At 56.3% G+C, this 56,946-nt stretch carries 55 protein-coding genes (1 of these 55 running past the window's edge); 22 read left to right on the top strand and 33 right to left on the bottom strand.

Translation table 11 applies throughout. From position 1 onward, the window contains the following. Positions 1 to 114: 114 nt before the first annotated feature. Positions 115 to 1,071 (top strand): VirK/YbjX family protein, encoded by a 957-nt coding sequence (locus ACQG1Y_RS07855; protein ID WP_214595756.1) that lies wholly within the window; start codon positions 115 to 117, stop codon positions 1,069 to 1,071. Here the strand turns inward: ACQG1Y_RS07855 and ACQG1Y_RS07850 are convergent. Then, positions 1,068 to 2,726: an ATP-dependent endonuclease gene (locus tag ACQG1Y_RS07850; protein ID WP_058700435.1), complete on the bottom strand. Its 1,659-nt coding sequence runs from the start codon at positions 2,724 to 2,726 to the stop codon at positions 1,068 to 1,070. The genes ACQG1Y_RS07855 and ACQG1Y_RS07850 overlap by 4 nt on opposite strands. Before the next feature lie 290 nt (positions 2,727 to 3,016). Here ACQG1Y_RS07850 and aqpZ point away from each other — a divergent pair, with 290 nt between their 5' ends. From aqpZ to ACQG1Y_RS07810, 8 genes are all read left to right on the top strand, one after another. Beyond that, complete coding sequence (gene aqpZ, locus ACQG1Y_RS07845) at positions 3,017 to 3,712, top strand: aquaporin Z (RefSeq protein ID WP_032103428.1); 696 nt, start codon at positions 3,017 to 3,019, stop codon at positions 3,710 to 3,712. 179 nt (positions 3,713 to 3,891) lie between these two features. Then, a complete protein-coding gene (locus ACQG1Y_RS07840; protein ID WP_015570988.1) occupies positions 3,892 to 4,791 on the top strand; it encodes a lysine exporter LysO family protein in 900 nt (299 codons plus the stop codon). A 144-nt stretch (positions 4,792 to 4,935) separates the two neighbouring features. Then, positions 4,936 to 6,588 carry a hydroxylamine reductase gene (gene hcp / locus ACQG1Y_RS07835; protein ID WP_017384847.1) on the top strand — a complete coding sequence of 551 codons (1,653 nt, stop codon included), beginning with the start codon at positions 4,936 to 4,938 and terminating at the stop codon, positions 6,586 to 6,588. A gap of 10 nt (positions 6,589 to 6,598) precedes the next feature. Continuing rightward, positions 6,599 to 7,567 carry an NADH oxidoreductase gene (gene hcr / locus ACQG1Y_RS07830; RefSeq protein WP_023303384.1) on the top strand — a complete coding sequence of 323 codons (969 nt, stop codon included), beginning with the start codon at positions 6,599 to 6,601 and terminating at the stop codon, positions 7,565 to 7,567. A 239-nt stretch (positions 7,568 to 7,806) separates the two neighbouring features. Further along, entirely contained in the window at positions 7,807 to 9,525 is a 1,719-nt protein-coding gene (gene poxB, locus ACQG1Y_RS07825; RefSeq protein ID WP_032653119.1) for a ubiquinone-dependent pyruvate dehydrogenase, read from the top strand. A 38-nt stretch (positions 9,526 to 9,563) separates the two neighbouring features. Beyond that, positions 9,564 to 10,565 (top strand): low-specificity L-threonine aldolase, encoded by a 1,002-nt coding sequence (gene ltaE, locus ACQG1Y_RS07820; RefSeq protein ID WP_063658852.1) that lies wholly within the window; start codon positions 9,564 to 9,566, stop codon positions 10,563 to 10,565. Between the two features lie 10 nt (positions 10,566 to 10,575). Then, positions 10,576 to 12,012 (top strand): SDR family oxidoreductase, encoded by a 1,437-nt coding sequence (locus tag ACQG1Y_RS07815; protein WP_234094980.1) that lies wholly within the window; start codon positions 10,576 to 10,578, stop codon positions 12,010 to 12,012. 92 nt (positions 12,013 to 12,104) lie between these two features. Then, a complete protein-coding gene (locus tag ACQG1Y_RS07810; protein WP_350366959.1) occupies positions 12,105 to 13,118 on the top strand; it encodes an NAD(P)-dependent oxidoreductase in 1,014 nt (337 codons plus the stop codon). Positions 13,119 to 13,256: 138 nt separating this feature from the next. Here the strand turns inward: ACQG1Y_RS07810 and ACQG1Y_RS07805 are convergent, their stop codons facing one another. From ACQG1Y_RS07805 to gspC, 15 genes are all read right to left on the bottom strand, one after another. Further along, positions 13,257 to 15,068: a glycoside hydrolase family 19 protein gene (locus ACQG1Y_RS07805; RefSeq protein WP_368740488.1), complete on the bottom strand. Its 1,812-nt coding sequence runs from the start codon at positions 15,066 to 15,068 to the stop codon at positions 13,257 to 13,259. 134 nt (positions 15,069 to 15,202) lie between these two features. After that, positions 15,203 to 15,643 carry a type III secretion system invasion protein IagB gene (gene iagB / locus ACQG1Y_RS07800; protein WP_017384854.1) on the bottom strand — a complete coding sequence of 147 codons (441 nt, stop codon included), beginning with the start codon at positions 15,641 to 15,643 and terminating at the stop codon, positions 15,203 to 15,205. A 102-nt stretch (positions 15,644 to 15,745) separates the two neighbouring features. Further along, a complete protein-coding gene (locus ACQG1Y_RS07795) occupies positions 15,746 to 18,448 on the bottom strand; it encodes a glycosyl hydrolase family 18 protein (RefSeq protein ID WP_368740487.1) in 2,703 nt (900 codons plus the stop codon). Positions 18,449 to 18,702: 254 nt separating this feature from the next. Next, positions 18,703 to 19,500 (bottom strand): prepilin peptidase, encoded by a 798-nt coding sequence (locus ACQG1Y_RS07790; protein WP_045348972.1) that lies wholly within the window; start codon positions 19,498 to 19,500, stop codon positions 18,703 to 18,705. Beyond that, positions 19,497 to 19,982 (bottom strand): type II secretion system protein GspM, encoded by a 486-nt coding sequence (gspM, locus tag ACQG1Y_RS07785; RefSeq protein ID WP_368740486.1) that lies wholly within the window; start codon positions 19,980 to 19,982, stop codon positions 19,497 to 19,499. The genes ACQG1Y_RS07790 and gspM overlap by 4 nt, the downstream gene beginning before the upstream one ends. Then, positions 19,979 to 21,112, bottom strand: a complete 1,134-nt coding sequence (gene gspL / locus ACQG1Y_RS07780) for a type II secretion system protein GspL (RefSeq protein WP_032103415.1) — start codon at positions 21,110 to 21,112, stop codon at positions 19,979 to 19,981. Before gspL ends, gspM begins: the two co-directional genes overlap by 4 nt. Before the next feature lie 15 nt (positions 21,113 to 21,127). Continuing rightward, positions 21,128 to 22,138: a type II secretion system minor pseudopilin GspK gene (gene gspK, locus ACQG1Y_RS07775; RefSeq protein ID WP_368740485.1), complete on the bottom strand. Its 1,011-nt coding sequence runs from the start codon at positions 22,136 to 22,138 to the stop codon at positions 21,128 to 21,130. Continuing rightward, a complete protein-coding gene (gene gspJ, locus ACQG1Y_RS07770; protein WP_032670232.1) occupies positions 22,135 to 22,743 on the bottom strand; it encodes a type II secretion system minor pseudopilin GspJ in 609 nt (202 codons plus the stop codon). The genes gspK and gspJ overlap by 4 nt, the downstream gene beginning before the upstream one ends. Beyond that, a complete protein-coding gene (gspI, locus tag ACQG1Y_RS07765) occupies positions 22,740 to 23,120 on the bottom strand; it encodes a type II secretion system minor pseudopilin GspI (RefSeq protein ID WP_015571001.1) in 381 nt (126 codons plus the stop codon). Before gspI ends, gspJ begins: the two co-directional genes overlap by 4 nt. Continuing rightward, positions 23,113 to 23,598 (bottom strand): type II secretion system minor pseudopilin GspH, encoded by a 486-nt coding sequence (gspH, locus tag ACQG1Y_RS07760; protein ID WP_023303377.1) that lies wholly within the window; start codon positions 23,596 to 23,598, stop codon positions 23,113 to 23,115. The genes gspI and gspH overlap by 8 nt, the downstream gene beginning before the upstream one ends. Next, on the bottom strand, positions 23,598 to 24,047 hold the full coding sequence (gspG, locus tag ACQG1Y_RS07755) for a type II secretion system major pseudopilin GspG (RefSeq protein WP_003858352.1): 450 nt from the start codon (positions 24,045 to 24,047) through the stop codon (positions 23,598 to 23,600). The genes gspH and gspG overlap by 1 nt, the downstream gene beginning before the upstream one ends. Before the next feature lie 3 nt (positions 24,048 to 24,050). Then, entirely contained in the window at positions 24,051 to 25,259 is a 1,209-nt protein-coding gene (gspF, locus tag ACQG1Y_RS07750) for a type II secretion system inner membrane protein GspF (protein WP_368740484.1), read from the bottom strand. After that, on the bottom strand, positions 25,259 to 26,737 hold the full coding sequence (gspE, locus tag ACQG1Y_RS07745; protein ID WP_045341363.1) for a type II secretion system ATPase GspE: 1,479 nt from the start codon (positions 26,735 to 26,737) through the stop codon (positions 25,259 to 25,261). The genes gspF and gspE overlap by 1 nt, the downstream gene beginning before the upstream one ends. Before the next feature lie 14 nt (positions 26,738 to 26,751). Continuing rightward, positions 26,752 to 28,668: a type II secretion system secretin GspD gene (gspD, locus tag ACQG1Y_RS07740; RefSeq protein ID WP_368740483.1), complete on the bottom strand. Its 1,917-nt coding sequence runs from the start codon at positions 28,666 to 28,668 to the stop codon at positions 26,752 to 26,754. Between the two features lie 13 nt (positions 28,669 to 28,681). Continuing rightward, entirely contained in the window at positions 28,682 to 29,413 is a 732-nt protein-coding gene (gspC, locus tag ACQG1Y_RS07735) for a type II secretion system protein GspC (RefSeq protein ID WP_017693723.1), read from the bottom strand. Between the two features lie 300 nt (positions 29,414 to 29,713). Between gspC and ACQG1Y_RS07730 the strand changes: the two genes are divergently transcribed. Both ACQG1Y_RS07730 and ACQG1Y_RS07725 read left to right on the top strand, forming a co-directional pair. Beyond that, positions 29,714 to 31,276, top strand: a complete 1,563-nt coding sequence (locus ACQG1Y_RS07730) for a peptidoglycan-binding protein (RefSeq protein WP_368740482.1) — start codon at positions 29,714 to 29,716, stop codon at positions 31,274 to 31,276. Next, positions 31,276 to 31,914 (top strand): hypothetical protein, encoded by a 639-nt coding sequence (locus ACQG1Y_RS07725; protein WP_032670241.1) that lies wholly within the window; start codon positions 31,276 to 31,278, stop codon positions 31,912 to 31,914. Before ACQG1Y_RS07730 ends, ACQG1Y_RS07725 begins: the two co-directional genes overlap by 1 nt. Here the strand turns inward: ACQG1Y_RS07725 and ACQG1Y_RS07720 are convergent. The 3 genes from ACQG1Y_RS07720 to ACQG1Y_RS07710 all read right to left on the bottom strand — a co-directional run bounded on the left by ACQG1Y_RS07720 (position 31,911) and on the right by ACQG1Y_RS07710 (position 33,950). Further along, a complete protein-coding gene (locus ACQG1Y_RS07720; RefSeq protein WP_023303371.1) occupies positions 31,911 to 32,534 on the bottom strand; it encodes a helix-turn-helix domain-containing protein in 624 nt (207 codons plus the stop codon). The two genes, ACQG1Y_RS07725 and ACQG1Y_RS07720, sit on opposite strands and share 4 nt — an antisense overlap. A gap of 265 nt (positions 32,535 to 32,799) precedes the next feature. Beyond that, positions 32,800 to 33,630 carry an N-acetylmuramoyl-L-alanine amidase gene (locus tag ACQG1Y_RS07715; protein ID WP_015571006.1) on the bottom strand — a complete coding sequence of 277 codons (831 nt, stop codon included), beginning with the start codon at positions 33,628 to 33,630 and terminating at the stop codon, positions 32,800 to 32,802. Then, positions 33,627 to 33,950, bottom strand: coding sequence for a heavy metal-binding domain-containing protein (locus ACQG1Y_RS07710; RefSeq protein WP_032670243.1), 324 nt, complete (start codon positions 33,948 to 33,950; stop codon positions 33,627 to 33,629). The genes ACQG1Y_RS07715 and ACQG1Y_RS07710 overlap by 4 nt, the downstream gene beginning before the upstream one ends. A gap of 97 nt (positions 33,951 to 34,047) precedes the next feature. Here ACQG1Y_RS07710 and ACQG1Y_RS07705 point away from each other — a divergent pair, with 97 nt between their 5' ends. The 6 genes from ACQG1Y_RS07705 (at position 34,048) to artJ (ending at position 38,573) form a co-directional block, all read left to right on the top strand. Beyond that, positions 34,048 to 34,566: a lipoprotein gene (locus ACQG1Y_RS07705; RefSeq protein ID WP_015571007.1), complete on the top strand. Its 519-nt coding sequence runs from the start codon at positions 34,048 to 34,050 to the stop codon at positions 34,564 to 34,566. A gap of 226 nt (positions 34,567 to 34,792) precedes the next feature. Next, entirely contained in the window at positions 34,793 to 35,521 is a 729-nt protein-coding gene (artP, locus tag ACQG1Y_RS07700) for an arginine ABC transporter ATP-binding protein ArtP (RefSeq protein ID WP_006809439.1), read from the top strand. 18 nt (positions 35,522 to 35,539) lie between these two features. Further along, on the top strand, positions 35,540 to 36,271 hold the full coding sequence (gene artI / locus ACQG1Y_RS07695) for an arginine ABC transporter substrate-binding protein ArtI (RefSeq protein WP_368740481.1): 732 nt from the start codon (positions 35,540 to 35,542) through the stop codon (positions 36,269 to 36,271). 6 nt (positions 36,272 to 36,277) lie between these two features. Continuing rightward, a complete protein-coding gene (artQ, locus tag ACQG1Y_RS07690) occupies positions 36,278 to 36,994 on the top strand; it encodes an arginine ABC transporter permease ArtQ (RefSeq protein WP_003858367.1) in 717 nt (238 codons plus the stop codon). Continuing rightward, positions 36,994 to 37,662 carry an arginine ABC transporter permease ArtM gene (artM, locus tag ACQG1Y_RS07685; protein WP_003858369.1) on the top strand — a complete coding sequence of 223 codons (669 nt, stop codon included), beginning with the start codon at positions 36,994 to 36,996 and terminating at the stop codon, positions 37,660 to 37,662. Before artQ ends, artM begins: the two co-directional genes overlap by 1 nt. 179 nt (positions 37,663 to 37,841) lie before the next feature. Continuing rightward, the gene (gene artJ, locus ACQG1Y_RS07680; protein ID WP_015571008.1) at positions 37,842 to 38,573 is read left to right on the top strand and encodes an arginine ABC transporter substrate-binding protein ArtJ; all 732 of its coding nucleotides are present in this window, start codon (positions 37,842 to 37,844) and stop codon (positions 38,571 to 38,573) included. 76 nt (positions 38,574 to 38,649) lie between these two features. Here artJ and ACQG1Y_RS07675 read toward each other — a convergent pair whose 3' ends face one another. The 11 genes from ACQG1Y_RS07675 to nfsA all read right to left on the bottom strand — a co-directional run bounded on the left by ACQG1Y_RS07675 (position 38,650) and on the right by nfsA (position 49,413). Continuing rightward, on the bottom strand, positions 38,650 to 40,119 hold the full coding sequence (locus tag ACQG1Y_RS07675) for a sensor histidine kinase (protein ID WP_063138462.1): 1,470 nt from the start codon (positions 40,117 to 40,119) through the stop codon (positions 38,650 to 38,652). Then, a complete protein-coding gene (locus tag ACQG1Y_RS07670) occupies positions 40,103 to 40,810 on the bottom strand; it encodes a response regulator transcription factor (RefSeq protein WP_022650690.1) in 708 nt (235 codons plus the stop codon). The genes ACQG1Y_RS07675 and ACQG1Y_RS07670 overlap by 17 nt, the downstream gene beginning before the upstream one ends. A gap of 112 nt (positions 40,811 to 40,922) precedes the next feature. Beyond that, on the bottom strand, positions 40,923 to 42,059 hold the full coding sequence (rlmC, locus tag ACQG1Y_RS07665; RefSeq protein ID WP_032670247.1) for a 23S rRNA (uracil(747)-C(5))-methyltransferase RlmC: 1,137 nt from the start codon (positions 42,057 to 42,059) through the stop codon (positions 40,923 to 40,925). 40 nt (positions 42,060 to 42,099) lie between these two features. Next, entirely contained in the window at positions 42,100 to 42,597 is a 498-nt protein-coding gene (locus ACQG1Y_RS07660) for a YbjO family protein (protein ID WP_085929694.1), read from the bottom strand. 42 nt (positions 42,598 to 42,639) lie between these two features. Next, positions 42,640 to 43,485, bottom strand: coding sequence for a putrescine ABC transporter permease PotI (gene potI, locus ACQG1Y_RS07655; protein ID WP_003858378.1), 846 nt, complete (start codon positions 43,483 to 43,485; stop codon positions 42,640 to 42,642). Further along, the gene (potH, locus tag ACQG1Y_RS07650) at positions 43,482 to 44,435 is read right to left on the bottom strand and encodes a putrescine ABC transporter permease PotH (protein WP_017693731.1); all 954 of its coding nucleotides are present in this window, start codon (positions 44,433 to 44,435) and stop codon (positions 43,482 to 43,484) included. Before potH ends, potI begins: the two co-directional genes overlap by 4 nt. 9 nt (positions 44,436 to 44,444) lie before the next feature. Next, positions 44,445 to 45,578, bottom strand: a complete 1,134-nt coding sequence (gene potG / locus ACQG1Y_RS07645) for a putrescine ABC transporter ATP-binding subunit PotG (protein ID WP_213377148.1) — start codon at positions 45,576 to 45,578, stop codon at positions 44,445 to 44,447. Positions 45,579 to 45,721: 143 nt separating this feature from the next. Next, entirely contained in the window at positions 45,722 to 46,834 is a 1,113-nt protein-coding gene (gene potF / locus ACQG1Y_RS07640; RefSeq protein WP_015571013.1) for a spermidine/putrescine ABC transporter substrate-binding protein PotF, read from the bottom strand. A gap of 349 nt (positions 46,835 to 47,183) precedes the next feature. Further along, positions 47,184 to 47,660, bottom strand: coding sequence for a YbjN domain-containing protein (locus ACQG1Y_RS07635; protein ID WP_003858385.1), 477 nt, complete (start codon positions 47,658 to 47,660; stop codon positions 47,184 to 47,186). A 63-nt stretch (positions 47,661 to 47,723) separates the two neighbouring features. Beyond that, entirely contained in the window at positions 47,724 to 48,626 is a 903-nt protein-coding gene (gene rimK, locus ACQG1Y_RS07630) for a 30S ribosomal protein S6--L-glutamate ligase (RefSeq protein WP_017693733.1), read from the bottom strand. A 64-nt stretch (positions 48,627 to 48,690) separates the two neighbouring features. Beyond that, a complete protein-coding gene (nfsA, locus tag ACQG1Y_RS07625) occupies positions 48,691 to 49,413 on the bottom strand; it encodes a nitroreductase NfsA (protein ID WP_368740480.1) in 723 nt (240 codons plus the stop codon). Between the two features lie 185 nt (positions 49,414 to 49,598). Between nfsA and ACQG1Y_RS07620 the strand changes: the two genes are divergently transcribed. After that, the gene (locus tag ACQG1Y_RS07620) at positions 49,599 to 49,868 is read left to right on the top strand and encodes a GrxA family glutaredoxin (RefSeq protein WP_006809455.1); all 270 of its coding nucleotides are present in this window, start codon (positions 49,599 to 49,601) and stop codon (positions 49,866 to 49,868) included. Positions 49,869 to 49,898: 30 nt separating this feature from the next. Here ACQG1Y_RS07620 and ACQG1Y_RS07615 read toward each other — a convergent pair whose 3' ends face one another. Continuing rightward, positions 49,899 to 50,273: an inner membrane protein YbjM gene (locus tag ACQG1Y_RS07615; protein WP_017384878.1), complete on the bottom strand. Its 375-nt coding sequence runs from the start codon at positions 50,271 to 50,273 to the stop codon at positions 49,899 to 49,901. Between the two features lie 274 nt (positions 50,274 to 50,547). Here ACQG1Y_RS07615 and ACQG1Y_RS07610 point away from each other — a divergent pair, with 274 nt between their 5' ends. Beyond that, on the top strand, positions 50,548 to 52,233 hold the full coding sequence (locus ACQG1Y_RS07610) for an aspartate:alanine antiporter (RefSeq protein ID WP_026080732.1): 1,686 nt from the start codon (positions 50,548 to 50,550) through the stop codon (positions 52,231 to 52,233). Positions 52,234 to 52,521: 288 nt separating this feature from the next. Here the strand turns inward: ACQG1Y_RS07610 and ACQG1Y_RS07605 are convergent, their stop codons facing one another. After that, complete coding sequence (locus ACQG1Y_RS07605; RefSeq protein WP_032647831.1) at positions 52,522 to 53,079, bottom strand: TetR/AcrR family transcriptional regulator; 558 nt, start codon at positions 53,077 to 53,079, stop codon at positions 52,522 to 52,524. 82 nt (positions 53,080 to 53,161) lie between these two features. On the opposite strand from ACQG1Y_RS07605, the gene ACQG1Y_RS07600 reads away from it, so the two are divergent. Both ACQG1Y_RS07600 and ACQG1Y_RS07595 read left to right on the top strand, forming a co-directional pair. Further along, positions 53,162 to 54,376 carry an MFS transporter gene (locus ACQG1Y_RS07600; protein ID WP_017693738.1) on the top strand — a complete coding sequence of 405 codons (1,215 nt, stop codon included), beginning with the start codon at positions 53,162 to 53,164 and terminating at the stop codon, positions 54,374 to 54,376. Then, positions 54,366 to 55,178 carry a Cof-type HAD-IIB family hydrolase gene (locus ACQG1Y_RS07595; protein WP_022650681.1) on the top strand — a complete coding sequence of 271 codons (813 nt, stop codon included), beginning with the start codon at positions 54,366 to 54,368 and terminating at the stop codon, positions 55,176 to 55,178. The genes ACQG1Y_RS07600 and ACQG1Y_RS07595 overlap by 11 nt, the downstream gene beginning before the upstream one ends. Positions 55,179 to 55,268: 90 nt before the next feature. Here the strand turns inward: ACQG1Y_RS07595 and ACQG1Y_RS07590 are convergent, their stop codons facing one another. Then, positions 55,269 to 56,501 carry an MFS transporter gene (locus ACQG1Y_RS07590; RefSeq protein WP_023303359.1) on the bottom strand — a complete coding sequence of 411 codons (1,233 nt, stop codon included), beginning with the start codon at positions 56,499 to 56,501 and terminating at the stop codon, positions 55,269 to 55,271. A gap of 167 nt (positions 56,502 to 56,668) precedes the next feature. Here ACQG1Y_RS07590 and ACQG1Y_RS07585 point away from each other — a divergent pair, with 167 nt between their 5' ends. Then, positions 56,669 to 56,946: the start of a phosphatase PAP2 family protein gene (locus tag ACQG1Y_RS07585; protein WP_032653080.1), read on the top strand. Its footprint extends 451 nt past the window's final position; only the first 278 of its 729 coding nucleotides appear in the window; the start codon lies at positions 56,669 to 56,671; its stop codon lies off the right edge, out of view.

Here is a 56,946-nt window from a genome sequence, read left to right as displayed (position 1 = left end):
TCTAAACCACTCCTCAACGAAACCCCCGATCCCCGTAATCGTCGGGAATTGTTTACCCGATGTTGATAAAGCGCCTGCTGAAATAGCGATATTCCACCAGAAGCAGGATCTAACATGTCTTCCATCGTCGATACACCCTATTCAACGCTGCCCCAGCCTAAATCGGGCTGGCAACTGTTTAAAAGCCTGGCATCGGGTTCCCTCACGCCGGGGCTGGCGTGGCAAAATCCGGCCTATCGACGTAAGTTTATGTTGCGCTCGCTGGCAACGCCGTTCACCACTGCGCGCCTGCTCGGAGATCTTGCAAAACAGCCCCGTCTGATGCAGATCCTGCGCGTGCAGCCCGGCCTGCCGTGCCGCCTGCACCGGCCGTGGCTGACCGTCAATATGGGCCGTCAGACTACGCTGGACGCATTGAACGATCACTATGAGATGATGAGCCGCCATCTTCCGGCGTCGCTGCTGAACGGTTACCTCTCCAGCCAGGGCATTATGCTGGTGACGTTAACGGGCAAAGAGGAGCAGCAGTTTAGCGTTCGCCTGAACGCGGATGCGTTTCTGGACAAAGAAGGGGAAGCGACCCTCACTTTTTGCGACCACCAGAACACGGTGCTGGCCGAGCTGACCTTTACGCTGTGCACATACCAGGGCAAGCCAACGCTCTTCATCGGCGGAATGCAGGGGGCGAAAGCGCATGTCCCGCACGAGCACATTCAGCTGGCGACCAAAGCCTGTCACGGACTGTTCCCAAAACGTCTGCTGGTTGAAGCGGTCATGACGCTGGCAGGCGCCTTCCCGGTCGAGCAGATCCTCGCGGTGAGTAACGCCACCCACATCTACCGCAGCTGGCGCTATCGCAAGAAAAAAGAGGGAAAATTGCTGGCTGACTATGACAGCTTCTGGCGCTCCCTTGGCGGACAGCAGCAGGATAACGGCAACTTTGCCCTGCCGCTGACCATGCCACGCAAACCGATGGAAGAGATTGCGAGTAAAAAACGGTCCGAATACCGCCGCCGCTATGCCCTGCTTGATAGCCTGATCCAACAGGTTTCGCAGGCGACTGCCCGTTAATCGGCCCTCCCGCGAGCCAGCCAGAGGACGCGGGAGAACATTTTACGCAGCAGCGTAGGCACCGACTCCACGCCTCGCCTGCCCGCTTCCGTCGCAACTTCAATGGCCAAATCCGGTTTTGACGACCGATGGATAGCTTTGGCAATCACCCGGCGCATATTCATGGGCACATCTACCGGGATCATCGCCACGCGGTGAAAGACGTCGTCAAATCCCTGGCGGTACATAAAGTGCTCCATGTCCATCGCAGGCAGCGCGGTCAGATGTTCCCGCTCCTCTTCACGATCGTTATTGAGCAGGCTGCGCACGGTCGCCGCATATTTTTTACCCGCCTCATCGCCATCCACCAGTACGTGCCACTCTATCCCCATCCGGCGCGCAAATTTGATCAGCGGTTTTAAGCCAGACTGAGCAAATTCGATCACTTTGATCCCTTCGGCGTCAAAGTGGTGTCCGCACTGGCGAGCCAGCTCGTTTATCACCCAGGTTTCCGTTTCCCCCTCCACCAGCAACCAGCAGCGGGCAAACAGGGAAGAGGCACGGTTAAAACGGATATGAAACGCAATCCGTCGGCCATCTTCGGCATTTAACCCGCCGGGCCCGAGCCGGTAGGCGGTGACCCGCGAGGATTCACGCACCAGGCGGCAGACATACTCCACCGGCGTCAGGGAGAGCAGCTCTCCGGAATTCGTGGTGGTGACTCGCTGCAACGGCAGCAAATTAAGAAGATGCCACGCCACGGAAAGCATAATCGGGTGCAGCCGCGTTTCCGGATCTTCCACCAGCAGCAGCGGGCGCGCGTCCCGATCCAGGCGCACCGTCCCTTTCGCCTGTAAAAGCGTGGAGAATAATCCCAGCAGGATCACCCGATGCGTGCGCCCGCCGGGGCGGTCGATCATGCGGTTGATAATATCGAGATAGCGCCAGCTTCGTTGTTCATCGTGCGAGCGGCGACGCATCAGACGGTGGCGCGCCTGCCCCGTTCCCTGCTCGGAGAAATAGTGCTCCAGCAGTTGCACCATGGCAGACAGTCCCTGACGGATCTGGCCGTCGGTGAGGTTCTGCGGCCGTGAGACCAGTTCACGGGCGAGGAAATCCAGTTCGCGGGCGGTCACCTCCACCTCGGGCGTATTCGGCACGGTGCCGTTACGGATCCGCCGCATAAAGCGCGCGTCTCGTAAGCGCAGCACGGGGGAGAGGCGGATAAGATGGCGGGCAAGCTCGTCAATATTATCGAGCGGGATCGGATTTCCCTTCTCATCAAGAAATTCACGCAGGGTTAACACCCCGTCGTTTTGCGCCATTTCGCCCTCAAGGCGATAGAAAATACGCTGGAAACCATCTTCACAGGGCACCCAGCAGGGCGACATAGGGCGAAAACGACGCACGCGATGGCGGCCGGGCTCGGATTCGCGGAAGGTCAGAATGATATGCAGGTGTTTCTCGCGTCCGTTGACATCCCCCGGCGGAAACCAGAAGTCATCATGAACGAAGTGGTACAAGTTCTCTTCGGGCGAAAGTAGCAGCGTCAGGGCATCCAGCAGGCTGGATTTACCCCAGGCATTTTCGCCTATCAGGACGTTGTTCTGTTCCAGTTGCAGCGACAGGCGGTTAATCCCGCGAAACCCGACAATCTCCACACGTTCGAGTAGCATACATCCCCCGCAATTCGGCCACTTTTTCCTTCAAGTTATCAGCAGTATAGCGGCAGGCTGTGGGTCACGACAGCAGAATATACGCCCCTTAATTATTGGGCTATGCTCTTATTACCTCCGATCTGAACAAGGATTGACATCACATTGCCTTAAATCAAATTTAGTGAATTTATTTGAGTGGCGAAGGGATGTTGATGGTTTCAAAATACTGGCTCTTTGAGTCGTCATCCCTTTATGGCGATATAACCCGCGCGCAGGAATGGGCGCGGACGTTTATTATTGAGGTGGTTATGTTCAGAAAATTAGCGGCAGAATGCTTTGGTACATTCTGGCTGGTGTTTGGTGGCTGCGGTAGCGCAGTACTGGCAGCCGCATTTCCGGAATTAGGTATTGGCTTTGTCGGCGTCGCGCTGGCATTCGGCTTAACTGTATTAACCATGGCATTCGCCGTGGGGCATATTTCCGGCGGTCATTTCAACCCGGCCGTCACATTAGGATTATGGGCGGGCGGACGTTTCCCGGCGAAAGATATTATTGGCTATATTATTGCCCAGGTTATTGGCGGTATTATTGCCGCGGCGGTGCTGTACGTAATTGCCAGCGGAAAAGCCGGGTTTGACGCCGCGGCCAGCGGATTTGCGTCGAACGGCTTCGGCGAACACTCTCCAGGCGGCTACTCGATGCTGTCTGCCATCGTGATTGAAATTGTGCTCACCGCAGGCTTCCTGTTGGTGATCCACGGCGCAACGGACAAATACGCGCCTGCGGGCTTTGCCCCCATCGCTATTGGTCTGGCGTTGACGCTGATCCACCTCATCTCCATTCCGGTGACCAACACCTCCGTTAACCCGGCGCGCAGCACCGCGGTGGCTATTTTCCAGGGCGGCTGGGCGCTTGAACAGCTGTGGTTGTTCTGGGTGATGCCAATTATCGGCGGTATTCTGGGCGGCGTGCTGTATCGCACCCTGCTGGAAAAACACGATTAATGGTTTTCCCCCTCTCCCTGTGGGAGAGGGCCGGGGTGAGGGCATCAGGCCGCACCACCCCAAATAGACAAGCCGGGTAAGGCGTAGCCGCCACCCGGCTTTTTTTGTAGCTTTACCTCACAGCCTTTATTGGGTAGTGTCTCTGGCGCTTAACTGATACTCAAAAGGACCGGCTGTTCATGTTCTCAGGACTCCTCATCATTCTTCTGCCCCTGATTGTGGGCTACCTTATTCCGCTGCGTCATGAATCGGCCTTAAAGCTTATTAATCGCTTTCTCAGCTGGATTGTTTACGTCATTCTGTTCTTTATGGGGATCAGCCTGGCCTTCCTGGATAATCTGGCGACGAACTTGCTTTCCATCCTGCATTATTCTGCGGTTACGGTAGTGGTTATTCTGCTGTGCAATATTGCTGCGCTGTTCTGGCTGGAACGCACTATTCCCTGGAAAAATCACCACCATCAGGAAAAGCTTCCCTCCCGTATTGCGATGGCGCTGGAATCATTAAAACTGTGCGGCGTGGTGGTACTCGGTTTTTTACTGGGTCTGACCGGCTGGGCATTTTTACAGCACGCAACGGAAGCCAGCGAATATACGCTTATTTTCCTGCTCTTCCTGATTGGTATTCAGCTGCGAAATAATGGCATGACGCTGAAACAGATTGTCCTTAACCGCCGGGGCATGATGGTTGCCGTTATCGTTGTGGCCAGCTCACTGGCGGGGGGAGTGATTAACGCCTTTATTCTCGATCTGCCGCTGAAAACCAGCCTGGCGATGGCGTCCGGTTTCGGCTGGTATTCGCTCTCCGGTATTCTGCTGACCGAATCGTTTGGTCCGGTGATCGGCAGCGCCGCCTTCTTTAACGATCTGGCGCGCGAGCTGATAGCCATCATGCTGATCCCCGGCCTGGTACGCCGCAGCCGCTCTACCGCGCTGGGCCTGTGCGGGGCCACCTCAATGGACTTTACCCTGCCGGTATTACAGCGCTCGGGAGGGCTGGAGATGGTTCCTGCCGCCATCGTACACGGTTTTATTCTGAGCCTGCTGGTACCCATTTTGATGGCGTTCTTCTCAGCCTGATACTGCTTTGGCGGTAGTGAACCCGCCGCCAAAATTGCGCTAAATCAATAACCCTCCACTTAGTATAAGAAAGCACTTTTCTCCGTTGTGGCACAGGCATAACCTTAAACATGTATCTCAAATATAACTTTAACAGGTGTGATTATGTTTTGTGTGCAATGTGAACAAACCATCCGTACCCCAGCAGGCAACGGCTGCTCTTACGCGCAGGGTATGTGCGGCAAAACCGCAGAAACGTCCGATCTCCAGGATCTGCTGATTGCGGCGCTGCAAGGCTTGTCCGCCTGGGCCTTCAAAGCCCGTGAATATGGCATTGTTGATCACTATGTCGACAGCTTTGCGCCGCGCGCATTTTTCTCCACGCTGACCAACGTTAACTTCGATTCTCCACGCATTGTGGGCTATGCCCGCGAAGCGATTGCCCTGCGTGAAGCCCTGAAAGCGCAGTGCCTGAATGCCGACGCCAGCGCCCGCGTGGACAACCCGATGGCGGAGCTACAGCTGGTGAGCGACGACCTGGGCGAGCTACAGCGTCAGGCCGCAGAATTTACTCCCAATAAAGACAAAGCGGCGATTGGCGAAAACATCCTCGGCCTGCGCCTGCTGTGCCTGTACGGTCTGAAAGGTGCTGCGGCCTATATGGAACACGCGCACGTACTCGGCCAGTACGACAACGCTATTTACGCCCAGTACCACAAAATCATGGCCTGGCTGGGCACCTGGCCTTCCGATATGAACGCCCTGCTGGAATGCTCGATGGAAATCGGCCAGATGAACTTCAAAGTGATGAGCATTCTGGATGCCGGTGAAACCAGCACCTACGGCCACCCAACGCCAACGCAGGTCAACGTCAAAGCGACCGAAGGCAAATGCATCCTGATCTCCGGTCATGACCTGAAAGATCTCTACAACCTGCTGAAGCAGACCGAAGGCACCGGCGTTAACGTTTATACCCACGGCGAAATGCTGCCCGCGCACGGCTACCCGGAGCTGCGTAAATTTAAGCATCTGATCGGTAACTACGGCAGCGGCTGGCAGAACCAGCAGGTGGAGTTTGCCCGCTTCCCTGGCCCAATCGTCATGACCTCTAACTGCATCATCGACCCGACCGTCGGCGCGTATGACGACCGTATCTGGACCCGCAGCATCGTCGGCTGGCCGGGCGTGAGCCACCTTGAAGGCGACGATTTCGGTCCGGTTATCGCTCAGGCGCAGCAGATGGCAGGCTTCCCGTACAGCGAAATTCCGCACCTCATCACCGTCGGTTTTGGTCGTGAAACCCTGCTGGGTGCGGCGGATTCCCTGATTGACCTCGTCAGCCGTGAAAAACTGCGTCACATCTTCCTGATCGGCGGCTGTGACGGCGCGCGCGGGGAACGTAACTACTTCACCGATTTCGCCACCCGCGTACCGGAAGACTGTCTGATCCTGACCCTGGCCTGCGGTAAGTACCGTTTCAACAAGCTGGACTTCGGCAACATCGAAGGTCTGCCGCGCCTGGTGGATGCGGGTCAGTGTAACGATGCGTATTCAGCCATCATTCTGGCGGTCACGCTGGCAGAGAAACTGGGCTGCGGCGTGAACGATCTGCCGCTGTCGCTGGTGCTCTCCTGGTTCGAGCAGAAAGCGATCGTTATCCTGTTGACCCTGCTCTCTCTCGGCGTGACCAACATCGTCACCGGGCCGACCGCGCCAGGCTTCCTGACGCCGGACCTGCTGGCCATCCTGAACGAGAAATTTGGTCTGCGTTCCGTGACCAACGTTGAAGATGATATGAAGCAACTGCTGAGCGCGTAAGGAGTAACTCATGACCATGCCAACCTCACAATGTCCGTGGCGGATGCAGGTTCATCACATCCATCAGGAGACGCCGGATGTGTGGACGCTGTCGCTGCTGTGCCATGACTATTATCCGTACCGCGCGGGCCAGTATGCGCTGGTGAGCGTGCGTAATTCGGCGGATACTCTGCGCGCCTACACGATCTCCTCCACGCCGGGCGTGAGCGAGTACATTACGCTCACCGTTCGTCGTATTGATGACGGCGCAGGATCCGAGTGGCTGACCCGGGACGTGAAGCGCGGGGATTACATCTGGCTGTCTGACGCGCAGGGCGAGTTTACCTGTGACGACAAGACGGAAGATAAATTCCTGCTGCTGGCGGCGGGTTGTGGCGTGACGCCGATTATGTCGATGCGTCGCTGGCTGGCGAAATACCGACCTCAGGCCGACGTGCAGGTGATTTTCAGCGTTCGTTCCCCGGAAGATGTGATTTTTGCCGAAGAATGGCGCAACTATCCGGTGACGCTGGTGGCCGAGCACAACGCGACGCACGGTTTTGTCGCGGGGCGCCTGAGCCGCGAGCTGCTGCAAAGCGTGCCGGATATTGCGAACCGCACCGTGATGACCTGCGGCCCGGCGCCGTACATGGAGATCGTGGAGAAAGAAGTGAAAGCGCTCGGCGTGACCCGCTTCTTCAAAGAGCAGTTCTTCACGCCTGTAGCGGAAGCGGCGACCAGCGGGATGAAGTTCACGAAGCTGCAACCGGCGCAGACCTTCTTTGGCCGCGTGGGCACCACGCTGCTTGAAGCGCTGGAAAGCAACAACGTACCGGTGGCAGCGGCCTGTCGCGCCGGGGTGTGCGGTTGCTGTAAGACCAAAGTGGTTTCCGGTGAGTACACGGTCACCAGCACCATGACGCTGACCGACGCGGAAATCGCGGAGGGCTATGTGCTGGCATGTTCGTGCCATCCGCAAGGCGATCTTGTGCTCGCATAATCTTTCGCGGTTCACCTGTAGGCCCGGTAAGCGTCAGCGCCACCGGGCTTTTTGCCGGGTGGCACTACGTTTACCCGGCCTACGTTGTGCCTACTGCCTGTGCGGCAGCCCGTTATTTGTTTGACTTTGCCAGGCGCGTCGCGCAGAAAAACCATCTGGACTTAAAGAATACTGAGCAGGCAATACAGCGACTTTCTTCTAAGCTTGTAAGCGATATCACATAAAGGAGACGGACAACCATGAAACAAACTGTGGCTGCATACATAGCGAAAACCCTTGAGCAGGCTGGCGTAAAGCGTATCTGGGGCGTCACTGGCGATTCTCTGAACGGACTCAGCGATAGCCTTAACAAGATGAAAACTATTGAGTGGATGCCCACCCGCCATGAAGAAGTCGCCGCCTTTGCCGCCGGTGCCGAAGCGCAGCTTACGGGTGAACTCGCCGTCTGTGCAGGTTCCTGCGGACCGGGAAACCTGCACCTCATCAACGGTCTGTTCGACTGTCACCGCAACCATGTTCCGGTGCTGGCGATTGCGGCTCACATTCCGTCATCTGAAATCGGTAGCGGCTATTTTCAGGAGACGCATCCGCAGGAGCTGTTCCGTGAATGCAGCCACTATTGCGAGCTGGTCTCATCGCCGGAGCAGATCCCACAGGTGCTGGCGATAGCCATGCGTAAGGCGATCCTGAATCGCGGGGTTTCGGTGGTTGTGCTGCCGGGGGACGTGGCGCTGAAGGCCGCACCTGAAACCGCCACCACCCACTGGTACTCTGCGCCCCAGCCAACCATTACCCCTGCCGATGAAGAGCTGAAAAAGCTGGCGCAGCTGCTGCGATACTCCAGCAATATCGCCCTGATGTGCGGCAGCGGCTGCGCCGGCGCGCATAAAGAGCTGGTGGAATTTGCCGGTAAGCTGAAGGCGCCAGTTGTGCACGCCCTGCGCGGGAAAGAGCACGTTGAATACGATAATCCGTACGATGTCGGCATGACCGGGCTGATCGGTTTTTCCAGCGGCTTCCACACCATGATGAACGCCGACACGCTGATCCTGCTCGGCACCCAGTTCCCGTACCGCGCGTTCTACCCGACGGATGCCAAAATTATCCAGATCGACATTAATCCCGGCAGCATCGGCGCGCACAGCAAGGTGGATATGGCGCTTATCGGCGATATCAAATCCACCCTCGCCGCCCTGCTGCCGCTGCTGGAAGAAAAAACGGACCGCAAATTCCTCGATAAAGCCCTGAGCGATTATCGCGATGCGCGCAAGGGGCTGGACGATCTCGCCAAACCGAGCGAAAAAGCGATCCACCCGCAGTATCTGGCGCAGCAGATCAGCCACTTCGCCGACGACGATGCCATCTTCACCTGCGACGTAGGAACGCCCACCGTCTGGGCCGCGCGCTATCTGAAAATGAACGGCAAACGTCGCCTGCTTGGGTCGTTCAACCATGGCTCAATGGCCAACGCCATGCCGCAGGCGCTGGGTGCAAAGGCGACGGCACCGGAACGTCAGGTGGTGGCGATGTGCGGCGACGGCGGGTTCAGTATGCTGATGGGGGATTTCCTGTCGGTGGCGCAGATGAAGCTTCCGCTCAAAATCGTGGTCTTTAACAACAGCGTTCTGGGCTTCGTGGCGATGGAGATGAAGGCCGGAGGCTACCTCACGGACGGCACCGAACTGCACGACACCAACTTCGCCCGCATCGCCGAAGCCTGCGGTATCACCGGTATTCGGGTGGAGAAAGCCTCAGAGGTGGACGACGCCCTGCAACGCGCCTTCGCCATCGACGGCCCGGTGCTGGTGGATGTGGTGGTCGCCAAAGAAGAGCTGGCGATCCCGCCTCAAATCAAGCTGGAACAGGCCAAAGGTTTTAGCCTCTACATGCTGCGCGCCATCATCAGCGGGCGCGGTGACGAAGTGATCGAACTGGCAAAAACCAACTGGCTCAGGTAAAACATTTCACAAGACCTCTTAAATTAAAGGGATGTGAAATGATTGATTTACGTAGTGATACCGTTACCCGTCCGGGCCGCGCCATGCTCGAAGAGATGATGGCCGCCCCGGTCGGGGACGACGTCTACGGCGATGACCCGACGGTCAACGAACTCCAGCGCTATGCGGCAGAGCTGAGCGGTAAAGAGGCTGCCCTGTTCCTGCCCACCGGCACGCAGGCTAACCTGGTGGCGCTGCTCAGCCACTGCGAGCGCGGCGAGGAGTATATCGTCGGCCAGGGGGCGCATAACTACCTGTACGAAGCCGGCGGTGCGGCGGTGCTTGGCAGCATCCAACCGCAGCCGATCGATGCCGCGCCGGACGGTACGCTGCCGCTGGACAAAGTCGCGGCGAAAATCAAAGCCGACGATATTCACTTCGCCCGCACTAAACTGCTGAGCCTCGAAAACACCCATAACGGTAAAGTCCTGCCGCGCGAATACCTGAAAGCGGCATGGGACTTTACCCGCGAGCGTAAGCTCGGCCTGCACGTTGACGGCGCACGTATCTTCAACGCCGTGGTGGAGTACGGCTGCGAGCTGAAAGCGATCACCCAATATTGCGACTCGTTCACCATTTGCCTCTCTAAAGGGCTGGGTACGCCGGTAGGTTCCCTGCTGGTTGGCAGCGCGGACTACATCAGGCGCGCCAACCGCTGGCGCAAAATGACCGGCGGCGGGATGCGTCAGGTGGGTATTCTGGCGGCTGCCGGACTGTACGCCCTGAAAAATAACGTGTCACGCCTGAAAGACGATCACGACAATGCGGCGTGGATGGCAGCGCAGCTGCGTGAAATCGGCGCTGATGTCATGCGTCACGACACTAACATGCTGTTTGTCCGCGTCGGCGATGAGCATGCTGCCGCGCTGGGCGACTTTATGAAAGCCCGAGGCGTGCTGATTAACGCCTCCCCGGTCGTACGGCTGGTGATGCACCTTGACGTTAACCGCGAGCAGCTGACCGAGGTGGTGAAACACTGGCAGGCGTTTTTACAGCGTTAAGGAGCATACCGTGCCGCAACGTATTCTGGTGCTCGGCGCCAGCGGGTATATCGGTCAGCATCTGACCACTGCGTTAAGCCAGCAGGGGCACCAGGTGCTGGCAGCGGCACGCAACACGGAACGCCTGCAAAAGCTACATTTGCCTGGCGTGACGTGTCACAACGTTGACCTTAGCTGGCCGAAAGCGCTTCCTGCGCTGCTGGAAGGGGTCGATACGCTTTACTACCTTGTCCACAGCATGGGCGAAGGCGGCGATTTTATCGCCCACGAGCGTCAGGTGGCGATGAACGTTCGTGATGCGCTGCTGCAAACGCCGGTGAAGCAGGTGATTTTTTTAAGCTCGCTCCAGGCGCCTGAGCACGAGCAGTCGGACCATCTACGCGCCCGACAGCTGACGGCAGAAACGCTGCGGAGCGCCCGTATCCCCGTCACCGAACTGCGGGCAGGGATCATCGTCGGCGCGGGGTCCGCCGCATTTGAAGTGATGCGCGATATGGTCTACAACCTGCCTGTGCTGACGCCGCCGCGCTGGGTACGCTCGCGCACCACGCCCATTGCGCTGGAGAATTTACTCCATTATCTGGTGGCATTGCTGGATCACCCGGCGGAGCAGCATCGCGTGCTGGAGGCGGCAGGCCCGGAAGTGCTGAGCTATCAGGCGCAGTTCGAACATTTTATGCGGGTGAGTGGCCGCCACCGCTGGCTGATCCCCATCCCCTTCCCGACCCGCTGGATATCGGTGTGGTTTTTGAATGTGATCACCTCCGTGCCGCCGACGACCGCCAAAGCGCTTATCCAGGGGTTGAAGCACGATCTGCTGGCGGACGATCGCGCGCTGCGCGCCTTAATTCCCCAGGAACTCATCCGCTTTGACGACGCGGTGCGCAACACGCTGAAAGAGGAAGAGAAGCTGGTGAACTCCAGCGACTGGGGTTATGACGCGCAGGCGTTTGCCCGCTGGCGGCCCGAGTACGGCTATTATCCGAAACAGGCGGGCTGTATGGTAAAAACCACGGCCAGCCTGGCAGCGCTGTGGGAAGTTGTGAACCAGATCGGCGGCAAAGAGCGCTATTTCTTCGGCAATATTCTGTGGCAAACGCGCGGCGCGCTGGATCTGCTGGTCGGTCACCGGCTGGCAAAAGGCCGCCCTGCCCATCCCTGGCTGAAGGTGGGCGATACCGTCGACAGCTGGAAAGTGATTATTGTTGAGCCGGAAAAACAGCTGGCGCTGCTGTTTGGCATGAAGGCGCCGGGGCTGGGGCGGCTCTGCTTCACCCTCAAGGACAACGGCGACCATCGTGAACTGGACGTTCGGGCATGGTGGCATCCGCACGGAATGCCGGGTCTGTTTTACTGGTTGCTGATGATCCCGGCACACCTGTTTATCTTCCGCGGAATGGCGAAACGGATTGCGCAACTGGCAGAAGAAAAGCGGGAAAATAACTAAATAAAACTCTTAATCTTTCACCTTTCCCATTGCAACACATCGTAATTCACGAAAGAATGCGCACGAAATTCTTTTCAACACAGTGGATTGTTATGAAGGTACTGGTTACCGGGGCGACCAGCGGCTTAGGCCGAAATGCGGTCGAGTTTCTGCGCAACAAAGGCATCAGCGTGAGGGCCACCGGTCGCAATGAGGCGATGGGTAAGCTCCTGCAAAAAATGGGCGCTGAATTTGTCCATGCCGATCTGACGGAACTGGTCTCCTCTCAGGCCAAGGTGATGCTCGCCGGTATCGATACGCTGTGGCACTGCTCCAGTTTTACCTCTCCGTGGGGTACCCAGGAAGCCTTTGATCTCGCCAACGTGCGCGCCACGCGTCGTCTGGGCGAATGGGCCGTCGCCTGGGGCGTGCGTAACTTTATTCATATCTCCTCCCCGTCGCTCTATTTCGACTATCACCACCATCGTGATATTCAGGAAGATTTCCGCCCGGCGCGCTTCGCCTGCGAGTTTGCCCGCAGTAAAGCGGCGGGCGAAGAGGTGATCGACCTGCTGGCCCAGTCAAACCCGCACACCCGCTTTACCGTGCTGCGTCCGCAGAGCCTGTTTGGGCCGCACGACAAAGTCTTTATCCCGCGACTGGCCCAGATGATGCACCACTACGGCAGCGTGCTGTTACCGCGCGGCGGCGATGCGCTGGTGGACATGACCTATTACGAAAATGCCGTTCACGCCATGTGGCTGGCGAGCCAGCCGGAATGCGATAAGCTGGTGTCGGGCCGCGAGTACAACATCACCAACGGCGAACCCTGTACCCTGCGCAGCATTGTGCAAAGGCTGATTGACGAGTTAAAAATCGACTGCCGGATCCGTTCCGTTCCTTACCCGATGCTGGACATGATTGCCCGCAGCATGGAGCGCTTTGGCAGTAAATCGGCGAAAGAGCCTGCACTGACGCATTACGGTGTGTCGAAGCTCAACTTTGATTTTACGCTGGATATTTCGCGGGCGGAGAACGAGCTGGGATATAAACCGATTGTATCGCTGGATGAAGGGATAGTGCGTACGGCGGCGTGGTTACGGGATCACGGGAAACTTCATCGTTAGCCTTTTGCCCGGTGGCGGCTGCGCCTTACCGGGCCTACAACTGCACCGTACTGTCCCCTCGCCCCCCTGGGGAGAGGGTTAGGGTGAGGGGAAAGAGCAGACACTAAAACGGCAACCCTGGGGGTTGCCGTTTGCTGTTTATAATGCCGTCCAGGCTTCAGCCCATGCCAGACCTGCGCCAGGTTCATAGTACTTCGGCGCATTGTTACACCAGCCGCTGTACGGGAACGGTTTGCACTGGAACAGTTTACCGTGGTTGTTCACGATATCACCGGCGTTGTACTTGCTGTTCGCGCTCCATGCCGGGTAAGACGTATCTTCTCCGGATGGCGTTGCCGCTTTCGCTTTCACGTTCAGCAGGTAAGACGTGGTGCTGCTCAGTTCGCCATCGCTGACGGTCAGGCTCACTTCATACTGCTGCGCCGTCGCAGACTCTGGCGCTGTAAAGGTCACAACCGCTTTGTCCTGACCGGTAACAGTCTGACCATCCTGGGAACGCCAGGTATACGTCAGCGTGTTACCATCTGGATCGGTAGAGCCTTCGGCGCTCAGAGAAACCTGCGCACCCGCTTCCACTGCACCGATCGGACCGGCAATCTGCGCAACCGGCGCGTGGTTCACCACAACCGGCGTTTCATCCGGCGCTGGGGTTGGTGCCGGCGTTTCATCGTCGGATGGCGTCGGTGTTGGCGTGACCGGCGTTTCGTCCGGGGTCTCGGAAGAACCCTCGTCGTTAACAATTTTCACGTTAAAGAAGTGCTGCACGCACTTGCTGTAGTCACCGTCTTTAAATGCGCTGAACGGGGTCTGGTAACCCACCAGCTGGCAAGAGTAGGTTTTGCCGTCCGGAGTATCCGCGCTCCATCCCCAGTCCTGTTCCCAGTAAATCTTCAGGGCGCCTGCGCCACCTTCGTCGAACTGCTTCATGTTGGCGCAACCCAACACTTCGTTCGCCGGAACAGGCACTTTCAGGTAGTTCGCGAACTCTTTGTAGTACTTGATACGGTTTTGAGACTGCGCAATTTCAGTCGGGCCGCCGCACTCAACGCCGCCGTTGATGATCTGGGTGGTCACACCAAAGCCCGGAACCAGACCGTTGGCTTTATCGTGATCGTTCGGCTGCCATGTACCGTCGATCACCTGCAACATGCTTGGTTTTGGCGGCTGCGGATAGGCGAAGAAGAAGATCGCACTCGCCAGGTTCAGCCAGGTGTCCGCCACCAGCTCAGGTTTGTCGAGCAGCGTACGCACGTCGCCGTACATCGCTTCAGAGAATGGACCGTAGTTGTAATTGTAGGACAACTGTTTCGCACCACGACCGAAGTAGCTCAGGAAATCGCCGTCTTTATCTTTACCGCAAGGCCAGGTCTGCCCCTGCCAGACGTCCGGGTTACATTCGCCGTTATAACCGCCCTTCTGCCCTTCGCTCCAGCCCATTTCACGTACGTGGACCAGCGCCTGACGCCATTCGGCTTCCGGACGCCAGCTTTCGTGGCCGCCGGTCTCCTGGGCAAAATGGGCAAACATGGTGGCCAGTTCTTTGCGGCAGATGGCGTCGCTGTCACGACCGTCATTGTAGGTCTTACACAGCGCCGGGAATTTACCCACGGCCTTCAGGAAGTTGCTGTAGGTATAGGCCTGCGCGCGCAGCGGGAAGAGATATTCCCAGTCGCTGGCTTTCACAATCCCTTCAACGCGCTTAACGTTGTCCGGGTTCGCCGCCCGGCCTGGCTCAATCAGTTCGACCTGCGCGTTATCCAGCGTCTGGATGGTCTCTTTAACCGAAGCCATCAGCGGGAAGTCCGTCAGTTCCTTCTCTTTCTTCGCCAGATCGCTGGCTTTGATGGTGTACGGCTCACTGCTGGTCTCCTTCAGGTTAGCAGCCTGAGCCATGAGTGGCGCCACGCAGGCTCCTGCAATGAGTACACTCAGTAACGTCCTTTTGTTCATTTCAGTTTTCCTGTTCGTTTAAAATTAAATGTTAAAATCCCGGCTTAGGTATTACTCCGTTAATACATAAACCACATTCAGCTGTTTTCACTTTTCGAAGAACACCTTCAGGAATTCTTCAAAAATAAAAAACGTTAATAACGTGCTGCTAATTTCAGTTGCTGATATTTGGCCCAGACCTTATGGGCATATTTCATCCTCTGCGGATAATTTTCTTTTTTCAGTCCGGCGTTATATGCGCCAACGGCTTCCCAGTTATAGCCATACACCCTGATCATCCCGGCAAGGATAGAAGCCCCGACCATGATCGAGGTACACGGCTCCGTGATTAACCGGTATTCGTCGATTCCTCTGCTTTCCAGCGCGGTAAAATGCGAACTGTTGATTTGCATCAGCCCGACATCCCGCGTGCCATCGCGGTTTTGCCCAACCGCATACGGGTTCATTCCGGATTCCACATTCGCTATCGCGTACAGTAAATAAGGGTCGACATGATAATAATGCGCCGCTTTATTCCAACAGTTTGCCAGAGCGCTTTGGCTTATTATCAATAACAACAAAATCAACTTTTTCATTTTTACCTGCTGACAGTTTCGGTTATTTCTCCTTACCAACATCCTGTAAAATGAATTTTGAATCACTCCCCCTCTAAAAGGGGGAGTCATTAATGGGTTAGATTATTTGCAGTCTGTTGATGCGCCTTCTTTTACCCATACGTCGCTGTTGGCTGGATTATCACCACGGGTCCACCATTTCGCACGGTAAACGTTTCCTTCATAGGTGGTGGTGTCGCCGCCGTTGTAGACCAGGTCAGAACGCCAGTTCATCTTCACGTTGCTTACCAGCTCCCATGCATCCACACCGAAGCCAGGCTGATTGCCCTGAGTCCAGTACTTCGCTTTCCACACCAGATGGTCGAAGCTTACGGTATCGCCACCGTTGTAGATTTTGCTGGATTCCCACGCCGCATATTTGCTGGCGTTAGCATCCACAGGTGCATCGCAGCTCCCTTTGTCAGACGGTGGAGTCACATCATCAGCCGGAGGGGTAACGTCATCCGCCGGGTTAGTGTCTTCGTCATCTGGCACAGGTGCAGGCGCCGCTTTCGGATTCACGGTGACCTGGACGTTAGACTGCACGCTGGTCTTACCGTCGCTCACCACCACGCTCAGGGTGTAGGTAGACGTCGAGCTCACTTCCGGCGCAGTGATGTTCACGTTCGCGGAGTCAGTCCCGGTAGCGTGCATATCTGCTGGTACACTCCAGGCGTAGGTCAACGCATCTCCGTCTGGATCCGCGGCCTGGGCATGCAGCGCATAGGTTTCACCTGATTCAAGCGTGATCGCTTCCATTGGGTTTAAAACCGGTGCCTGGTTAGCTTTCGGCGCCTTGTTCACCACCTGGACATCAATCGCGTTGCTCAGGCCTTTTGCATCGGTCACCGTCAGGCGGAACACCATGGTCTGGTCGGACGTCGCGGCGGCAACGTTAAAGGTCGCTTTCGCTTTGGTGCTGTTGGTGATGGTGACCGACGGACCAGAGACCTGGGTCCATTTGTAGGTAATCGCATCGCCATCAGGATCGCTTGAAGCAGAGCCATCGAGCGTGACGGTTACCGGGCCAGACACGTTCTGATCGGCAGAGGACGCGATTGGCGCGTGGTTGGTGACCTCCGGATCAACCGGCGTAGCGTCGCCGCCCAGCAGGCTTTCGTTCATCGCGTTCAGGATGTCACCGGTGTCAGAGTCGATAGACCATGCGAACAGGCCACCCAGTTTATTCGCCAGAACATACTTACCTTTCGCCGTGGTTGAACGCGCATCTTCATACGTGATCAGGTCGCCGGTAGTTTTGTTGAAGACGTAAGGGGCTTCCGCATCAGCGTCGTAGCCGTATTCCCAGCCTGGTTTGCCTTTGTATTCGTTAACGATCTGACGATAGTCAACCACACCGGGTTCCCAGGTCCCTTTCACCATACCTGTAGCGGTGCCGGTGAAAGGATTGTTACCGGTGTAGCCATGCACGCCGGTCCAGCCGCGGCCATATATTCCCGCACCCACCACGATCTTGCCTGGTTGTACGCCCTGGGAAAGCAGCGCGTTAACGCCATTTTCAGTGGTGTAGTCAGTGTCCGGACGCCATGCTGGCGCGCGCAGCGCCGCCTGGTGGCCGAGAACGGTGTTGCTCCAGCCGCCGTAGAAGTCATAGCTCATCAGGAAGATGTGGTCGAGGTACTGCTGAGCGGCAGTGTAATCCACGTCTTCGATCTTATCGCGGCCTGCACCGATGGCGCTGGTCAGTTCATAGGTACGGCCCGTCTGTGCAGAGAGCTCGTTCAGCATGGTGCGCAGGTCATGCATCAGCGCGGTATAGGTCGCTTTATCCTGCTGCGGATTGCCCAGGTTTTCGCTCACACCGCCGCCGCCAGGGAATTCCCAGTCGATATCCACGCCGTCAAAGAATTTCCAGGTCTGGAGGAACTCTTTCACAGAAGAGACAAAGCGTGCGCGGATAGCCGGGTCACCCATGTGGAAGAAGGGATCGGAGAGCGTCCAGCCGCCGATAGATGGCAGCACTTTCAGGTCCGGATGCGCTTTTTTCAGCGCCATCAGCTGGCCAAAGTTACCTTTATACGGGTCGTCCCAGCCGGAGACGCCAGCCTGTGGTTTTTGCAGCGCAGCCCATGGGTCGTGGATCGCCACGGTATAGTCAGGTCGGCCCTTACAGTCGTTCTGGAGCACGCGGAAGCTGTTGCCGCCTTCAATGGTTTTCAGGCCGTCGTTGATGCCGTCACCGCCACAGATTGGAATGAAGCCGTAAAGAATGTGGTTGAGGTTTGCCGCAGGGATCTTATCAACCGGGAAGTTACGGTCATAAACGCCCCACTCCGGGAAGTAGGCCGCAACCACTTTATCGGTATGCTTCGCAAACGCTTTGTTATTCTCTTTGAGAGACGTATTCAGCGGCAGCAGGTGGCTACCGTCGGTGTCTGCCACAATAATCAGCTTGCTGGCGCTTTTCGCACAGCCGCTGGCGTTACAGACTTCAACCTGCTCCTGATAACGCCCGCCTTTTTTCACTTTAAACGTTGCAGAGCCCGTCGCGCCGGCTGCGCCGGTCCATACGGTTTGTCCGTCCAGCAGAACTTTCGCTGAAGTTGGCGCATCACCACTCCAGACGTTCCACTCAACTTTTACATCCACGCCATCGTTATGCACTTTGACAAGATTGTTATAATCCTGGGCTGCCTGATCCACTTCCACCAGGGCAAATTTGTCATTGCCATAGCCGATCGTCGGTGCCCCTGGCGCTGCTGCAAATGCGGAGCTGGTTGCCGCCGCAATAAAGAGCGCCAGATATTTTGGCTTCATAAATTTCATTTTTATTTCCTGATAAATTTATTCGTAACGTAATAACCCATGTCTTCCGTGAGATCATGGATGCGTTTCGCGTAATGCGTATTTAACCAACGTGAGTGCCGTGAACAAAAAATTGTTGCTGCGTTGTATTCCTCCATTAAAAGATACAAGCTGAAATTCCGTGTAGCTTATATCTCTTACGATACACTGAGCGTAAAGGGTCGTCCTTCCCTTCCTCCATCAAAAAGATTTATAAAAAATCTTGACCTGTATATTTAAAATGTGAAAGCAAATTGCTGGCTCATAAATACCCCTATTCCAGCAAAGGCGAGATAAGGACCAAAAGAAATAGTGAGGTTATTTTTATTTAAATTATTTACGGCGAAATAACCGACAATACCGCTTAACGCTGCCGCCAGTTCAATGGAGGGCAACACCTGCCAGCCGCACCAGGCGCCCAGCGCCGCCAGTAGCTTAAAATCCCCGTAACCCAGACCTTCTCGTCCCGTGATCAGACGAAAAGCCCAGTAGAGCAGCCAGAGCGACAGATAGCCCGCCACCGCGCCGAACAGCGCATCGCGTAGCGGCAACGTGTGGTCAAACGCATGGAGCACTAACCCCGCCCACAGCAGCGGCTGGGTCAGGCAGTCCGGAAGCAGCTGATGCTGCCAGTCGATCATGGCCAGCGGCAGTAAAAAAGCCGCCAGTAACCACAAAGAGAACAGCGCCTGAACGTCCGGCATGCACCAGGCCGTGATGCCAAAAAACAAGGCGGAGATTAGTTCGACCAGAAAGAGTCGCAGCGGGATCGCGCTGCCGCACTGGTGGCAGCGTCCCCGTAATAACAGCCAGCTGAGCAGCGGGATGTTTTCCCACGCGGCAAGTGCGTGCTGGCACACCGGACAGTTCGAGGCCGGAAAGAGCAGATTGCCACTCCCCTCCTCATCCATCACCATCCCCGGTACGCGTTCGGCGACAACGCCAAGAAAACTGCCCACAATGCCGCCCAGGATCGCACTCATTATCGGGAACCCTACCGGAAAGGCGTCCCGCATCAGCGAAAAGGTATTCATGCGTTTTTTGACCAGGTGAGCTGCACCTGCGCTTTCACGTCGCTGAGGTGGTCCACCGGCGTGAGGTTTATTTTTTGCAGTCTCACGCCGGAGGTCTGATTAATTTCACGCAGCCAGCTTCTTAATTCATACACACTCACCCGATTCAACACGAACGATAAAGTTTGCCCCTCCTGGCGCATATCCGTCAGTGAAAGGTTAATTTCATGGGCGCTGTTCTCGACCACCGTACGCGGATTATTCGTTTTGACTATCTGGACCTGAAGATGATTTTTATCAATTTCACTGCGCATCCAGTTAAGGGTTTCTTTTTGTCTTTTAAGCGTCGACTTACTATTTTGAATCATATTATCCAGGGGGATCACTCCCGTGTAATACACCACTGCCCCCACAATGGCAACGGCACATATTTTTAAAATAATTTTTTCCCGGGTGCTATAATTCTGATAGCGTGACTTCAGCTGCGCGATTCGCTCTTTCATTTATGTTTCCCTGCGATCATGGCGGTATACGGTTCGGTTGTTGAAACAGGCTGTAAGGTAAAATCAAAATTCTCACTGGTCTGGTTAACAAACGCCTGCAACGCGGGCTGGTTTTGCGCGCTGACGCTCAGCGTCAGGGTGTTTTGCTGCGCATCGTATTCCAGCAGCTCGATCTCCATCGCAGGGACTGACTGCCGGGCGTTCTCCAGCTCATCAAGCTGAAGAAAGAATCCCTTGCTCTGTTTTTTCAGGCTTTGACCAAAGTGATATTTGATATTGGTCTGCTGGCGCATGCTGGGGAAATGGTGCTGATAAACCTGGACGATCTCCTCCTGCACCCGATTTTCCTGCTGCACCAGCATCCAGGCCATTGCAATGCGTGGCCCCAGCAGCAGAGCAACAGACAGCACACCCGCCGCCACCATCGCGGCTTTCATACTTTTCGCCGCCCGCCCATTACCGGCCTTAAGGCTGAATTCACCGTGAAGCAGGTTAACGCGGCAGGTTTGCCACTGCGGCTGAATCAGTGCCAGCGGATGCTGCCAGGCATGCTGCACGTCAACGTGCACCTTCGCAGGCGCATCGCCGTAACACCACACTTCCCCGACCCCGGCTTTCTGCATTAACAGCGGCAGCAGGGTTGCCTCCATTTCACCCGCCACATGGGGCGATAAACGCAGCCAGTAGCTATCATCCTGTGCGACCAGCGTGCTGCCCCCTGTCGTCACGGGCAGCAGCCAGGCATCAGGCAGGGCCTGAATCACGTTTAATCCGGCCTCCTGACAGCGGGTTAATGCCGCGCGCAGGCGGTCGGCGTCAATGGCCACGGCGTCGACGTCGGCGCCTTTTTTGTGGAGTACCGTCCAGTGGAGGTTGTCCACGTCGCCAATCAGCGTCTCTTCCGCCATCCACGAGAAGGCCATCGCCTGAGAAGCCACCTTTTTCGGCAGCGTAAAATGGCGGAAAATCATGTCGCTGGCGGGCAACAGGAGACAAACGCGCGTAGCCAGGGGGTGTTCGGCCAGCATCTCCAGGCTGTCGACCACCTCAACGCGCTCGCTGCCGGACTCACACCACATTATTTTCCCGCCCTCGCGGCTGTCGGGACGAACAAAAAGTACCTGTTTCATAACGTTCTACTTTTCTTATTCAATCATTCGGTAACGACGCTGCCACGTCACGATCTCACCGGCTTCGTTATTCACCTGAAGCTGGCTGACCACGCGAAGCGTTAATTCATCGGTATTGCCGGTGTAATTCACGCGGAAGTACCGGCTGTTTATAGAAAATTGATCCGCCACCTGCGGGAGATCGTCTTTTAACTGCGGGAAGGCCTGCTCCAGCGCTTTGCTGAACGCTTCCATATTTTCCCAGCCCGATTCCGGACGCGCATCCAGCAGGCGAACGGCGTCATCCCGCGTCAGTTTTCCCGGGAACATGGCCGCCAGCACGGCGGCCTGTTTCGGTTGCAGAGTGTTGACATCGACCTTGCTGACAGTGTCCGGCAGCGCGCATAGCAGCTTGCTCACCTTCGGATACGCCGTAACAGGGAACGCCGGCAGCAGTTTGATTTCTGCGATGCTGCGCATCATCTGATTTGCCGGTTGCCGCGCGGGCACGACGCCAGCCCACGCATCGCTTTCGGCCCCCTCCTTCGCCGTGGTGCTGTCACCATCGAGATAATCCACCAGCTGGAAATAGACCGCCTCCGCCGTGCCCGGGCTGAGGCCGCTTTCCGTCAGGAGTTGTTCAACAATCCGCTCTTTACGCGATTTTTCCGCCACCCCGGGAGCGCTTTGCCCCTGGGGTGCGATGTCGGCGGTCAACAGGTTATTGACGTTAAAGCAGTCCTGCGCATCTTCCACCTGGCTCACGACCGTATAGTCCTCACCCTGCGTCTCCAGCGGCTGATGCCAGTCGCCGTCCAGGGCCAGCGGCTTGCTCTCGCCGCTGGCGTCGGTCTGTAACCGGTCCTTCACCACTTTTTCCTGGGTTTGCATCGCCCAGCGCAGCTGCTGCTGGCTTACCTGATAATGCGTTTTCTGCAAATTACGGCAGAACTGCTGGCTGATTTTGGCGGCCAGCGCCGACATCATCACCAGCAAAATCAGCACCACCAGCAGGGCGACGCCCTGTTGTTGACGGATCCGTTTCATGGTCTGGTCTCCGGCGAAGGCGCTGGCGCTGCGGCAGCGGCCACCTCCGGCATATCACCCGGTGTAGTGAACACCCAGCGCCAGGTATCCCCGTTTTCCATCGTCAACGTAACCTCCACGCCGTCCGGCAGATGGGCGGCGTCGTGCCAGGCGGTCAGCCAGCCCTGACGATAAAACCGCCACTGCAATGATTTTACGCCGCTGACAATCGGCACCTCGTCAGGCTTAACGTCCGCCGGGCCGTCAATGACCGGCCAGACGTCGCGATACAAACGCCCCTCTTCCAGCCGCCAGCGCACGCGCTCCAGCTGGACCGTTCCGCTCACGCCATTCAGGGTGGTCAGTTCAAGAGCATCGCCCTCCTGACGAAACAGCTCCGGCTCATTACGCGGGGCGCGCGCCTGAAGCTGGAAAAAATCACGCTCCATCAGACTCCAGGCGCGCTGAAGCTGGTTGAGCTTTGCGGCGCTGGCATCGGTGGCCGAGCTGGTACGCATCGCGCCGTCCAGAATTTGCCAGGCCAGGGTGCTGATCACCGCGAAGATAGTCAGCGCAATCATGATCTCCAGCAGGGTAAATCCGCGCTGGCGTCGCGTTTTCTTCACTTGCTCTCTCCCGGCGGAATGATGCGCAGGGAGATAACCGGCTGGCTCTCATCGCTTTCCGCATATACGCGTAGGGTATTCGCCCAGACGTTGTCGGCGGTTTTCACCCGCTGCTTACGCCAGTTCCAGCTGCGCCCGCCCATGATTTCCGTCCCCTGCTGTTCAGCATCCGGGAAGTCAGTTCTGGTGAGCTGTGCCTCCGCCAGCTGGTTTTCCGCCACCCAACTGGCCTGCAAGGTATCGGCCAGGCCATGGGTAAAACGCACGTTCAGGGAGACCGAGTTCATCAGTGCCAGCGCGGCGGTGGAGAAAATCACCAGAGCGACCATCACCTCCAGCAGCGTCATCCCCTTTTGCTTTTTGTTGCCGTTAGCCATCGTTTTCTACCGATACCGGCGCCGCACCGTGCGACACCACGCGGAAATGGTGCTGTTTGTCGTAACTTTGCAGCGTCAGCGTAAAGCGGCTGATTTCACCGTCCGGTAAAAAGATCACCTGCGGCTCGGAGGTCACCGTCGCGGCCAGACGCTGCGGCGAAAGCGACACATGCATCTCTTCCGGAAAATCACCTTTGGTGTTAATGCGTCCGGCAGATAATGGCATCCAGTGACGCTCGCCTTTTTTATCGGCGATCGTCACCAGCTGATATTTATCGGTGGCGATCACCAGCCCAACAATATTTCCGTCCATCACCGCACGGTCTGAACCATAATCAACGAGCGCTTTTAATTGCTGGCCAAATATATCCGCGCCGCTGCGCGAAGGAATGGTGGACACCACCATCATGGCGCAACTGGCAAATATCACCAGCGCCAGAATAATTTCCAGCAACGTAAAGCCGCGTTGATTTTTCATTATTTCTCTTTCTTATCGAGAGACCAGTTGGTAATGTCATCGGCGGTATTGGCTTCGCCGTCCGGACCGGCTGAGAAGACGTCCACCGCGCCGTGTTCACCCGGGCTCACCAGAAGATAATCATTGCCCCAGGGGTCCTGCGGCAGGCGACGGATATAGCCGTCCGTGCGGTAGCCGTTCGGGATTGGCGCGATTTCAGGTTTGGTCACCAGCGCCTGCAAACCCTGCTCTGTGGTCGGATAGCGGTGGTTATCCAGCTTGTACATATCCAGCGAGCCTTCGAGCGCGACAATATCGCTGGTTGCTTTTTGCGTATCGGCTTTTTCCTTATTGCCCATTAAATTTGGCACCACCATACTCGCCAGTACGCCGAGAATAACAATGACCACCATTAATTCGAGCAATGTAAAGCCCGCCTGGCGAGCCAGGTTTTTACGTTTTAAAGCCATGATTTAACCTACCATATTATTAAGTTGCAGAAGCGGTTGTAATATTGACAGCACGATGAATAAAACAATCGTCGCCATGGATACCACCAGCGCCGGTTCAAAGACCGACAGCGTTAATGTAATTCGATGTTGTAAGGCCGATTCCTGATTTTCCGCCGCGCGATCCATTAAATTACCTAATTCCCCGCTCTCTTCACCGGAGGCAATCATATACAGCATGGTGGGCGGAAATAATTTCGCCTGTTCCAGCGCCGCATACAGCGACGCCCCCTGGCGCACGGTGTCGGCGGCCTGCTCCAGCACCTGCCGGGCATAGCGGTTTTCGATACCGTCCATCGCGATATACATCCCCTCCAGCAGCGGCACGCTACTGGCCTGCAAAATGCTCAGGGTACGGATATAGCGGGCACTGTTGATGGCGCAGACCAGCTTTTTAATCGGCGAGCCGTTCACCAGCCAGCTGTGCCAGCGAAAACGGTTTTTGGCATTCCTCAGCCAGGCTTTGAAGCCGATAAAGCCGCCGCCCAGAATGCCCACAATATAAATGCCCCAGGCTTGCAGGAAATCACTGACCGCAATCAGCGTCCGGGTGGTGATCGGCAGCTGCTGCTTCATGTGGGTAAACTGCTCGATCACCTGCGGCACCACCGCCACCAGCAGGATGCTGATGACCGCGATGGCGACCACGGTGAGGGTTATCGGGTAGACCATTGCCTGCGTCAGCTTGCTTTTCATCTTCTGGCGCTGCTCGTTGTACTCCGCCAGCTTTTCCAGCACGTCGCCCAGGTGACCGGTTTTCTCCCCGGCCATCACCAGCGTGCAGTAAAGCTTGTCGAAGGTGCGCGGAAACTGGCTGAAGGCATCGAACAGGGTGTGGCCTTCCACCACCTTCTCGCGGATCTCCACCACCATCGCCGCCAGCTTTTTGTCTTCCGTCTGCTTCGAGATCGCTTTCAGCGCGCTCTCCAGCGGCAGCGCGGCGTTGACCAGCGTCGAAAGCTGACGGGTAAACATCGACAGCACCGGAGTAGAGAGCTTCACCCCGGTTTTCGCTTTCCCGCCAGCCGCCGTTTCGCGGGTTTCGGTGATGCTGACGGGCATCAGCTTTTGCTCGCGAAGCCACTGGCGAACCTGCTTCTGCCCCTCGGTCTGTAACGTCCCGCGCTGTGTTTTCCCCGCGGCATCCGTTGCCGTCCAGGCGTAGAAAGCCATTACGCATCCCCCCCACGTTCGGCGGTGACGCGCATGACCTCTTCCAGAGACGTCACGCCGCCGATCACCTTCAGCAGCCCGTTTTCACGCAGGCTGTAGGCATGCTTAAAAAGCTGCGTTTCGAGGGACATTTCGTCCTTATCTTCATGGATGGCGCGACGCATGGCGCTGTCCACCACCAGGAATTCATGGATACCGGCGCGGCCCTGATAGCCGCTCTGACGGCAGTGTTCGCACCCCACCGCGCGGTAAATCGCGTCTGGCGGCGCGGCCATAAAGCTGAACAGCGCTTTTTCATTGGCGTCCAGCGGACTGGTGGTCCGGCAGTGCGTACACAGCCGACGCACCAGACGCTGGGCAATGACACCGAGCAGCGATGAACCGATTAAGAAGGACTCCAGCCCCATATCCCGCAGACGGGTTATCGCCCCTGCGGCACTGTTGGTGTGCAGCGTCGACATCACCAGGTGACCGGTCAGCGACGCCTGCACCGCAATCTGGGCGGTCTCACCGTCGCGAATTTCCCCGATCATCACCACGTCCGGGTCCTGACGCAGAATGGCGCGCAGCCCGCGGGCAAAGGTCATGTCCACGCGCGGGTTAACCTGCGTCTGCCCCACCCCTTCCAGCTCGTACTCAATCGGATCTTCCACGGTCAGAATGTTGCGTTCGTGGCCGTTCAGCGCCGAAAGAATGGCGTACAGCGTGGTACTTTTACCGGAACCCGTCGGGCCGGTAACGAGGATGATCCCGTGCGGGCGGTCGATCAGCCCTTTCAGCTTCTCCAGTTCTTCATCAATCAGCCCCAGCTTGTTGATGTCGGGCTTGAGATTGCTTTTATCGAGCAGGCGCATCACCACGCGCTCGCCGTACTGGGACGGAATGGTCGAGACGCGCACGTCGATGGCCTTGCGACCGATGCGCAGGGAGATACGACCATCCTGCGGGAGGCGTTTCTCGGCGATGTCGAGTTTCGACATCACCTTGATACGCGACACCAGCAGCGGGGCGAGCTTACGCGCCGGTTGCAGCACCGGGCGCAGCATGCCGTCAACGCGAAAGCGTATGCTCAGGGTGCGCTCGAAGGTTTCGATATGAATATCCGACGCGCCGTCCTTCACCGCCTCGCCGAGAATGGCGTTGATCAGGCGGATCACCGGCGAGTTTTCGTCGTTATCGAGCAGATCTTCGTTATCCGGGATCTCCTCGGTTAACGCCATCAGATCGATATCCGCGTCCATATCGTCCACCAGCTGCTGCGACACGCCGCTGCTCTGCTGCCAGATTTTGGCCAGCATCTCGTCAAACGCTTCCGGCGCCAGGGTAACCGGGACAAACGCGCATCCCAGCACCCGGCGCACCTCCAGCAGCGCTAACGCCGGGGTGTCCTCACGGATATAGACGTCATTGTTGTAAAGCAGAACGCCGTTTTCTTTTGCGTAGTTGCTGCTACACAGGGTTTTAGTCAGTTCGTCCACGTTTCCCCTCCGCCTTACTCTTTAAACGGATTGCGTGCCGCGTGGGTTTTCACGGGTGCAGTGCTGGCGGCAGGAAACGCTGGCAGTACGGCGTTGTCGCTCGGCTCGACAATACCGAGCTTTTTCTCTTCCACGCGCTGCATCTGGCGCACCCGGATCTGATCATATTTCTCTTTCGAGGCTGCGCTGTAGTTGTCGTCGTCACGCAGGACGGTGGTATGAATAAACACCATCAGGTTGCGTTTGGAAGTATCCTGCGAGGTGTAGCGGAACAGCTGCCCGACCAGCGGGATATCGCCGAGCAGCGGCACTTTGGAGACCGACTGTTTGGTCACATTTTCCATCAGGCCGCCGAGCACCACCGTCTGGCCACTGTGGACCATCACTTCGTTATTGATCGTGCGCGTGTTGAAGGTTGGGCCGAGGCTGGAATCTTCCGTTGCGCTGTTGTCGACGCTGGATACTTCCTGCTCAATCTTCAGGTGGATCATGTCGCCATCGTTGATTTGCGGCACAATCTTCAGCTTGGTCCCCACGGTTTTACGCTCAACCGAGTTAAAGACGTTGTCGCCGCTGGTGGTTTGCGAACCGGAAAGCACCGGCACATCCTGACCGACGTTGAACGACGCTTCTTTATTATCCAGCGTGACCACGCTTGGCGTGGAGAGGATGTCGTTTTTACCGTCGGTGGAGAGCGCGGTCACCAGCGCACCGAAATCACCGTTAAAGAAGCCGGTCGCAAGGCCCGTGAAGCTCGCCCCTTTCATGGTGCCATTTTTAATCTGGCTGATTGGCAGGCCGGTAGCGCCAAACTGCACGCCGCCGTGCTTGCTCGTCCACTGCACGCCAAGATCCAGGCCGTTGCCGTCCTGCACTTCGGCAATGATCGCTTCCACCAGCACCTGCGGACGGCGAATATCCAGCTTGTCGATCACCTTCTCCAGGGAGTTCATCACGTTAGGCTGCGCGGTGATCGCCAGGGAGTTGGTCGACTCGTCGGCGGTAATATTCAGGTCGGTTGAGGCGCTCGCGGTTTTCGCTTTGGCCGCGCCCGGCTTGTCTTTCAGCTGCTCGCCAATCCCCGTCAGCACCGGTACCACTTTGGTGGCGCTGGCATATTTGAGGTAGAAGACGCGGGTGTTCCCCTCGTTATTCTGCTCGCGATCCAGCTGATGGATAAGGGAACGGGTACGCGCGCGCGCATCTTCCGAGCCGCTGATCACCAGGCTATTGGTTTCGTCATCGGCCACCACCTTGGCCGCCAGCTGCGGCGCGTTCTGCCCTTTCTGCTCTTCGTTGTTGAGGTTGTTCAACATATCCGAAAGCTCTTTGGCAGAGGCAAAGCGCAGCGGGATGATTTCGCGGCGCTGAATACCGTCTTTATCGACGCGCTGAACCAGATCCACCAGGCGGTTCACCACCGAGGCTTTACCGGTTAACAGCAGGACGTTGGACGGCTCAAAGTGGACCACATTCCCGATGCCGGTGGCATCGTTGAGCTGACGCAGCAGCGGGGCCAGCTCGCGAACGGGTACGTTTTCCATGCGCACCACGCGGGTGATAATCTCGTCACCTTTGCCCGGGTTCTTGCTGTCTGCCAGCGGCGCACCGGCGGTACGCGCTACGCTTGAGCGCACCACTTTGACCATGCCGTTGTCCATCGGGATCACCGACAGGCCGTAGAGATCCAGCACGCTCAGGAAGAACTGGTAATACTCATCCTCCGTCAGCACGTTGTAGGTTCTGACCGAGACGGTTCCCTGGACGGACGGATCGACCAGAATAGTTTTGTTGAGATTGCGACCTACCGTATCGATAAACTCGCGAATATCAGTATTTTTAAAACTTGCGCTAAAGTTAGCTGCAAGCAGCGAACTGGAATATAACGACAATGCGGTCAGCGCCACGCACGCCCAGGGAAATTTTTTCATGTCTGCACACTTATTAATTGTTTAGAACATTAACCCGAATATTTTCAAGGTGAGCGTGACGTCGTACGATGACCTCCGCTTCTTTCATTTTCGACCAGTTGGCAATAATGCTTTTCGCTTTTGCTTCATCGGTCATATCGACAGAGTTAACCTGAATCGCCACATCGCCTTTTTCCAGACCTGACTGACTGTAAAAGGCGGAGGCATTCCTTGGGTTTATCCTGTAGCCTTCCAGTCGGCCTTTTTCAATGATGGGTTTTAACACCAGATAATCATCAAGATGCACACTCTCTGCGCCAGCATCTTTCGTCGATTTTGTAACCGGGCCGCTCTCCACGCCCCCCTTAAAATAGTCCGGTTTATTTAACGCCAGTACCTGCGTAGCACCTTCATAATTAACCACCACATTATCTTTGTTTATTTCCTGAATAAATGCGTCGTTAAACCCGGCGAGCGGTTCACCCTCGCGGTAGCTTCGCTGGCCGCCCGGGGTTTTGATGACAGCGAAGGAGAGCCAGGCGTCATCACTGCGCACAATGCCTTCAATCTCCGCCGCCAGCGGGGGTTTTGCCGCAGCCGATAAGTTCTCCTGACGGACGGCAGCCGTAAAAAGCGTGAAGGGTTTGTCTTCGCGCGTTTTTTTCAGCGGCTGTAGGTCAGAATTAGCAAACTTATTCATAACTTTTTTATAATCTTTAAAGGTGAGATAGCCTTGCTGGCCACAAAAAATGAGCAGCAAAAACATAATACAAGGCGTTATCCACCGTGACAGAAATGAGAACCTCATTTTTTATCCGGCCTATAGCAAAGCAAAAATAAGCAGCGTCATACTGCGCCAATATGGAGGAAAATAGTAATAAGCTGTTGCAAACGCGACCACTGACTTCGCCACCAACTTTCATAAAGAAAAATATTGACCGTATAAATTCCAGATGTTAGGCGCAGCCGGCTGGATATTTTTACTCTGTCTGCAAATTGACCGCTCAGGGGCATTACCTTACTTTCTGCTGCTGTTGCTATTCCTAATCAGAGACGGTAAGTCGTTATGTATCAGAGCCACTTTAATTTTAACAATCCGCCATTCAGGACAATCACCCGTTTATCCGGTGATTTTCTGGTGCCTTATCATCAGGACGTGTTCAACCTGCTGAAAGAGAAAACCCAGCTGGCGGGAATTATCGGGCTTTTTTGCGACGACGCTCCGCTTCTGGGTCAGTTCATCGACGCGCTGAAAGCCAGCAACCATACCGTTCTTGCCATCAACGCGTTTCCCAAACTGAGTGCCAGTAGCCTGCTGTACAAACTCAACCCGGGAACGAAAGTGATTAAAGATCGCATGCAGGCGGTGGATGCCGTCCTGCGCCAGTGGCAGGAGGGGAAAGCAAAATCCAGAGTGCTGACGATCGCCCATGCCGAAGCCATGAAGGAGAGCTGCCGTGAAGTCCTGGGAACGCTGCTCACGCGCGCCCAGGAGCTGAACTTCCGGCTCGCCGTGGTACTGACGGGCACTGCGGATCAGGAGATCCTGCTAAAGCAACCTGAACTGCGCGAATATACGCACACGCATCATGCCCTGCGCCCCCTGACCTGCCGCGAATACCTGAGCTATGTTCAGGCCCAGTGCGAAGAACACGGGTGCGAAAACTCGCCGTTGCCGCCTGCCCGCGTGCGCAGAATGCACACGCTAACCAAAGGCAACATCAGCAAACTGAACGCGCTGGCGCACCTGTCAATGCTCGCCGCCTGGACGGAACGCGCGGCGCAGGTCAGCCCACGTCATTTACGTCTGGCGGCGGGAGAGATCCTGCCCGCCCAAAAACACGGTAAGCGCCTGGCGACCGTGGGGCTGTTTGCGTCCGTGCTGTTTGCCGCCTGCGGCTGGTATTTGACCTCATCGATCGGCGCACGCCTGCCGATCCAGCTGCCGGTGCCCGTCAACTGGAAACAGCAATCGCTAAAAGTCGAAGCGCCCGTAGTGCCGGTTATCGACAACGAAATAGTTAATCAGCCGGATGCGATGCATCAGTTGTATCTCATGTGGGGGTATGACGCCTCGGCCGAAGATGCGCTGTGCCAGAACGCCGCCAAAGTGAACCTGATGTGTAAACAGGGGAACGCGTCGCCGGAGACGCTGGCGCAGGAAGGGTATCCGTGGGTCAGTGAACTGAAAACCAGCGGCCATCTTAACTATGCGGTGGTCGCCAGGGTCGGGGACACGTCCATTGACCTGTTAATGAATAACCGGACCTGGCAGGTGAGCCGCAGCTGGTTTAACCGGCACGCGACCGGCAACTTTACCCAGCTGCACCGCCTGACACCGGAAGGTAAAGACGCGATCGGCGCGGCCAGCGACAGCAAAGATATGGCCTGGCTGGATCAGCAATTAAGCCTGGCGCTGAGCCAGCCCGAAACGCATGCCCGGATCTGGACCACAGAGATGATGAAACGCACCCGCGAGTTCCAGCAAAAAATGCATCTGCACGTGGATGGCATCCCCGGCGAAGATACGCTGATGCAGCTGATGCGCGTGACCAACAGCACGCCGGGCGTACTGATTCAGGCCACCCGCACCACCCCGGACGCGAAAATGCAGGAGAAGAAAGCCTAATGTCGACCATCTGTCTTGCGGCCCAGCACAGCTATACAACCGGGGAAGCGGTCTGGTTTTCGTACCGTCTCCCCAGCCTGAAAAACGTATTCGGCAAAACAGCGTTATGGCTGGTCGGGCTTTGCGTCATGCTGGTTGTCGGCCTGTATATGCACGTCTACTGGAACCTGCACCACCCGGCGCCTGAACCGGTCAACGCCAGCGTTGCGAAACCGGAAACGCAGCTTTCGGATATGCATTACGTGTACGTGAGTAAACCGTTCCCGCATCCGCAGCCTAAAGCTGCGCCAGTGCCAGTTGATGTTCCATCGATGCAGGATCTGCCGATCAACAGTGATGATGGCGACTGGCAGCAGGCGCCCGACGGCGCGGTGCCACACGACGCCTCGCGGGATACCTTACCCGGGACCGAAGCGCATGAGCACGATAACGCTCCCGCCAGCACGGGCAGTGAAGAGTCATTATTAACAGAATTATTTAAGCAGGCGCTAAAAGAGCAGGAGCAGGATTATTCTCAAGGAAAAATTCCCGCGCCGCCGGTTGACGAAACGCAGGATAATTCACAAGCCAGTGTAAAAAACAGTGGAAATAGCCGTTCTCCTTTCAGTAAAAAAGGAGACGGCGGGAGCAGGTATTAATATTTTTCAGGCAGTGCGGTAAGGTTAAGCAGTCGACCTTTTTCCACCACAATATATTGACCCTTTTTCAGATCGGAGAGGATTTTAATAATAGTGCTACGTGCCAGGTTAGTGTATTCCTGAATGTAATCATAAACGTTAATATCACGCTGTTGTTGAACAATCAGGTCGTTAATCTCATATAAAAATTCGCGGACAACGGAATACGCACTGCGGGCAACCAGAACATCATCACGTTTGCTCAGCATGCAGATGTACCAGGAAAGGACTTTGGTCAGTTCTGGCCACAGATTTTTTTCGGTCATCAGCTGGGCGAAGACCTCTTTCTTGATCGAGCGAACAACCGTATTCGTCCGAACAAGGCCGTACATATGGGTGGCGCTGTAATACATTGACGACAGGCCGAAAATGCATTGCCCGGTGACGGTGAACATGCACAGTTCGTCAGATTCACGTCGAAATTCGACTTCACCGCTGACGATAATATGAATATAGCCGGAATCAGAAGTGGAAATTTTCTGCCATTTTTTTAATGTTCTTTCTTCAACGCCTGAGGTTGCAGAAATGATCTTTTCCATTTCATGTTGCGGACGTAATTTTTTTCCATAGATGCTTAACATGGTTATACCCGATTTAAGATGTGATTTTTAAAAAGCATGGCAACGGCATTCATACCGAGCCATAAATATTTTTCCTGATGAAAACGTCAAGAATAAAAATAAAAGTGTGAAGATTTTTTATTCGCCAAATTACTTAGCGTGCTATATGTCCATCTTAAATCCGGATAATTTTAAGTCAATTAACTAAAAATGAAATGAGTTTGTACTTAAGATTAATCTGATAGAAACTTGCTAAAATATACTCATTCGGGGGTAATCCGAAGGTTTACCCCTGTCCGTATTTCTCTAAAAGTGCTTCAGCAATCGCCATGGTTTCAACATCTGCAACGCCACTCCATAACTGCGGACGGAAATGCATCTGGAAAACCATGATGATGCGTTTTTGCTGTTCGGGCGTACTGTTTTCTGGCACCTCGTAACCGTAGCGCGCCAGCAAATCGAGCAGTGCTGCGGTATCAACCTGCTGATAATGCGGTCGCCCGTTGATATAAAAATTCACGCGCCCCGGATCGGGCCAGGCTCCGATACCCTGCTGCGCCAGTTCGCGCCAAGGAAACAGTGGCCCAGGATCGTCTTTACGCTGCGGGGCGATATCCGAGTGTGCCACCACGTTCTGCGGTTTAATGTCGTAGCGGGCGATGATGTCTCTGGCAAGCGGGATCAGCGCCGCAATTTGCCCCGGTTCGAAGGGGGTAAAGGTTTTCACGTCACCGGTTTTCCGCCAGCCGCGGTTTTCCAGCTCAATGCCGACGGAGGTATCATTTATGCGGTTGGTGCCACGCCAGAAGCTGATGCCCGCATGCCAGGCCAGTTCGCTCTCCGGGACCAGCTGCCAGATACGCGGTTTGCCCTGCGGAGCTGGCGGCTTTGCGGGGATGAGATAGTGAGAGCTGACGTTTTTATCGGTCAGGGTCGCAAGCGAGGTGTCGAAATCATCGGCGGTGTAGTGAATAACCAGCACCTTTATACGCGGGTAGGCCGCCTGCGCCTGATGGCGCGTATCCAGCTCGTAAGCGCCTTTATCAACAATGCCCTCTTCCGAGGCGCATCCTGCCAGCAACATCGCCAGCAGGAGGGTTGAGAGCGAACGCTTCATCGACGGGTCTTCACCGCCGTGCCGCTTACGCTCACCATCAGCATGCTGGCATCTTTCCCGACCGTTTCGTAGTCGATATCAATGCCCACCACCGCATCCGCGCCCAGCGCTTTGGCCTGCTCGCCCAGCTCCTCAAACGCAATCTCGCGCGCTTTACGCAGCTCTTTCTCGTACGCGCCGGAGCGACCCCCGACGATATCCCGAATGCCGGCAAAGAAATCGCGGAAAATGTTTGCGCCCAGAATCGCCTCACCGGTGACCACGCCGCAGTACTCGGCAATCGGTTGACCTTCCAGGGTTGGCGTTGTTGAAAATTGCATACTTTCTCTCCTTCTTTAGCGTTCAATGCGTTAGCGACAGCATTATCGGTTCGTTACGCTATGATTGAAAGGATAGTTAATAAATAAGGAAATCAACATGCGCTACTCTGCTTTAACGCTTTTAGTGCCATGCGCGCTGGTGCTCAGCGCCTGCACAACGCCGGTCACGCCAGCCTTTAAGGATATCGGAACCCGCAGCGGCCCTTGTATTGAGGGTGGCCCGGATGCCGTGGCGCAACAATTTTATGATTACCGTATTCAGCATCGCGGTAATGACCTGACCGCCCTGCGCCCGTACCTGAGCGATAATCTGGCGAAACTGCTCACCGACGCTTCGCGCGATCCGCAGCACAACGCCCTGCTGTCATCCGATCCGTTCTCCAGCCGCGCCACGCTGCCGGACAGCGCCGACGTCGCCAGCGCGTCCACCATACCGAATACCGACGCACGCAATATTCCCCTGCGCGTGAAGCTCACCCAGGGAACGCAAACCTGGCAGGATGAGGTGCTGATGATCCGTGAAGGCCAGTGCTGGGCAATAGACGATGTGCGCTACATTGGCGGCAGCGTTCATGCCCCGGCGGGCACCCTTCGCCAGTCGATCGAGAACCGCTAACGCCTCCGTTCAATAAACGTTAACCCCGTAAAATGTCCGGCATTTCCTGCGGAATGCCGACATTTATACTCGCCCCCCTTTCCCGTCGCTATTTTGTGCTATGTTTAAGAGGAAACACGGGTTATATTTAACTTTTAACGCAGAAATATTGCATAACTATTCTGTCAACGGTACTATCTGCGGCCTCAATTGCTATAGATTGCCTGGATGAGTAAAGACTGCCCCGATGAGTATTAAACTAAACGGCATTAACTGCTTCTACGGCGCACACCAGGCGCTGTTCGACATTACGCTGAGTTGCCCGGAGGGCGAAACGCTGGTTTTGCTCGGCCCAAGCGGCGCGGGAAAAAGCTCCCTTCTGCGAGTTCTTAATCTGCTTGAAATGCCCCGTTCGGGGACGCTAGCCATCGCCGGTAACCATTTTGACTTCGCGAAAACCCCGTCTGATAAAGCGATTCGTGAACTGCGTCAAAACGTGGGCATGGTTTTCCAGCAATACAATCTCTGGCCGCATCTGACGGTGGTGCAAAACCTGATTGAAGCCCCGTGCCGCGTGCTTGGCTTAAGCAAAGACCAGGCGATGGCGCGTGCGGAAAAGCTGCTGGAACGTCTGCGTCTGAAACCGTACAGCGACCGGTATCCTTTACACCTCTCTGGTGGTCAGCAACAGCGTGTGGCGATCGCCCGTGCGCTGATGATGGAGCCGGCAGTGCTGCTGTTTGACGAGCCAACCGCGGCGCTGGACCCGGAAATTACCGCCCAGATCGTGAGCATTATTCGTGAGCTGGCGGAAACCAACATTACCCAGGTCATCGTGACCCACGAGGTGGAAGTGGCGCGCAAAACCGCCAGCCGCGTGGTCTATATGGAAAACGGGTATATCGTTGAGCAGGGTGACGCGAGCTGCTTCACTAACCCGCAAACCGATGCCTTCAAAAACTATTTATCTCACTGATGTGTTAGGGAAATTATAATGAAAAAAGTATTGATTGCCGCGCTGCTTGCTAGCGTCAGCCTTTCCGCTACCGCAGCCCAGACCATCCGTTTCGCCACTGAAGCGTCCTACCCTCCGTTTGAATCCATTGATGCGAACAACAAGATTGTTGGCTTCGACGTGGACCTGGCAAACGCCCTGTGTAAAGAGATCGACGCGACCTGTACCTTCAGCAACCAGGCGTTCGACAGCCTGATCCCAAGCCTGAAGTTCCGCCGTATCGACGCCGTAATGGCCGGAATGGACATCACTCCGGAGCGTGAAAAGCAGGTTCTGTTCACCACCCCTTACTATGACAACTCGGCCCTGTTCATCGGTCAGAAAGGTAAATACGCCTCCGTTGACCTGCTGAAAGGCAAGAAAGTCGGCGTGCAGAACGGCACCACGCACCAGAAATTCATCATGGATAAGCATCCGGAAATCACCACCGTGCCGTATGACAGCTACCAGAATGCGAAGCTGGACCTGCAAAACGGTCGTATCGATGCGGTGTTCGGGGACACGGCTGTCGTGACCGAATGGCTGAAAGCGAACGACAAGCTGGCCGCCGTGGGTGACAAGGTGACCGATAAAGACTACTTCGGTACAGGTCTGGGTATTGCCGTACGTCAGGGCAATACCGAGTTGCAGCAGAAATTCAACGATGCGCTGGAAAAAGTGAAGAAAGACGGCACCTACGAAACCATCTACAAAAAATGGTTCCAGAAGTAATTCCTGATGAATGAAATTTTTCCTTTAGCAAGCGCCGCCGGGATGACCGTCGGCCTTGCCGTTTGTGCACTGATTATCGGCCTCGTACTGGCGATGTTCTTTGCGGTGTGGGAGTCCGTTAAGTGGCGCCCTGTCGCATGGCTCGGTTCAGCGCTGGTGACTGTGCTGCGTGGACTGCCGGAAATTCTGGTGGTCCTGTTTATCTATTTCGGCTCCTCACAGCTGCTGTTAACGCTGTCGGACGGCTTCACGATTAATCTCGGCTTTGCGCAGATCCCGGTGCAGATGCAGATTGAGAACTTCGACGTCAGCCCGTTCCTGTGCGGCGTGATTGCGCTCTCCCTGCTCTATTCGGCCTATGCGTCACAAACGCTGCGCGGCGCGCTGAAAGCGGTACCGCAGGGTCAATGGGAATCCGGCCAGGCGCTGGGTCTGTCGAAAGCGGCGATCTTCTTCCGCCTGGTGATGCCGCAGATGTGGCGTCATGCCCTGCCAGGGCTGGGTAACCAGTGGCTGGTACTGCTGAAAGATACCGCGCTGGTGAGCCTGATCAGCGTGAACGATTTGATGTTGCAAACAAAAAGTATCGCCACCCGTACGCAGGAGCCGTTTACCTGGTACATCGTCGCGGCGGCTATCTACCTGGTGATCACGTTGCTGAGCCAGTACGTTCTGAAGCGTATTGATCTGCGCGCAACGCGTTTTGAACGGAGACCAGGCTGATGCTGGATTATTTACCCGAACTGATGAAAGGGCTGCACACCAGCCTGACGCTGACCGTCGCGTCTATCATCGTGGCGCTGATCCTGGCGCTGATCTTCACCATCGTCCTGACGCTGAAAACGCCGGTGCTGGTGTGGATTGTACGTGGCTACATTACGCTCTTCACCGGAACGCCGCTGCTGGTGCAGATCTTCCTGATTTACTACGGCCCGGGCCAGTTCCCGTCGTTACAGGAATATCCGGTTATCTGGCATCTGCTCTCTGAGCCATGGCTCTGCGCCCTGATTGCCCTCTCCCTGAACAGCGCGGCCTATACCACGCAGCTGTTCTACGGTGCCATTCGCGCGATCCCGGAAGGCCAGTGGCAGTCCTGCGGGGCTCTGGGCATGAGCAAGAAGGATACGCTGGCGATCCTGCTGCCTTATGCCTTTAAGCGCGCCCTCTCTTCCTATTCCAACGAAGTCGTGCTGGTGTTCAAAAGTACCTCCCTGGCCTACACCATCACCCTGATGGAAGTGATGGGCCACGGACAGCTGCTGTACGGACGCACCTACGACGTGATGGTGTTCGGTGCGGCGGGTCTGGTCTATCTGGTGGTCAACGGTCTGCTGACCCTGATGATGCGTCTTATCGAGCGTAAGGCGCTGGCGTTTGAGCGCAGAAATTAATCGACTTAATGCATAAAGCTGTTTTCGTAGTGCGGGTAACCTGATGGGTTACCCGCATTTTTTTATGCATTAAATAATATTTAATCATATTTATTGCATATAAATTCATTGAGTGGCATTGTACATCCATGCCGCAGACACGGCGCATAATGACAAGATTGACAGACGGGAGCATTACAATGAAAAAGTTAGTTCTGGCCGCATTACTCGCAACCTTCGCCGCTGGCGCATCCGCCGCCGATAAAATCAATTTCGGCGTTTCTGCCACCTATCCGCCGTTTGAATCGCTGGATGCCAGCAACCAGATCGTCGGCTTCGACATCGACCTGGCGAAAGCGCTGTGCAAGCAGATGCAGGCCGACTGCACCTTTACTAACCACGCATTTGACAGCCTGATCCCGTCCCTGAAATTTAAAAAGTACGACGCGGTAATCTCCGGCATGGACATCACGCCAGAGCGCAGCAAGCAGGTCGCGTTCACCGACCCGTACTACGCGAACTCTGCGGTGGTGATTGCGAAGAAAGGGGCTTATAAATCTTTCGACGAGCTGAAAGGCAAGCGCATCGGCATGGAGAACGGCACCACGCACCAGAAATACCTCCAGGACAAGCATCCTGAAGTGAAAACTGTGGCCTACGACAGCTACCAGAACGCCATTATCGACCTGAAAAATGGCCGTATTGATGGCGTATTTGGCGACACCGCGGTCGTGAATGAGTGGCTGAAAACCAACCCGCAGCTGGGTACAGCGACGGAGAAAGTGACCGATCCGCAGTATTTCGGCACTGGCCTCGGTATTGCCGTGCGTCCGGATAACAAGGCTCTGCTTGAGAAACTGAACGGCGCGCTGAAAGCGATCAAAGCTGACGGCACATACCAGAAAATCAGCGAGCAGTGGTTCCCGCAATAACCTTTTTTGCCGGGTGACCTGGCCTACGGGGGTGGTCTGTAGGCCGGGTAAGGCGAAGCCGCCACCCGGCAATTCCTTAAAGCGGCACAAAGAACCTGAACCGTGCCCCGCTCACGGACTCCATCAGCCTGATCCCCCCGCCGTGCAGCTCCAGCATTCTTTTCACGATTAACAGCCCTAACCCGCCCCGGTGCTCCCGCGAGGCCTGTGGATTTAACGCTGACGGACGCTGGAACAGATCGTCCCGTAATGCGGCATCAACACCCGTTCCGCTGTCGGCCACTTCAACCTGTAACCGGTCGTTCTCCTGCCACACCGCCAGACGAATGTCTCCACCTGCTGGGGTATGGCGTATCGCATTATCCAGCAGATTCGTCACCACCCGTTCAATCATGGAAACATCGGCCAACACCTGCGGCAGCGGACCCGGGACGTCAATGTGCAGATTTAACTCACGCGTGCGGGCAGCGAGTTCAAACTTTTGCGCCACGTCGGAAATCAGTTCAGCCATGGCAAAACGCTCGCGCTGGGGCTTGATGCCGCCGTGCTCAAGACGCGCCAGCTCGAACAGCTGCTGCGACAGATGGCGTACCTTTTGCCCCTGACGCAGCGCGGTAGCGAGGTACTGCTGATGCTCCTGCGGCGACAGCGTTGCGGATTTCAGCGACAGCGTTTCCAGATAACCCAGCAGCGACGTCAGCGGGGTGCGTAAGTCGTGCGAAATGTTGGCGATAAACTCCCGGCGCTGGCGGTCGCTGTCGGCCAGCCGATCCCACTGAGAGGTGATTTTGCGCGCCAGCTCGATAAAGGTATTGCGCAGGATCGCCACTTCATCCTGGCCGGCAGGCTCAAGCGGCTGGGCCGCCAGCTGCTTAATCGCGCTGATGCTGTCCTGCTCCAGCCCGGCCACGTCCAGCGTGAGCTCTTTAACCGGGCGCGTCACCCAGTACCAGAGCAGCAACCCCGCCAGCAGACCAAACAGCGCCACCAGCAGCATCGACCACAGCGCCGTACTCCAGAGCGCTTTGTGCCAGGCCATCTCCGCCAGCGCGTTGGACTCCTCCCCCTGCAAAATAATGTACAGATACCCCTTCAGCTCACCGTCCTGCCGCAGCGGGGTTGCGCTGAAGACTTTCTTATTCTGGCTTCGGGGATCGTCGCCAAACACCGGCATCACCGTCCCGCTGAGGAAATTCTGTATCGGCGCAAGGTCAATTTTTTGCCGCTGAATGTGCCCCGGCGGGGCGGCATCGGCCAGGATATCGCCATCTGGCGAGACAACATACAGCTCGACGCTCGGATTAAAGGTCATCAGCCGGTCGAACAGCGGTTTTAAGGCGCTGCGATCCACCCTGCCCTGCGTATCCAGAATCGCTTCCCGCTGCACAATCTGCTGCGCCAGCCCGCCGGAGAGCCGCTGCACCATCGCATTGCCGTACTGCATGCTACTGTAGAGCTGCACCGCACAGGCGACGGTGGCGCAGAGCAGCAGTAACGCCGTAAACAGCAGCGTCAGGCGCTGGCTCAGGCTAAAGCGACGCATCATGATTCTGCTCCGCAAATTTGTAGCCTTTGCCCCAGACGGTGCGAACGATCTCCGGCTCGGCGGCATCTTTCTCTATTTTAATGCGCAGGCGGTTAATGTGGGTATTGACGGTGTGTTCGTAGCCTTCGTGCTGATACCCCCATACCTGCTCCAGCAGTGCCAGCCGCGAAAAGACCTCTCCGGGATGGCGGGCAAAGAAATAGAGCAGTTCAAATTCGCGCGGGGTGAGATCGACGTGTTGACCGTTAAGGCGCACGGTGCGCGCCAGCGGATCGATAGTCAGTCCGTGCGCCTGAATAATGCCGTCCGTCTGCGCCTGGCCCATCGCCTGCTGACGGCGAAACAGCGCCTTAATGCGGGCAATCAGCTCCTGCACCGAGAAAGGTTTTGCCAGATAATCATCCGCCCCTGTTTCCAGGCCAGTAATACGGTCAGTTTCACTGCTACGGGCGCTAATGATGATAATGGGCAGGTAGCGGGTCATCTGGCGGATACGGCGGCAAATCTCCAGACCATCAACATTCGGCAGCATCAGATCGAGGATCACCGCGTCCCACGGCTGTGTTTCAAGACGCTGTAAGGCGTTGCCCCCGTCGGGCTCGTGGGTAATGGCGTAGCCTTCATCTTCCAGATTAAGACGCAGGAGTGCCGCGATATCGTGGTCGTCTTCTACCAGCAGGATCTGCTTCATGGGTAAGCCTTCAATCATTTGTTATGACGTAAGCTTACCTGATTTCGAGCGGGGGAAGAGTTCACATTTTGTTGAACATTGTGCGGGGTTTATGCCGGGTGGCGGCTTCGCCTTACCTGGCCTGCGCTTTGGTTAACAACGTCAACACTTCATAATGGGCGGTATGGGGGAACATATCGAAAAGCTGAACGCGCGCAATGCGGTAGCCCGGCAGGCTGGCGATATCCTTCGCCATGGTCTGTGCGTTACAGCTGGAGTAGACAATGTACTCCGGCGCCATCTGGCTCAGGTAGTCGCAGAGCGCCTGGCCGATACCCCGGCGCGGCGGGTTCACCAGCACCAGCTCCGGCACGTTGCCCTGTCCGGTGGCGAACCGGGTCGAGTCCAGCGCCTGGAAGTGCAGATTCGTCAGCCCCAGCTCTGCGGCGGACTGCTTCGCGCAGGCAATCGCTTCGGCGGAGATCTCAATTCCGGTGAGCTGCATGTCTGGCGTGGCACAGTGCAGGCCAAAGCCGCCGACGCCGCAGAACAGATCCCACATGTGATGAACCTGTAACGCACGCACCCAGTCGCGCGCGGTGGCATACAGCGCGCTGGCGACGGTGGGGTTAGTTTGAAAGAAGCTTTGCGGACGGATCCACAGCGGCACGCCGTTAAAGCTCTCCGCCAGCGCATGCTGTTCGGTGAAGAAAATCTCTTTTTCCCCTTCCATGATCGCCATATGCACCGGCTGAATATTTGCGGTGATCACCTTGAGCTGCGGAAGCTGTTCCTGCAACCCCGGAAGCGCCGCGCGCAGCTGCTCCAGCTTGTTTTCCGAACGCAGCACAAAGCGCAGCATCATCCCGCCGTCGATCTGGCTTTCGGTCAGCAAAAGGTATTTCAGCTCGCCGCGCCTGCGGGCAACGTTATAGGGCGTTAACCCCGCCCGGGCGATAAACGGTTTCAGCGCGCTAAACACCGGCTCAAACGAGGCGGGATACAGCGGGCAGTCGGTTAAATCTTCCGGGGTGCCGTCGCGGTGCAGCATCCCCAGCAGCGGCTTTTCAACGCTGCCGCTGACCACCATTTTGGCTTTATTGCGAAAGCCCTGTTCCGGGCCACTGACGGGTGCGCACCACTCGCCCACCGCATGTGCTGTCAGCAGCTGTTGCAGGTCGGCCATTTTGGCGGTGAGTTGTTGAGAGACCGGCTGTTCTATCCACTGACAGGAGCGGCAGCGTCCGGCGTCATAGAGTGCGCACTGCATATGAAAACCTTAAGAAACACGAGGGCTGCGATTATACACATTATTGCAGGCGGAAGAACCGCCGACTGGAAGCCGGGAGATAAAGCAGGCAGAGCACCAGCATATCCGGCAGTTTTTGCATCACCAGTGAATGGAAAATCTCGCGTCGCGACTCACCGGGTATGCTAAACAGCTCCGGATAGCCATAGCCCAGCGAGGCGGCCCACAGGTAGCCTGCGGCGGTGATCTGCGTAAGCAGATACACCCAGCGCGCCCAGTTACGTCCTTTCACCAGCGAGAACGCACAGTAGATCTCAATAAACACCAGCATCAGGCTGCTGAGAAACACCAGCGTCAGATTCCACGTCTGCGCGCTGCGGTGAATAAATTCCCCCATTCCGCGCGGACCCAGCGTGTTCATTATCATCAGCACATCCAGGCAGCGGATCATAATAATGGCGAGCGCCGCCACCTGCACCAGTGCAGGGACGTTCGGACGAGCGTGCGAATGACGTGTTTTTTGTAAGAATCCCAATGTTTTTACTTCCCTGAAAAACAGTGCCGCGTCATACGCGGCACATCACTGGAAATAGTAATTCCTTCAGCCGCGTCTTGCACGCTGGATATCGCGCACACGCTGTTTTTCCGCGCGCGCCATCAAATACCAGGCGATAAATCCGACAATTCCGACCACGCCAAGGATGATGGACGCCAGGGCGTTGATCTCCGGATTCACCCCCATCCGCACGCTGGAGAAGACCAGCATCGGCAGCGTCGTCGCGCCCGGCCCCGACACAAAGCTGGCGATAACCAGATCGTCGAGCGAGAGCGTGAACGCCAGCAGCCAGCCGGAGATCACCGCCGGCATAATCATCGGCAGCGTGATGATGAAAAAGACCTTCAGCGGCGTTGCGCCGAGATCCATCGCCGCCTCTTCAATGGAGCGATCCAGCTCGCGCAGCCGCGAGGAGATCACCACCGCCACATACGCCGTACAGAAGGTGACATGTGCCAGCCAGATGGTGAGCATCCCGCGATCCGCTGGCCAGCCGATGGCGTGCGCCAGCGCGACAAACAGCAGCAGTAGCGACAGGCCGGTGATGACGTCCGGCATAACCAGCGGGGCGGTGATCATAAACGCGAAACCATTCGCCCCGCGGAAACGGCCAAAGCGCACCATCACCAGCGCGGCGATAGTGCCCAGCACGCAGGCCATCGTCGCCGCCAGCGCCGCAATGGTCAGGCTCAGCCCCACCGCGCTCATCATCGCATCATCGTGGAACAGCTCGCTGTACCAGCGCGTGGACCAGCCCGCCCAGACGGTGACCAGCTTAGAGCTGTTGAACGAGTAGATCACCAGCATCAGCATCGGCGCATACAGGAAGGTAAAGCCGATAATCAGGATCGCAATTCGCCACGGGGAGCGTACTACCGGTAAGTTGTTCATCCGTGGTCTCCCATCTGTTTCTGCTGATGTTTGTGGAACCACATGATCGGCACGATCAGCAGCAGTAACATGACGATCGCCACCGCCGAGGCCACCGGCCAGTCGCGGTTATTGAAGAACTCCTGCCACAGCACGCGGCCAATCATGATGCTGTCCGGGCCGCCGAGCAGTTCCGGGATCACAAACTCCCCGACCGCCGGGATAAACACCAGCATCGATCCGGCGATGATCCCGCCTTTGGTGAGCGGCACAATGACGCTGAAGAAAGTCTTCAACGGGCGTGCGCCGAGATCCAGCGAGGCTTCCACCAGCGAGTAATCGATTCGCGTCAGCGCCGTATAGATTGGCAGCACCATAAACGGCAGATAGGCATAGACAATCCCGATATACACCGCAAGGTTGGTGTGCAGGATCGTCAGCGGCTGGTCGATGACCCCAAGCCACAGCAGGAAGTTATTCAGTATGCCGTTATTCTTCAGGATCCCCATCCACGCGTACACGCGGATCAGGAACGACGTCCACGACGGTAAAATGACCAACAGCAGTAAAATATTTCGCGTCGACGGCTTGCTGTGCGCCACTGCCCACGCCAGCGGGTAGCCCATCAACAAGCAGCAAATCGTAGAAATAGCCGCAACCTGTAACGACTGCAAATAGGCTTCGAAATAGAGCGGATCGTCGGTCAGTTGCAGGAAATTACCGAGGTTTAAGGTCAGCGTCAGCTGCCCGTCGGCCCACTCCCACAGATCGGTATACGGTGGGATCGCCCGCGCCATCTCCGCCAGGCTGATCTTAAAGACGATCAGGAACGGCAGCAGAAACAGCAGGATCAGCCAGATATAGGGCATGGCGATGACCAGCTTGCGGCCATGCGCCATCTGCATGCGCGCCAGCCAGAGCGCGAAACCGCCCGGTTTTTTGACGCGGGCTGGAGGTTCAAGTGTGCTCATGACCGCTCCTTATACCGTCAGGACTACGCAACTGTCCGCATCCCAGCAGAGGCTCACTTCGTCGCCCCAGGTTGGCTGTCCCTTGCGATACCGGTGTTCGTTCTGTAACTGGGCGCTGAGCATCTGGCCGCTTTTCAGGCGCACATGGTAAATCGACAGATCGCCGAGATAGGCAATGTGTACCACTTCGCCCACGGCAAAGTTATAGCCATCGGCGGGCGGCTCATCGCAAAGCATGATTTTTTCCGGGCGCAGGGCAACGTAAACCGGCACGTTGTCCACTACGGAGTTATCAGAATCAACCTTCAGCGGGTGCACCAGCCCCGGCGATTCAATCACCAGACCGTCGTCCTGGCGTTCCTTCAGTAGCCCTTCGAAGACGTTTACCGAGCCGATGAACTCCGCGCTGTAGCGGGTTGTCGGGTGTTCGTAGATCTCTTCCGGCTCGCCGATCTGCACGAACTTACCGCGATTCATGATCGCAATGCGCCCGGCCATGGTCATCGCCTCTTCCTGGTCGTGGGTCACCATCACGCACGTCACCCCCACGCGCTCAAGGATATCCACCACTTCCAGCTGCATCCGGTCGCGCAGCTTTTTGTCCAGCGCGCCCATCGGCTCGTCGAGCAGTAATAATTTTGGACGCTTCGCCAGACTTCTTGCCAGCGCCACGCGCTGACGCTGGCCGCCGGAAAGCTGATGCGGCTTACGCTTCGCAAATTCCTGCATATGCACCAGGCTCAGCATCTCCGTCACGCGCGCGGTGATTTCGGCTTTCGGCAGCTTGTCCTGCTTCAGGCCAAAGGCGATATTCTGCTCAACGGTCATGTGCGGGAACAGAGCATAGGACTGGAACATCATGTTTATGGGCCGCTGGTACGGCGGCACGCTGGAGAGGTCTACCCCATCCAGCACGATCTGCCCGGCGGTAGGCTGTTCAAAGCCTGCCAGCATACGCAGCAGTGTGGATTTGCCGCAGCCCGATGCACCGAGCAAAGCAAAAATTTCACCTTTGTAGATCGTCAGGCTGACATCGTCCACGGCATGCTGGCCGTCGAAGGATTTGGTGAGGTTACGAATTTCAAGAAGCGGGGTCAGCGCTTTACGGACTTTCGCCTGCGGGCGGGGGATCGCGTCATTCACGGGGTGCTCTCCGGCATAGATCAACACTGGTGCAAACGCACCGTCAGGGTGCGCATCGCCGGGCGGCGCTAACGCTTGCCCGGCCTACGGGATCTGTCGGCCCGGTAAGCGACAGCGCCACCGGGCAACGATATCAAACGCCGTTACTTACCGCTTTTCACCTTGGTCCACGCGCGGGTACGCACACGGTCAATTTTCGGTTCCTGCACTTTCAGGGTGAAGAGCTTGGCAAACACATCGGCTGGCGGATAGATCGCCGGATTATTGCGGATTTCTTCGCTCACCAGCGGCACGGAGGCCTTGTTACCGTTGGCGTAGTAGACATGGTCGCTGATGTGGGCAATCACCTCCGGACGCATCAGGTAGTTGAGGAATTGATACGCTTCCTCTTTATTTTTCGCATCAGCCGGCATCGCGAAGACGTCGAAGAACGCCAGCGCCCCCTCCTTCGGAATGAAGTAGGAAACATTTACGCCGTTTTTGGCCTCTTTCGCGCGGTTCGCCGCCTGCCAGACATCGCCCGCCCAGCCGATGGCCACGCAGATATCCCCGTTAGCCAGGTCGTTGATGTACTGAGAGGAGTGGAAGTAGCGAATATTCGGACGCAGCTTCAGGAGCAGGTCGGTTGCCGGACCGGTGTAGTCGTCGGCCTTGCTGCTGTTAGGATCTTTGCCGAGATAGTTAAGCACGGTGGCGAAAATCTCTTCCGGCGCATCGAGGAAAGAGACGCCGCAGCTTTTCAGCTTCTCGAGGTTTTCCGGCTTCAGCACCACGTCCCAGCTGTCCAGCTTGACGTCCGGGCCCAGCGCCGCTTTGACTTTATCCACGTTATAGCCAATACCGGTTGTCGCCCACAGGTAAGGCATCGCGTATTTATTCTCCGGATCGTGCTTCGCCACCAGCTTCAGCACGTCCGGATCGAGGTTCTTCCAGTTCGGTAATTTGCTCTTGTCCAGCGGCTGGAAGACACCGGCGGTCAGCTGACGCTCCAGGAAGCTTGCCGACGGCACCACCAGATCGAAACCGGTGCTGCCCGCCATCAGTTTGCCTTCCAGCACTTCGTTGGAATCGAATACGTCGTAGACAACCTTAATGCCGGTCTCTTTTTCAAAATTCGCGACGGTGTCCGGCGCAATATAGTCAGACCAGTTATAGACGTGCAGCGTTTTTTGTTCCGCAGCGAGCGTGCCGGCAGAGACGGCCATCAGAGCACCCGCAACCAGACCCGATAACCATTTTTTATTCAAGGCGATCATATTGTTATTCCTTCTGAAAGTTCGTTAACAAACGAACCAAAACTGTGCAGCCTGAAGATATGCAATAATCATGCATAGTTTGTCGCTCTGCCCGAAATAAAATACCCCCTCTTCCCGGCAGGTTCCGCTCGCTTTTTTAAGCACCGCAAGAATAACTGTAGCCCGTGTCTCCGGCTATAGCCCAGACGAAAAAACGCCTTTTATCAATTTTTTATGCAGATTATGTCTACGTGATAAGCCGAAACGGCCGGAGAGGAGGTGAAAAACTCTTTAAAGAAAGGTTAAAAGCAGCAGAAAAAACGGTGTTATGCAGCCGCTCTGGCAGCGACTGCGCAAAAGTCAGACAGGCTTAGTGGAGAAAATTGGGAGATGCATCATTATTCTCGGCATCATCTTCCGCGCTATACAGCAGGTGATGTGCGTTGGCTTCCATCATTACCATGGAAATTTGCTCTTCGCTCAGGCGCATAAACCAGGCGAACTGCTTGAAGGAGAGCCCCGCGCCGGAAAATAAAGACTGGCAAACCACCAGCTTTGGCAGATTATCATCCTGTATGTCGAGAAACGCTTTCACCGTCAAAGAACTGGCGTTGATCGCTGACAGATCAGACGCCAGCGCCAGCAGCGCAGAAGGCTTTACTTCAGCCAGCGCCGAGAACAGGATCACGTCGTTAATCAGATCGATTTTGGCATCGAAAATGCCATCGAAATTTTGCATGTGAGGCAGATGCAGCGCCTGGCAGGAGTCGCATTCGAAGAAAGTAATACCGGCATCATCGAGCCATTGACGTAACGTATCCAGTGTAGGTACGACCTGTAAATCCATCGCTGTGCAGCCTCTTAAATAAAAACGTTGTCCAGATTACGCAAAAAGTGCGCGCCGATCCATTTAACCGCCCGTTTTCAGGCAAAATCCCGGCGTCGCATGGCGTTCAATCCATGCGATCATTTTACCTGCAATATCGACGCCTGTGGTTTTTTCCACCCCTTCCAGCCCCGGCGAGGCGTTGACTTCCATCACCAGCGGCCCGCGCCCGGCACGCAGCAGATCGACCCCCGCCACGTCCAGGCCCAGCGTCTGCGCCGCTTTCACCGCAATCTCGCGCTCGCGCTCGCTAATAAGGGCCACCCGCGCGATACCGCCGCGGTGCAGGTTAGAGCGGAAGTCGCCCTCTTTTGCCTGCCGCTCTATGGCGGCCACCACCTCATCGCCCACCACAAAGCAGCGGATGTCGCACCCGTTGGCCTCTTTAATATACTCCTGCACCAGAATATGGGCATTCAGACCGCGAAACGCGTCGATCACGCTTTCCGCCGCCTGACGCGTCTCCGCCAGTACCACCCCAATACCCTGCGTACCTTCCACCAGCTTAATAACCAGCGGCGCACCGCCCACCATGTCGATTAAATCGCTGGTGTCGTCCGGGGAGTGGGCAATCCCGGTGACGGGCAGATCGATCCCCTGGCGCGCCAGCAGTTGCAGCGAGCGCAGCTTATCGCGGGCGCGGGAGATCGCCACGGACTCGTTGAGCGGATAGCTTCCCAGCATTTCAAACTGGCGCAGCGCAGCCGTACCGTAATAGGTGATCTGGGAGCCAATGCGGGGAATTACCGCATCAAAATGCGGGAGTTTGCGGCCTTTGTAATGAATCGACGATGCCGCAGGGTCGATGTTCATATAGCAGGACATCGGATCGAGGATCTCAATCTGATGTCCGCGTTTCGCCGCCGCTTCTCGCAGGCGTTTACATGAATAGAGCGTTCCATCCCGGGACAATATGGCAATTTTCACCCTGCACCTCTCTAAAGACATGGTAAAAGCCTGCCTATCATACACGAGGCGCAGGAGGAATGGACTACCGCGTTGCCCAGCCCTGTTTGTGCAGGTAATCAAGAATGAACGGGCGGTTCTCCTTGATGATGGTGCGACGAATATGGTCGCTCCAGGTGTCGCGGCGGTTGTTGCTGTCGCGCGTCAGATAGTAGTTCGCCAGCTCTTCATCGTATTGATGCAGAACGTCCTGGTCGACCGGCTGGTAGTGGTTTTCATGCACCAGCATCGCAGCAGGAATGCGCGGCTTCAGATCCGGGTTATCTGCCGGCCAGCCGAGGCACAGACCAAACAGCGGCAGCACGTGTTTCGGCAGCTTCAGCAGTTCCGTCACGCTTTCGATGTTGTTACGCAGCCCGCCAATATAGACGCCGCCAAGCCCCAGCGATTCCGCCGCCGTGAACGCGTTTTGCGCCATCAGCGCCGTATCCACCACGCCCAGCAGCAGCTGTTCCGCCAGCCCCAGCTCGGCCTCGGGGCAGATTTGCAGATGACGGTTAAAATCGGCGCAGAACACCCAGAACTCAGCCGCCTGGGCAACGTGCTTTTGTCCGCCCGTCAGCGTTACTAGCTGCTCACGCATCGCCGGATCGGTGATGCGGATAATGGAGCTGCACTGCAAAAAGCTGGAGCTGGAGGTGCCTCTTGCGCTGTCGATGATCGCTTCCCGCTGCACCTGGGTAATCGGCTCATCGGTGAAATGGCGAATGGAACGGTGGGAACGAAGCAGGTCAATGGTTGGCGTCATTTTGTCTCTCTTTGTGTTGCGTAAAACGTATGGCAGCCAGTATAGGCAATGATCCACCTGATGTAATTGGCGAAACATAGCCTGACTGTATCAAAGTGACAGGTGAAACCTTCTTTCCATGACGGCAGGTTATCGTGCACTATAGGCGCTATTCGCCGTCAGGCTTGTTTTTTGAGGAGAGAGAAATGTTTGCAGTAATTTTTGGTCGTCCAGGATGCCCTTACTGTGTACGCGCGAAAGAGCTGGCAGAGAAACTGACTGAAGAACGTGATGATTTCAACTTCCGTTACGTGGATATCCACGCGGAAGGCATCACTAAAGCCGATCTGGAAAAAACCGTGGGTAAACCGGTTGAAACCGTGCCGCAGATCTTCCTCGATCAGAAACACATCGGCGGCTGCACCGATTTTGAGGCCTACGCCAAAGAACACCTGGGCCTGTTTGCGGCTCAGTAATGCGAAGACGCCCTCCCCCTGAGGGCGTTTTTATTTACGGTGCTTCCTCTGTTGCAGCAGGCTGCGCGTAAATAAGAAACAGAGCGCGCCCAGCGCACACCAGAAAACGCCACTCAGTAGCCACGCCACTTCCTGCCAGACGCTTCTCGACGAGAGAAACAGCACGCGCATCAGAAGCAGGCAGAGCGGGGCCGCAAGCATTGCCCCAATAAGCGGCATCACCACCTCGCCTTTACGCGAGAGAAAACCGGCGACTACCCCCGGCAGGATGAAGAACAACAGGCCCAGCTCGGGATGACCGGACGCTCTGAAGGCGCCTTTCACGTTAAAAGCGAGCGACATGCAAACGACCGTAAACAGCAAAAAACAGCTGATTACGCCAGCCCAGTTTCGTTTAAAGTTCAAACTATCCTCCTGACTTATCTCTATCAAATACAAAAATCGTCCGGTGGACGCCCAGTCAGATAAAGCAATGCGGCAATCCTTGCCAAAGCACGCACAAAAGTCGTGCGATAATAGGTGGCTGTCGGTAGCTATTACGATTAAACTAACCGACTGCTAGTGTTTAGGGTATTTATCAGGAAGCAGGGAAATGCAAAGTGATTCCCTGACTCTGAAAACAGTAGCCCAAATAGTCCTTTCATTCAACAACTTACTGGTAAACAAGAAGTTAGCCTCCGTGAATATAAACGTCGCAGACTTGTTAAATGGGAATTACATCCTGTTATTATTTGTGGTACTGGCGCTGGGCCTTTGTCTGGGTAAATTACGCCTGGGTTCAGTTCAACTTGGTAATTCCATTGGCGTTTTAGTCGTCTCCCTGTTATTAGGTCAACAACATTTCAGTATTAACACGGACGCGCTTAACTTAGGTTTCATGCTGTTTATTTTTTGCGTAGGCGTGGAAGCTGGTCCGAACTTTTTTTCCATTTTCTTCCGAGACGGCAAAAATTACCTAATGCTGGCGCTGGTGATGGTCGGCAGCGCCCTGCTGATTGCGTTAGGACTGGGCAAACTGTTTGGCTGGGACATCGGCTTAACGGCCGGTATGCTGGCAGGCTCGATGACCTCCACGCCGGTGCTTGTTGGCGCGGGGGATACGCTTCGTCATTCTGGCATGGCAGGCACGCAGCTTTCCTCCGCGCTGGACAACCTGAGTCTGGGCTATGCCCTGACCTATCTGATTGGTCTGGTGAGCCTGATTGTTGGCGCGCGCTATCTGCCAAAACTTCAGCATCAGGATCTCCAGACCAGCGCCCAGACCATCGCCCGCGAGCGCGGCCTGGACACGGACTCCAAACGTAAAGTTTACCTGCCGGTGATCCGCGCCTACCGCGTCGGGCCGGAGCTGGTTGCCTGGACCGACGGGAAAAACCTGCGCGAACTGGGGATCTACCGTCAGACCGGCTGCTACATCGAACGTATCCGTCGTAACGGCATTCTGGCAAACCCGGACGGTGACGCGGTGCTCCAGATGGGCGATGACATCGCCCTTGTTGGCTACCCGGACGCCCACGCGCGTCTCGATCCGAGCTTCCGCAACGGGAAAGAGGTGTTTGACCGCGACCTGCTGGACATGCGTATCGTCACCGAAGAGATTGTGGTGAAAAACCACAACGCCGTGGGCCGCCGTCTGGCACAGCTGAAGCTGACCGACCACGGTTGTTTCCTCAACCGCGTGATCCGCAGCCAGATTGAAATGCCTATCGACGATAACGTGGTGCTCAATAAAGGCGATGTGTTGCAGGTCAGCGGCGATGCCCGACGGGTTAAAACCGTTGCCGACCGTATCGGCTTTATCTCGATCCACAGCCAGGTGACGGACCTGTTAGCCTTCTGCGCCTTCTTCATTGTCGGCCTGATGATCGGGATGATAACCTTCCAGTTCAGCAACTTTAGCTTCGGCATTGGTAACGCAGCCGGTCTGCTGTTCGCCGGGATCATGCTGGGCTTCCTGCGAGCGAACCATCCCACCTTCGGCTATATCCCTCAGGGGGCGCTGAACATGGTGAAAGAGTTCGGTCTGATGGTCTTTATGGCGGGTGTCGGATTAAGCGCCGGGAGCGGCATTGGCAACGGCCTGGGCGCGGTCGGCTGGCAAATGTTGGTTTCCGGACTTATCGTCAGCCTGGTACCGGTGGTGATCTGTTTCCTGTTCGGCGCCTACGTGCTGCGCATGAACCGCGCCCTGCTCTTCGGCGCGATGATGGGCGCGCGCACCTGCGCACCGGCGATGGAGATCATCAGCGACACCGCGCGCAGCAATATCCCGGCGCTGGGCTATGCAGGCACGTACGCAATCGCCAACGTGCTGCTGACGCTGGCGGGTACGCTGATCATCATTATCTGGCCAGGACTCGGATAAATCTCAAGTTTGCGTGTGGCTGAAAAAATTTTCGTTACGCGCAGAACTTTTTACGCAGGGTGCAGTCATAACTAGTGCCACTGCTTTTCTTTGATGTCCCCAATTTGTGGAGCCCATCAACCCCGCCGTTTTGGTTCAAGGTTGATGGGTTTTTTGTTGCCTGAAGAAATACAAATTTAAGATTCAGGATTGTAGGCCGTGTAAGGCGAAGCCGTCACCCGGCAAGCAGGGTAGTCGAATCGACTCCAGGCAAAAGTTCTGGGCCGGTAACATCATGGTGCCCTTCTGCTAATCGCGTGGCATCTGCTCACGGGCAATCCGCCCCACCATCACCCGGATCTCCTCCCGAGTTAACGGCGACCGATCGGTCACAAAATGCAGCGTCATCCCCTCGATAAACGCATCCAGCGCGCGGGCGGTGGCCGGATCAAACCACTGCTCCAGCGTAGCCTGGCTCATCTTCATCCAGTCCTGCATCACCGTTTTCAGCGCGGCGCTGCGGTGCATAAACGCGTACAGCTGATACATCAGCGCCATATTGTGTGGCGTGGTCACGGCTGAACTGTGGATCAGCGTGGTAATCGCCTCGCACGCCCTCTCGCGCCCCGTAACCCCCGCGAAGAAATCCCGGTACTGCTGAGACATCTGCTGCGTAAACCACGTGAATGCCTCCTCCAGAAGCGACTCCATCCCGTCGAAATAGTAGGTCATCGACCCCAGCGGCACGCCTGCGCAGGTGGCAATTTTGCGGTGCGTGACGGCATGAATACCGTGCTCAGCAATGGTGTCCAGCGTCGCCTGGAGTATCTTCTCGCGGCGGTTAGGGTCGTTCGGTGGTCTGCTCATAAAATCCTCATCCGGTTTATGTACAAATGTACACAAAGTTGCTAGTGTTGTCGCTATTGTTGTACTTCTGGTGCTGATCCCAATGACGCTAACTTCTCCTCGCAAAGCCCTGCATCTGCGCATGTGGGCGCTGTTTATGTTCTTCTTCATCCCCGGGCTGCTGATGGCTTCCTGGGCAACGCGCACCCCGGCAATCCGCGATACGCTATCCGTTTCGACGGCGGAGATGGGGATCGTGCTGTTTGGCCTGTCGATTGGCTCGATGAGCGGCATCCTCTGCTCGGCCTGGCTGGTGAAACGCTTTGGCACGCGCGCGGTGATCCGCACCACCATGTGCTGCGCAGTGGTAGGTATGCTCGGTCTGAGCGTGGCGCTGTGGTTCGCCTCGCCGCTGATGTTTGCCCTTGGGCTGATGGTATTTGGCGGCAGCTTTGGTGCGGCGGAAGTGGCCATTAACGTCGAGGGGGCCGCCGTTGAACAGGCGATGAACAAAACGGTGCTGCCGATGATGCATGGCTTTTACAGCCTCGGCACGCTGGCGGGCGCGGGCGTAGGGATGGCGCTGACGGCGCTGGGCATTGCGGCCAATGTGCACATTTTACTCGCGGCGCTGGTCTGCATTATCCCGATCCTCACCGGCATCAGGGCTATTCCCGCAGGCACAGGACAAAATGCCTCGGACGAACAGAAGTCTGCGGCAAAAGGGTTGCCCTTCTATCGCGATTTCCAGCTGATGCTGATTGGCGTGGTGGTACTGGCGATGGCGTTTGCTGAAGGATCCGCCAACGACTGGCTACCGTTGCTGATGGTAGACGGGCACGGATTTAGCCCCACCTCCGGCTCGCTGATTTACGCCGGGTTTACGCTCGGCATGACCGTCGGACGCTTTACCGGGGGCTGGTTTATCGACCGTTACAGCCGCGTGGCTGTCGTCCGTGCCAGCGCCCTGCTGGGTGGGCTGGGCATCGCGATGATTATCTTTGTGGATGTGGACTGGATTGCCGGCGTGTCGGTGATCCTGTGGGGACTGGGCGCCTCCCTTGGCTTCCCGCTGACCATTTCCGCTGCCAGCGATACCGGCCCCGACGCGCCGACGCGCGTGAGCGTCGTGGCGACCACGGGCTACCTCGCTTTCCTGGTGGGCCCGCCGCTGCTTGGATTCCTCGGTGAACACTACGGGTTACGCAGCGCGATGCTGGTGGTATTAGGGTTAGTCATTATTGCCGCCCTGGTGGCGCGAGCGGTGGCAAAACCGGAAGCAGAAACAACGTCAATGGAGAAGGGATATGAGCGTTAAACTGATTGCAGTCGACATGGATGGCTCCTTCCTGAGCGATGCGAAAACCTATAACCGCGCGCGTTTTCTGGCGCAGTACGCGCGCATGAAAGCGCAAGGCATCCGTTTTGTGGTCGCCAGCGGAAACCAGTACTACCAGCTGATCTCATTTTTCCCGGAGATCGCCCATGAAATTGCCTTCGTCGCCGAAAACGGCGGCTGGGTGGTGGATGCGGGCGAAGACGTGTTTAACGGCGAACTGTCGAAAGAGCATTTTCTGACCGTCGCCACCCTGTTAAACGACGTGCCCGGCATTGAGATAATTGCCTGCGGAAAAAACAGCGCCTACACGCTGAAAACGTATAACGACCTCTTCAAAGAGATTGCTGCGAAATACTATCACCGCCTTGAAAGCGTCAGCAGCTTTGACAACCTCAACGATATTTTCTTCAAATTCGGGCTAAACGTCTCTGACGACGAAATTCCGCGCATTCAGGCGCTGCTGCATGAGAAGCTTGGCGACATCATGGTGCCGGTGACCACGGGACACGGTAGTATCGACCTGATTATCCCCGGCGTACACAAAGCTAACGGCCTGCGGATCCTGCAAGCGCGCTGGGGCATTGAGGACAGTGAAGTGGTGGCCTTTGGCGACAGCGGTAACGACGTGGAGATGTTGCGCCAGGCTGGGTTTGGCTTCGCGATGGCCAATGCCAGACCGCACATTAAGGCGGTGGCCCGCTATGAAGCACCGAACAATAATGACGAAGGGGTGCTGGACGTAATTGATAGGGTGCTGGACGGGGAGGCGCCGTTTAATTGATTCCGTGCGCACTGGTGCCCTCACCCTAACCCTCTCCCACAGGGAGAGGGGACTGTCCCGAGCTCACCCACGGGGGAGAGGGAATAAGAATTACGGTTGCAGGGCGTTTCCGACGCGTTTGTCTTTCAGGAATACCACCATCAGGGCAATCCACAGCACGCCGTTGGCGAGGTTAAACAGGCTGAACAGTCCGTTACCGCCGAAAGCATAGGCATGCTTGCTCACCTCAATACCGACGGTGAAAATCAGCATTTGCAGCATCCCCATCGCGGCAGACACCGTGCCTTTACTCATTTCACTGGCGAACAGCGTCAGGCGCACCAGGCCGGCATTCGCCACGCCAATACCAAACGCATAAACGCTCAGCCCCGCCGTCATCCACAGGTACGCATGGGACGAGACTACGGTCGCCACCGCCGCGATAATCAGCCCTGCCGCTATGGGCCAGCCACCCATAATAATCAGCGAACGCACGGTACGGCGCGACGTCAGACGCGCCAGCACCAGGTTACCGATAATCAGCGCGCCAAAAATCGGCACCTGTAACAGGCCATACTCATAGCTGCTAAGCTGTTCGCCGCTGATGATAATGACCGGCGACTGGGCAATCCACGCCAGCAGCGGTAGGCTGACAAAGCCCGTCGCCAGCGCGCCCGCGACAAAACGACCGTTTTGCAGCACCGCCTTATAGTCACGCCCCAGCTCTTTAAGCGAGAGCTTTTCGCCCAGGCGGGTGGCGGTCTCCGGCATCGCACGGTGCAGCCCAAAGAAAGAGATGGCCGCAAGCGCGGCAAAGAGGACGAACATCCCTTCCCACGGCGCAACGTGGACCCATGCGGCTCCCACCAGCGGCCCCAGAAGCGGCGCAATCAGCGCCACGTTCGCCATCAGCGCGGTTATTTTGATACATACCGCCTCCTCAAACGACTCCTGAATAGCGGCGTAGCCCACGGCGCCAATAAAGCACAGGCTCACGCCCTGAAGGAAACGCAGCAGCGTGAATTGCTCAATGTTCTGCGCCAGCAGCGTGGCGAGACAGGTGACGATAAACCACACCACGCCCGTCAGCATCACCGGGCGGCGGCCAATACGATCCGACAGCGGCCCTAAAAGCCACTGTAAAAACATGCCGCCCGCCAGATAGGCGGTCATGGATGTAGGTACCCACTCAATACCTGCGTTGTACTGCTCAACCACAGCCAGCATGCCTGGCTGGATCATGTCGTTGCCGATGTAGGTAGAGAATTCGTAAAGCACCAGACACAGAGGAAAAAGTAACGCCTGACGACCCAGACGATTACCGGAAGAAGAACGGTTTATCATGCAATCTCTTTAGTATGAAAAAATCGCGATGAGTGTAATGAATTGCCGCTGTCTGAGAAAGCATAATCACGTGAAAACACAGAAATAAGGCACTTATCGTTGTTGTTTAAGGTTTCCTTAAGTTGCCCTCCCTATGATAGTGCTATTTCACGTTATTGACCGAAACTATGACACACGCCGTCAGCCCTTCAGAATTATCTAAGTTACCGACAAATAAGACAAAAAGCCTTTACCGTTTTTCTGCCCGCTTTTATGGTTATCAGCTTTTCGGGCTGATCGTCCTTGCGCTGCTTTTTACCTGGCTTTCGCGCGATGAATCGCTTGACCGATGGATAACCGGCTTCTGGTATGACGCGGCGACGCACCATTTCCCGCTACAGCAAAACCCGCTGCTGGATCTGCTGAACCATCGGCTGGCGAAATATGTGACCATTGCGCTGGCTGC

Source organism: Enterobacter cloacae complex sp. 397G4, assembly GCF_050031515.1.
Classification (GTDB): domain Bacteria; phylum Pseudomonadota; class Gammaproteobacteria; order Enterobacterales; family Enterobacteriaceae; genus Enterobacter; species Enterobacter hormaechei_C.
The sequence above is the reverse complement of the archived record's forward strand: the minus strand, read 5'-3'. Positions and strand labels throughout refer to the sequence as shown.

Coding starts and splice junctions, on each gene's coding strand:
- ACQG1Y_RS07805 (WP_368740488.1), bottom strand. CDS start 15,068: ATGAACAAAAGGACGTTACTGAGTGTACTCATTGCAGGAGCCTGCGTG.
- artP (WP_006809439.1), top strand. CDS start 34,793: ATGAGTATTAAACTAAACGGCATTAACTGCTTCTACGGCGCACACCAG.
- ACQG1Y_RS07850 (WP_058700435.1), bottom strand. CDS start 2,726: ATGCTACTCGAACGTGTGGAGATTGTCGGGTTTCGCGGGATTAACCGC.
- ACQG1Y_RS07790 (WP_045348972.1), bottom strand. CDS start 19,500: ATGAATACCTTTTCGCTGATGCGGGACGCCTTTCCGGTAGGGTTCCCG.
- nfsA (WP_368740480.1), bottom strand. CDS start 49,413: ATGACGCCAACCATTGACCTGCTTCGTTCCCACCGTTCCATTCGCCAT.
- potH (WP_017693731.1), bottom strand. CDS start 44,435: ATGAGCACACTTGAACCTCCAGCCCGCGTCAAAAAACCGGGCGGTTTC.
- ACQG1Y_RS07795 (WP_368740487.1), bottom strand. CDS start 18,448: ATGAAATTTATGAAGCCAAAATATCTGGCGCTCTTTATTGCGGCGGCA.
- ACQG1Y_RS07705 (WP_015571007.1), top strand. CDS start 34,048: ATGCGCTACTCTGCTTTAACGCTTTTAGTGCCATGCGCGCTGGTGCTC.
- iagB (WP_017384854.1), bottom strand. CDS start 15,643: ATGAAAAAGTTGATTTTGTTGTTATTGATAATAAGCCAAAGCGCTCTG.
- ACQG1Y_RS07710 (WP_032670243.1), bottom strand. CDS start 33,950: ATGCAATTTTCAACAACGCCAACCCTGGAAGGTCAACCGATTGCCGAG.
- gspF (WP_368740484.1), bottom strand. CDS start 25,259: ATGGCTTTCTACGCCTGGACGGCAACGGATGCCGCGGGGAAAACACAG.
- potI (WP_003858378.1), bottom strand. CDS start 43,485: ATGAACAACTTACCGGTAGTACGCTCCCCGTGGCGAATTGCGATCCTG.
- gspD (WP_368740483.1), bottom strand. CDS start 28,668: ATGAAAAAATTTCCCTGGGCGTGCGTGGCGCTGACCGCATTGTCGTTA.
- hcr (WP_023303384.1), top strand. CDS start 6,599: ATGACCATGCCAACCTCACAATGTCCGTGGCGGATGCAGGTTCATCAC.
- rlmC (WP_032670247.1), bottom strand. CDS start 42,059: ATGCAGTGCGCACTCTATGACGCCGGACGCTGCCGCTCCTGTCAGTGG.
- gspC (WP_017693723.1), bottom strand. CDS start 29,413: ATGTTTTTGCTGCTCATTTTTTGTGGCCAGCAAGGCTATCTCACCTTT.
- gspM (WP_368740486.1), bottom strand. CDS start 19,982: ATGAAAGAGCGAATCGCGCAGCTGAAGTCACGCTATCAGAATTATAGC.
- ACQG1Y_RS07715 (WP_015571006.1), bottom strand. CDS start 33,630: ATGAAGCGTTCGCTCTCAACCCTCCTGCTGGCGATGTTGCTGGCAGGA.
- gspG (WP_003858352.1), bottom strand. CDS start 24,047: ATGGCTTTAAAACGTAAAAACCTGGCTCGCCAGGCGGGCTTTACATTG.
- gspH (WP_023303377.1), bottom strand. CDS start 23,598: ATGAAAAATCAACGCGGCTTTACGTTGCTGGAAATTATTCTGGCGCTG.
- gspL (WP_032103415.1), bottom strand. CDS start 21,112: ATGAAACAGGTACTTTTTGTTCGTCCCGACAGCCGCGAGGGCGGGAAA.
- artI (WP_368740481.1), top strand. CDS start 35,540: ATGAAAAAAGTATTGATTGCCGCGCTGCTTGCTAGCGTCAGCCTTTCC.
- ACQG1Y_RS07725 (WP_032670241.1), top strand. CDS start 31,276: ATGTCGACCATCTGTCTTGCGGCCCAGCACAGCTATACAACCGGGGAA.
- ACQG1Y_RS07595 (WP_022650681.1), top strand. CDS start 54,366: ATGAGCGTTAAACTGATTGCAGTCGACATGGATGGCTCCTTCCTGAGC.
- ACQG1Y_RS07635 (WP_003858385.1), bottom strand. CDS start 47,660: ATGGATTTACAGGTCGTACCTACACTGGATACGTTACGTCAATGGCTC.
- aqpZ (WP_032103428.1), top strand. CDS start 3,017: ATGTTCAGAAAATTAGCGGCAGAATGCTTTGGTACATTCTGGCTGGTG.
- potF (WP_015571013.1), bottom strand. CDS start 46,834: ATGATCGCCTTGAATAAAAAATGGTTATCGGGTCTGGTTGCGGGTGCT.
- ACQG1Y_RS07590 (WP_023303359.1), bottom strand. CDS start 56,501: ATGATAAACCGTTCTTCTTCCGGTAATCGTCTGGGTCGTCAGGCGTTA.
- artJ (WP_015571008.1), top strand. CDS start 37,842: ATGAAAAAGTTAGTTCTGGCCGCATTACTCGCAACCTTCGCCGCTGGC.
- gspK (WP_368740485.1), bottom strand. CDS start 22,138: ATGAAACGGATCCGTCAACAACAGGGCGTCGCCCTGCTGGTGGTGCTG.
- ACQG1Y_RS07855 (WP_214595756.1), top strand. CDS start 115: ATGTCTTCCATCGTCGATACACCCTATTCAACGCTGCCCCAGCCTAAA.
- ACQG1Y_RS07810 (WP_350366959.1), top strand. CDS start 12,105: ATGAAGGTACTGGTTACCGGGGCGACCAGCGGCTTAGGCCGAAATGCG.
- ACQG1Y_RS07600 (WP_017693738.1), top strand. CDS start 53,162: ATGACGCTAACTTCTCCTCGCAAAGCCCTGCATCTGCGCATGTGGGCG.
- ACQG1Y_RS07675 (WP_063138462.1), bottom strand. CDS start 40,119: ATGATGCGTCGCTTTAGCCTGAGCCAGCGCCTGACGCTGCTGTTTACG.
- gspI (WP_015571001.1), bottom strand. CDS start 23,120: ATGGCTAACGGCAACAAAAAGCAAAAGGGGATGACGCTGCTGGAGGTG.
- poxB (WP_032653119.1), top strand. CDS start 7,807: ATGAAACAAACTGTGGCTGCATACATAGCGAAAACCCTTGAGCAGGCT.
- ACQG1Y_RS07730 (WP_368740482.1), top strand. CDS start 29,714: ATGTATCAGAGCCACTTTAATTTTAACAATCCGCCATTCAGGACAATC.
- ACQG1Y_RS07840 (WP_015570988.1), top strand. CDS start 3,892: ATGTTCTCAGGACTCCTCATCATTCTTCTGCCCCTGATTGTGGGCTAC.
- ltaE (WP_063658852.1), top strand. CDS start 9,564: ATGATTGATTTACGTAGTGATACCGTTACCCGTCCGGGCCGCGCCATG.
- ACQG1Y_RS07720 (WP_023303371.1), bottom strand. CDS start 32,534: ATGTTAAGCATCTATGGAAAAAAATTACGTCCGCAACATGAAATGGAA.
- ACQG1Y_RS07670 (WP_022650690.1), bottom strand. CDS start 40,810: ATGAAGCAGATCCTGCTGGTAGAAGACGACCACGATATCGCGGCACTC.
- ACQG1Y_RS07605 (WP_032647831.1), bottom strand. CDS start 53,079: ATGAGCAGACCACCGAACGACCCTAACCGCCGCGAGAAGATACTCCAG.
- artQ (WP_003858367.1), top strand. CDS start 36,278: ATGAATGAAATTTTTCCTTTAGCAAGCGCCGCCGGGATGACCGTCGGC.
- ACQG1Y_RS07620 (WP_006809455.1), top strand. CDS start 49,599: ATGTTTGCAGTAATTTTTGGTCGTCCAGGATGCCCTTACTGTGTACGC.
- hcp (WP_017384847.1), top strand. CDS start 4,936: ATGTTTTGTGTGCAATGTGAACAAACCATCCGTACCCCAGCAGGCAAC.
- artM (WP_003858369.1), top strand. CDS start 36,994: ATGCTGGATTATTTACCCGAACTGATGAAAGGGCTGCACACCAGCCTG.